At 42.1% G+C, this 46,540-nt stretch carries 39 protein-coding genes, 1 tRNA gene and 5 pseudogenes (1 of these 45 running past the window's edge); 25 read left to right on the top strand and 20 right to left on the bottom strand.

The genetic code is table 11. From position 1 onward, the window contains the following. Positions 1-114: pseudogene (locus EAE91_RS12700) on the top strand (IS5/IS1182 family transposase); the annotation flags it as partial. A gap of 32 nt (positions 115-146) precedes the next feature. Here the strand turns inward: EAE91_RS12700 and dptH are convergent. The 3 genes from dptH to dptF are packed head-to-tail and all read right to left on the bottom strand — an operon-like array spanning position 147 to position 8,195. After that, entirely contained in the window at positions 147-5,237 is a 5,091-nt protein-coding gene (dptH, locus tag EAE91_RS12695) for a DNA phosphorothioation-dependent restriction protein DptH (RefSeq protein ID WP_214088807.1), read from the bottom strand. Then, positions 5,218-6,549, bottom strand: a complete 1,332-nt coding sequence (gene dptG / locus EAE91_RS12690; protein ID WP_214088815.1) for a DNA phosphorothioation-dependent restriction protein DptG — start codon at positions 6,547-6,549, stop codon at positions 5,218-5,220. Before dptG ends, dptH begins: the two co-directional genes overlap by 20 nt. Then, complete coding sequence (dptF, locus tag EAE91_RS12685; RefSeq protein WP_214088806.1) at positions 6,549-8,195, bottom strand: DNA phosphorothioation-dependent restriction protein DptF; 1,647 nt, start codon at positions 8,193-8,195, stop codon at positions 6,549-6,551. The genes dptG and dptF overlap by 1 nt, the downstream gene beginning before the upstream one ends. A 700-nt stretch (positions 8,196-8,895) precedes the next feature. Between dptF and EAE91_RS12680 the strand changes: the two genes are divergently transcribed. Next, entirely contained in the window at positions 8,896-9,435 is a 540-nt protein-coding gene (locus tag EAE91_RS12680) for a GTPase (protein ID WP_214088805.1), read from the top strand. 460 nt (positions 9,436-9,895) lie between these two features. Here EAE91_RS12680 and EAE91_RS12675 read toward each other — a convergent pair. Beyond that, positions 9,896-9,972 (bottom strand) — tRNA-Arg (locus EAE91_RS12675). A gap of 196 nt (positions 9,973-10,168) precedes the next feature. Here EAE91_RS12675 and folD point away from each other — a divergent pair. The 8 genes from folD (at position 10,169) to EAE91_RS12635 (ending at position 16,555) form a co-directional block, all read left to right on the top strand. Further along, positions 10,169-11,044, top strand: a complete 876-nt coding sequence (gene folD, locus EAE91_RS12670) for a bifunctional methylenetetrahydrofolate dehydrogenase/methenyltetrahydrofolate cyclohydrolase FolD (RefSeq protein ID WP_112896680.1) — start codon at positions 10,169-10,171, stop codon at positions 11,042-11,044. Then, positions 11,044-11,256 carry a ribosome-associated protein YbcJ gene (ybcJ, locus tag EAE91_RS12665; protein ID WP_214088804.1) on the top strand — a complete coding sequence of 71 codons (213 nt, stop codon included), beginning with the start codon at positions 11,044-11,046 and terminating at the stop codon, positions 11,254-11,256. The genes folD and ybcJ overlap by 1 nt, the downstream gene beginning before the upstream one ends. Positions 11,257-12,049: 793 nt before the next feature. Next, on the top strand, positions 12,050-12,466 hold the full coding sequence (locus EAE91_RS12660) for a DUF2170 family protein (RefSeq protein WP_214088803.1): 417 nt from the start codon (positions 12,050-12,052) through the stop codon (positions 12,464-12,466). Positions 12,467-12,485: 19 nt separating this feature from the next. Next, positions 12,486-13,169 carry a PspA/IM30 family protein gene (locus EAE91_RS12655; RefSeq protein WP_040148911.1) on the top strand — a complete coding sequence of 228 codons (684 nt, stop codon included), beginning with the start codon at positions 12,486-12,488 and terminating at the stop codon, positions 13,167-13,169. A 65-nt stretch (positions 13,170-13,234) separates the two neighbouring features. Continuing rightward, on the top strand, positions 13,235-13,897 hold the full coding sequence (locus EAE91_RS12650; RefSeq protein ID WP_214088802.1) for a YjfK family protein: 663 nt from the start codon (positions 13,235-13,237) through the stop codon (positions 13,895-13,897). Then, positions 13,898-14,335: a DUF350 domain-containing protein gene (locus EAE91_RS12645; protein ID WP_214088801.1), complete on the top strand. Its 438-nt coding sequence runs from the start codon at positions 13,898-13,900 to the stop codon at positions 14,333-14,335. A gap of 12 nt (positions 14,336-14,347) precedes the next feature. Further along, a complete protein-coding gene (locus tag EAE91_RS12640) occupies positions 14,348-15,259 on the top strand; it encodes a DUF1190 domain-containing protein (protein ID WP_214088800.1) in 912 nt (303 codons plus the stop codon). Positions 15,260-15,388: 129 nt separating this feature from the next. Next, positions 15,389-16,555, top strand: coding sequence for a glutathionylspermidine synthase family protein (locus EAE91_RS12635; protein ID WP_214088799.1), 1,167 nt, complete (start codon positions 15,389-15,391; stop codon positions 16,553-16,555). A gap of 165 nt (positions 16,556-16,720) precedes the next feature. Here EAE91_RS12635 and EAE91_RS12630 read toward each other — a convergent pair whose 3' ends face one another. The 8 genes from EAE91_RS12630 to EAE91_RS12595 all read right to left on the bottom strand — a co-directional run bounded on the left by EAE91_RS12630 (position 16,721) and on the right by EAE91_RS12595 (position 26,834). Further along, positions 16,721-17,551 carry a nucleotidyltransferase domain-containing protein gene (locus EAE91_RS12630; RefSeq protein WP_214088798.1) on the bottom strand — a complete coding sequence of 277 codons (831 nt, stop codon included), beginning with the start codon at positions 17,549-17,551 and terminating at the stop codon, positions 16,721-16,723. 5 nt (positions 17,552-17,556) lie between these two features. Beyond that, on the bottom strand, positions 17,557-18,759 hold the full coding sequence (locus EAE91_RS12625; protein WP_214088814.1) for an RtcB family protein: 1,203 nt from the start codon (positions 18,757-18,759) through the stop codon (positions 17,557-17,559). 1,359 nt (positions 18,760-20,118) lie between these two features. Then, on the bottom strand, positions 20,119-21,891 hold the full coding sequence (locus tag EAE91_RS12620) for an acetyl/propionyl/methylcrotonyl-CoA carboxylase subunit alpha (protein ID WP_376744769.1): 1,773 nt from the start codon (positions 21,889-21,891) through the stop codon (positions 20,119-20,121). A 14-nt stretch (positions 21,892-21,905) separates the two neighbouring features. Next, positions 21,906-23,519: a 5-oxoprolinase subunit B/C family protein gene (locus EAE91_RS12615; protein WP_214088796.1), complete on the bottom strand. Its 1,614-nt coding sequence runs from the start codon at positions 23,517-23,519 to the stop codon at positions 21,906-21,908. 38 nt (positions 23,520-23,557) lie between these two features. After that, positions 23,558-24,316 carry a LamB/YcsF family protein gene (locus EAE91_RS12610; protein WP_214088795.1) on the bottom strand — a complete coding sequence of 253 codons (759 nt, stop codon included), beginning with the start codon at positions 24,314-24,316 and terminating at the stop codon, positions 23,558-23,560. Positions 24,317-24,417: 101 nt separating this feature from the next. After that, positions 24,418-25,080 carry a pyroglutamyl-peptidase I gene (gene pcp / locus EAE91_RS12605; RefSeq protein WP_214088794.1) on the bottom strand — a complete coding sequence of 221 codons (663 nt, stop codon included), beginning with the start codon at positions 25,078-25,080 and terminating at the stop codon, positions 24,418-24,420. Positions 25,081-25,089: 9 nt separating this feature from the next. Further along, positions 25,090-26,106 carry a DUF979 domain-containing protein gene (locus EAE91_RS12600; protein WP_214088793.1) on the bottom strand — a complete coding sequence of 339 codons (1,017 nt, stop codon included), beginning with the start codon at positions 26,104-26,106 and terminating at the stop codon, positions 25,090-25,092. Further along, on the bottom strand, positions 26,106-26,834 hold the full coding sequence (locus EAE91_RS12595; RefSeq protein WP_214088792.1) for a DUF969 domain-containing protein: 729 nt from the start codon (positions 26,832-26,834) through the stop codon (positions 26,106-26,108). Before EAE91_RS12595 ends, EAE91_RS12600 begins: the two co-directional genes overlap by 1 nt. 433 nt (positions 26,835-27,267) lie before the next feature. On the opposite strand from EAE91_RS12595, the gene EAE91_RS12590 reads away from it, so the two are divergent. Then, positions 27,268-27,933 (top strand): GntR family transcriptional regulator, encoded by a 666-nt coding sequence (locus EAE91_RS12590; protein WP_214088813.1) that lies wholly within the window; start codon positions 27,268-27,270, stop codon positions 27,931-27,933. A 352-nt stretch (positions 27,934-28,285) separates the two neighbouring features. Beyond that, positions 28,286-28,522 (top strand): cell morphology transcriptional regulator XreR1, encoded by a 237-nt coding sequence (gene xreR1, locus EAE91_RS12585; RefSeq protein WP_214088791.1) that lies wholly within the window; start codon positions 28,286-28,288, stop codon positions 28,520-28,522. Positions 28,523-28,793: 271 nt separating this feature from the next. On the opposite strand, the gene EAE91_RS12580 is transcribed toward xreR1, so the two are convergent. Beyond that, on the bottom strand, positions 28,794-29,435 hold the full coding sequence (locus tag EAE91_RS12580; protein WP_214088790.1) for an HD domain-containing protein: 642 nt from the start codon (positions 29,433-29,435) through the stop codon (positions 28,794-28,796). Positions 29,436-29,550: 115 nt separating this feature from the next. Between EAE91_RS12580 and EAE91_RS12575 the strand changes: the two genes are divergently transcribed. Beyond that, entirely contained in the window at positions 29,551-30,540 is a 990-nt protein-coding gene (locus EAE91_RS12575) for a GlxA family transcriptional regulator (RefSeq protein WP_214088789.1), read from the top strand. An 11-nt stretch (positions 30,541-30,551) separates the two neighbouring features. Here the strand turns inward: EAE91_RS12575 and EAE91_RS24230 are convergent. The 3 genes and pseudogenes from EAE91_RS24230 to xreR2 all read right to left on the bottom strand — a co-directional run. Continuing rightward, a pseudogene (locus tag EAE91_RS24230) lies at positions 30,552-30,719 on the bottom strand (CcdB family protein); the annotation flags it as partial. Then, positions 30,720-30,917: pseudogene (gene ccdA, locus EAE91_RS12570) on the bottom strand (type II toxin-antitoxin system antitoxin CcdA); the annotation flags it as partial. Between the two features lie 195 nt (positions 30,918-31,112). After that, positions 31,113-31,322, bottom strand: coding sequence for a cell morphology transcriptional regulator XreR2 (gene xreR2 / locus EAE91_RS12565; protein WP_118988117.1), 210 nt, complete (start codon positions 31,320-31,322; stop codon positions 31,113-31,115). Between the two features lie 217 nt (positions 31,323-31,539). On the opposite strand from xreR2, the gene EAE91_RS12560 reads away from it, so the two are divergent. Then, positions 31,540-31,707, top strand: coding sequence for a helix-turn-helix domain-containing protein (locus EAE91_RS12560; RefSeq protein ID WP_049582902.1), 168 nt, complete (start codon positions 31,540-31,542; stop codon positions 31,705-31,707). Between the two features lie 158 nt (positions 31,708-31,865). On the opposite strand, the gene EAE91_RS12555 is transcribed toward EAE91_RS12560, so the two are convergent. Beyond that, positions 31,866-33,062: an aspartyl protease family protein gene (locus EAE91_RS12555; protein ID WP_214088787.1), complete on the bottom strand. Its 1,197-nt coding sequence runs from the start codon at positions 33,060-33,062 to the stop codon at positions 31,866-31,868. A 551-nt stretch (positions 33,063-33,613) separates the two neighbouring features. On the opposite strand from EAE91_RS12555, the gene EAE91_RS12550 reads away from it, so the two are divergent. Further along, a complete protein-coding gene (locus tag EAE91_RS12550) occupies positions 33,614-34,603 on the top strand; it encodes a glycosyltransferase (RefSeq protein WP_214088786.1) in 990 nt (329 codons plus the stop codon). Between the two features lie 41 nt (positions 34,604-34,644). Here EAE91_RS12550 and uriH read toward each other — a convergent pair whose 3' ends face one another. Beyond that, positions 34,645-35,607 (bottom strand): uridine-preferring nucleoside hydrolase UriH, encoded by a 963-nt coding sequence (uriH, locus tag EAE91_RS12545; RefSeq protein ID WP_214088785.1) that lies wholly within the window; start codon positions 35,605-35,607, stop codon positions 34,645-34,647. 265 nt (positions 35,608-35,872) lie between these two features. Here uriH and EAE91_RS12540 point away from each other — a divergent pair, with 265 nt between their 5' ends. The 4 genes from EAE91_RS12540 (at position 35,873) to EAE91_RS12525 (ending at position 40,001) form a co-directional block, all read left to right on the top strand. Further along, on the top strand, positions 35,873-36,634 hold the full coding sequence (locus EAE91_RS12540) for a response regulator transcription factor (protein WP_214088784.1): 762 nt from the start codon (positions 35,873-35,875) through the stop codon (positions 36,632-36,634). Positions 36,635-36,742: 108 nt separating this feature from the next. After that, positions 36,743-38,047, top strand: a complete 1,305-nt coding sequence (locus tag EAE91_RS12535; protein WP_214088783.1) for an NAD(P)/FAD-dependent oxidoreductase — start codon at positions 36,743-36,745, stop codon at positions 38,045-38,047. 63 nt (positions 38,048-38,110) lie between these two features. Beyond that, the gene (locus tag EAE91_RS12530; protein WP_214088782.1) at positions 38,111-38,479 is read left to right on the top strand and encodes a cupin domain-containing protein; all 369 of its coding nucleotides are present in this window, start codon (positions 38,111-38,113) and stop codon (positions 38,477-38,479) included. 28 nt (positions 38,480-38,507) lie between these two features. Next, entirely contained in the window at positions 38,508-40,001 is a 1,494-nt protein-coding gene (locus tag EAE91_RS12525) for an aldehyde dehydrogenase family protein (RefSeq protein WP_214088781.1), read from the top strand. Between the two features lie 381 nt (positions 40,002-40,382). On the opposite strand, the gene EAE91_RS12520 is transcribed toward EAE91_RS12525, so the two are convergent. After that, on the bottom strand, positions 40,383-41,480 hold the full coding sequence (locus tag EAE91_RS12520; RefSeq protein WP_214088780.1) for a Fic family protein: 1,098 nt from the start codon (positions 41,478-41,480) through the stop codon (positions 40,383-40,385). 554 nt (positions 41,481-42,034) lie between these two features. Between EAE91_RS12520 and EAE91_RS12515 the strand changes: the two genes are divergently transcribed. Both EAE91_RS12515 and EAE91_RS24225 read left to right on the top strand, forming a co-directional pair. Further along, positions 42,035-42,298 (top strand): type II toxin-antitoxin system ParD family antitoxin, encoded by a 264-nt coding sequence (locus tag EAE91_RS12515; RefSeq protein WP_214088779.1) that lies wholly within the window; start codon positions 42,035-42,037, stop codon positions 42,296-42,298. Continuing rightward, positions 42,295-42,372, top strand: a pseudogene (locus EAE91_RS24225) (type II toxin-antitoxin system RelE/ParE family toxin); the annotation flags it as partial. The gene EAE91_RS12515 and the pseudogene EAE91_RS24225, both read left to right, overlap by 4 nt. 2 nt (positions 42,373-42,374) lie before the next feature. On the opposite strand, the gene EAE91_RS12510 reads toward EAE91_RS24225, so the two are convergent. Beyond that, positions 42,375-43,034, bottom strand: coding sequence for a response regulator transcription factor (locus tag EAE91_RS12510; RefSeq protein WP_214088778.1), 660 nt, complete (start codon positions 43,032-43,034; stop codon positions 42,375-42,377). Positions 43,035-43,483: 449 nt separating this feature from the next. Between EAE91_RS12510 and EAE91_RS12505 the strand changes: the two genes are divergently transcribed. The 4 genes and pseudogenes from EAE91_RS12505 to EAE91_RS12490 form a co-directional block, all read left to right on the top strand. Then, positions 43,484-44,977: an APC family permease gene (locus EAE91_RS12505; RefSeq protein WP_214088777.1), complete on the top strand. Its 1,494-nt coding sequence runs from the start codon at positions 43,484-43,486 to the stop codon at positions 44,975-44,977. Beyond that, positions 44,952-45,548: a DUF3156 family protein gene (locus tag EAE91_RS12500; protein WP_244868816.1), complete on the top strand. Its 597-nt coding sequence runs from the start codon at positions 44,952-44,954 to the stop codon at positions 45,546-45,548. The genes EAE91_RS12505 and EAE91_RS12500 overlap by 26 nt, the downstream gene beginning before the upstream one ends. Before the next feature lie 88 nt (positions 45,549-45,636). Continuing rightward, a complete protein-coding gene (locus tag EAE91_RS12495; RefSeq protein WP_214088776.1) occupies positions 45,637-46,032 on the top strand; it encodes a DUF6088 family protein in 396 nt (131 codons plus the stop codon). Continuing rightward, positions 46,025-46,540, top strand: a pseudogene (locus tag EAE91_RS12490) (nucleotidyl transferase AbiEii/AbiGii toxin family protein); it runs 454 nt beyond the window's last position. The gene EAE91_RS12495 and the pseudogene EAE91_RS12490 overlap by 8 nt, the downstream one beginning before the upstream one ends.

The raw sequence follows: 46,540 nt of genomic DNA, 5'->3' as shown, positions 1-46,540 counted from the left end.
TTTTTGAAAGGTAATCGACGTATTGCAACACGCTATGAAAAAACAGCACGAAACTATCTGTCGATGGTGAAATTAGGCTGTATTCGACTCTTTTGCCGGAGATTATATAATTAAGGGACACTACCTAATTATAGCCTCGATAATCGTCATTTAACTAACTCCCAAAATGCCTTATCCCGCATTTTTTTAATCTGTTTATCCCCATCAATATACAGACTAAAATGTTTTTCAAGCTGGCGTACCTGCCCCATCAATGATTCCTGCTCGTTTTTATCATCAACATTAAAAACGGCTTTGATATCAGCATTCTTGATCTCTGATACACGATGGATTACCCAAGTTAGAATATAAGAGGCATAATTATTATCGCCTGTCTTAAAGTGAGTAATCTCCTGGGTTGATAAGATTGCTCCAACACCATATTCACGCCCTTCTTTCAGAATTTTGCGCAAGCTGGGGAAGTCCTGGCGCATAAAGTTATCAGCTTCATCTACTAGAACCATTTTTGTTAACTGACGGTAGTCTCCTTGCACAACGGGCTTACCACGTTTCTGCATCTGGGCATAAAACAGATCTAATGTCAGTGCAACAATTAAATTCTGTATTTCTGTCGGATACCCCGCAAGCTCAATGACAGTCACACCATCAACCAGATCATACAGACTGGTCATTTTCTGTGGGTTAGTTTCAAATATCTGGAAACCGGCAAGATTATAAAGAGCGGCATAGAGTGAATCCTCCTCCACTTTTTCTTGAGCCAGGTAACATTGCCAGACATCTTCAATTGTGGGGGCAATACGATCCCAGGTTGAACGATTATGTGCAATAATGCCTGCTGCTTCATAACAGTCCATAATTAGAGTGACAAGTTTCATGCGCTGTTTTACGCCAAGGTTATAAGCACGTCCCATGGTTTCAGAAAAGGCCATTGCAGTATGTCGTGGCAGCATCGGCATATCACCAAACAATGACAGCGGATTATAAGGCAGCAAAGACAACTGGTATTTTTTTGCTCCTGTTGTAGCTAAAAACGCCTCATCCACATAGTCCGATTTGTAATCGAAAATCAGTAAACCAATCGGAGCGCTATTAACATTGTTAGCCTGATTACGCATAAGTTGCGTCACCAGCGATTTAGTGAACTGGGTTTTCCCAGTACCCATAGTACCGATGATACCGGTGTTAGTATTCATAAACTTAGCGGTGTTCGTTGGCTCCCAGTAAAGTGGGATTTGACGCACAGCATCGTGACCAAATAATACTTTAAGGGGCTCTTCGCTCATAACTGAAGTGACTACCGGCATCAGTTGTTTATCCTCTTCTACTTGCTCGGAATCAAGATATTCTTCAATGAGAGAAACACTACTTTTGGTCTGACCGGCTTTCTGTGTTGTCACTGTGTCATGGAGTGGCTTAAGTTGATATTTCTCTGGTACACGATAACGTTCAGCCAAAGGCTGTTCACCTCCACTTGCAGTAATAAGAGAGGGTAATAAGGAATAGGGAATTTCAATTTGTAAAATGTTATCTGACGTCTTTTTATAAGAGAGATCAAAGCAACTGTCGTTATCTACATGAGCAAGTACAAAACCATCTACATAGTCGGAAAGTTGACCCAGTTGATACTCTCCAGTTAACCACCATTCGCGCTGTTTCAGTAATGGAGATAGCTTGTTACTATCCAATACACTATACAGGTGCAGCTTTTCTACTTGCATCAGCACTTGGCGAATAAATAACGCACGGTAGAGTTGTGAAGCCAATGTCTGTGGCCCTAGAATATCTTCCTGCAAATAACGTTTTAGTTCACTGGCCTGTTTTCCGGCATAATTGTAGTCAGGCCTGGCTCCCGTTTTTACCTCCAATGGTAGAAGATAGAGTTTGCTATCTTTAAATCCAACAAATAGCACATCATCAGAGATAGCTCCTTTACGATAGCCATGCGACTGACGGGAAAATTCACTTTCCTTCATTTTTAGGCCCACATTACCGGAGACCCTAATCATTTCGGCTACTGAAAGAGGAACCCAACAGATATCGGATTGGCGTAACATTGATTGCACAAACTTGTATGCACCAATAATACCGTGTTTTTCTTTACGTTCTTTTTCACCGGAACGTAACATTTTAAGTAGCCATTCACCATTGAAGGCGTTAAATTCGGCAAGCAAATGTTGGCTATCTACAGTAGGGTTTTGTCCTACTTGTTTTTCTGTTTCAAGCAGACGCAAAAAAAGATCAACCTGTTTGGTTACAGTAACAGCATCATATCCTGCACAACTGGTGTATTGATCTGAGTAATGGATCAATACCACATCTTTTTGGCTGGTAAAGAAATCCAGCGTCACTTTAGGATCAATAATTGTTGTCCAAAGTACGCTGTTATAAGAACGAGTGAGTAATTTTTTAAAATTGCCGCTCACGGCAAGCCCAATCCCCTGTCCGAGATACTGGCTGTTGCTCTGACGTGCAGGTAGCCATAAGCACCCCAGCAATCTGGCAAGGCGTAAGGCTATGTATGGTTCAGTGTTAACATGACGTAGACCAAAGGCGGTAAAATAAGCATCTTCCTGCGTTTCAGCTCCTTCACCTGCAATTAAGCCACTACATAACACACCACTTGAAGTGTCATCGATACTTATCGGGCGGCAATCTACAGGAGTTGTATTGGTAAAAAATGCCAGATGTGCATAAGCTAGATCGTCGCTTTCTGGAGGCAGGGTAAATTTACTGAATGTCAGACGGCTACGCATCAAATCAATCAGCATATCGGCTTCAGTGCGCCACATACCACTGTTTAAACCAAGATCGTTCTTGAGTTGTTCATAACTGGCGCTTTCAGCAAAACGATCAAACTCGTTTGGTGCCAGATAATCGTCGTAACAGTTTACATGCACCGAGATGGCGAGTTCTTTTTCCTGTTTAAAATATTCAACTAGTCCTAAAAACAATTCTTTAGCCAAGCCCTGATTGATAGCATTAATAATCAGCGCATTATTATCAGTACCTTGGAATAATCGGGCATAAGCGTCAGTAAATTCATTGAGCTTGTCTTTAACCAGACGTTTAACATAATCACGGTTCATTTGACGCTGTGGTACAACATCAATCCAGAAACGATTCTCAGCTACAGGTTGTAGCTGCGCGTATTCATGCTCACTGTGATACACAAACGGCATTAAGCCAGAGGCGACCAAACGTTCAAGTGTAATCTGTGGTAACGTGACAAACGAAGTGGACAAATACTGTTCTGCTTCAGTAACAATAGCTTCAGCTAGTTGCAGATGATAGGCCAAGACTAAAGGATGCAATGGCGAAAGTCGCTCATGGGTTTCATTATGGTAAATCCCTAAATGCAACAACGATTTTTCTTGCAGTGTTAGGGCCTTATTTAGCCCAATTTGCTTTAATGCTCTTTCAAAAGTGTCTAGGACATGGCTAACCAACACACGATAATCCTCCGACCATGAGACTAGGCTCGGTAATGAATTATGGCGTTGGTAGTAGGTGAAAAGCTGCTTGTAAGCATTATGTAAATCGGGGTAGCTGGTGTATATATCATCCAGAGCAAAAACATTTCCGCCACTGCGCAATCCGAGCAAATTTTGCTCAATCAGTGATGACTCCATTTCTAGTAAGTGTTGACGGACACCTGCAACGTTATGTTCGGTATTTTCTAGAATTACACGTCGTTTAGCTTTGTTATATTCTGCATTCCCTTCCTCTTTAAACAGTTTATTAAAGCGGCTCTGATCAAAAAGTAAAGGTAAGGTTAATCCTTCTTCAGCTCCCGGACCTTCAATGTTAAGCAGCAGTTGGTCATCACCCGATGTCAATGTAAACTGGATTAGATCACTTTGATTTGCCAGTGTTTCAAAATTTACTAGTGCATATTGCTGGCAATCTATTTCATAGATATCTTCATTCAGGGAAAAAACTTTTTCTCCAGCTTCTGCTATACGTAACTGATTATCTTCCAGCTGCAAAGTTAGTTGTCTTTTAAAGGGTTCAATACGGTAGCAATTCTTGATTTCATCAAGCCAAAATTTTCCTTTTTCTACCAGCAACAAGCGGAATTTATATTCTTCTGCAGAATTATCCCGATTAACTAATTCAAGGCTAAAAAAGCATGGGTGTCCATCAAAAGGTACAGACGCAATAATACGGGAAGATCTACCACTAACTCTCCTTGTATGCCAAAATTGATTGTTTTTTAACTCATTATGGTGTTTGATTTTAATGTTTTCGTCACGAAGATCATTACCCAGAAAACTAAATTCCATTTCAACATGTGACTGTTCCGGTTGAACCTGTACCAGCAAACTGATTTCGCGCTTACCTGCTTTAGTTGAACTTTTAGATCGTTGCCAGATTTCTCCATTTTCAACGGTAACTTTGTCAAAAATAAGTTTTTGCTCGGTATTCGCCTCTATCTCTTCCAGATAATTAGCGTAATCAAGTAAACGCCAGTCATCATTATCGACAAAATGGCTTTGAATGAATTTTGAACTAAACTCGGTTAGGACATTTTCTAGTTGTCCATTATAGCGTTCGATACTATCCTCAATTTGACGGTAGAGTTTTCGGTTATCATTAAGCCGAGCACGTAGTTGCTTCTTGCTATAACTCAATAACACATCGTCTTTGAATAACTTTAATTCAGAAAAATCTAAATTGCCGTCATCCAGTAAGTGATACAACGACGCAAACCCGAAAACTGTTGCTCCCTCTTCGAGAACAATGGTTAGCTGATCTTCTAGCAAGCAGTAGGATAATTCATATCTTTCACTATTGGGTGAAATTAGTTTTTCAAGTTGACGACTGAAAGTGGCGGGGTACCAGATTGCATCTGGTGCAGCAACATCTTTTGTACTGTTAATCAGGGTATCCAGCATGCTGTTGTGAATAATCAACAAAGCCGTCTTATTAAAAACACTGTCACGGCCTGCAACTTGATCACGGAGATGGGAAATATAATTTTCTGTAAATGCTGGTGCTTCGTTACCATGTAACACTGGAATAAGTTGAATTCCGTTACACGGGATACTGGTGATGTACTGACCTGAAGTGAGTTCCAGTTTATTTCCGCTAGACAGCGCAACAAAAGCTTGCCAGAGTTTAGATGCATTGTCGGGATCGGGGGATTGAAACTGATAGCGTTCACCAGCCTGAATAATTCCGCTAACCCACTCAATAAACGTTTCTGCTAGGTACGTTTCATACTGTTTTACGGACATACACGGCATCTCCACTATCACTCATTCTTTCTATGTTTCCTATGCGTTCATAAAACGCAACTAGTGTTTGTACTGACTGATTATCCAGATAAAAACCACGTTGCTCAAAACCACGTAACAGCTCATGAAGCCTAAGTCTTTCATTTTTGCCAATTGTGAGATTTGTCAGTAACAAGAGCCGATCCTGATTTAATACCAGAACTTTACCTGCCCGACCACGTATCTGAATAAAATCATTACAGATCTGACTTTCCAGCTCATTGATATAGTTGCGATTTACTGATGCACGATCTGATTTCTTGTCCTGGAATTGCTCTAGTGCAACTGATAATAATTGTTTAAATGCGTCATACAGATTCTCTGCTCGTTCCCGATTTGAAAGTTCACGCTTACTAATAAATGCTTGTAAATATTCATTAATTTGACGTAGTACCTGTGGGTCAGAATAGCTCAAGGCATCATGGTACACTTGCCATAATGGACGTTTTTTCCCATCTTCCCATTGCAACACATCCAACGCGGAGAGAATGGGAAATAATTTTACACTTTTGCTGGAAAAGAATTTATAACCATAACGATTAATTTTTTCTCTTTCTGAACTGGCTTTTTCTGTATCAAGAATGAAGAATAATGCTCTACTTTTGGGTAAGCCTTCCTGCCAATGTTCCAGGTTGAGCGCGAGTTGTGCACACCAAGTAAATGCATACAGACGTAAAGTATTACTTAACTCCTGCAAAAGATATTGGGGATATTCAGCCAAAAATGCTAAATCATCTTGAAAACAACTTACTAGATAGGGAAGATAGGTTTGTTCTTCGTCAAAGGGTTTTCCAAGCGGTCGTATTTTTTCGTTGAGCTTAGACAATATTTGCTGTTCTAAGAAATTCAACTTATCCTTTATAGGATATTGTAGAGTAAAGTCTCCTACCAGATTGGCAAAGAAAGTACTTAATCGTTTATTTGCAACACCAGAACTGATCTTTCCTGCATCAGAAAATTGCGCATGAAACAGTAAAAAAAGAGGAGATACTCGGTAAATATCTTTACTCGAAAAATACATGCGTTCTAGAATATTCCAGAAATCTGGTTCATCAAGTTGAGCAAGTAGATGTACCTTACAGTCATTGCTAAATTGTTTAAAATCATACGCATCTATTTTTCTTTTCAGGGCATAGCTTAATACCAGTCCGGTGACAAATTCCCAATCGAAATCATTATTTTTATTACGAACTGGCAGATAACAACTATCTATTTGATTATTACGTATTTTTAACTTTGATGCGATGGGGTATTTTTTTTCATTGGTATGCATCATGCTACTCCATCCATGCTGCTTACTGTAATTATGTCGTCATCTACCTTTATAGTATAAATTCGATGATTGCTATCATAAAATCGAAGATCTGTGCTGGATTTTGCCTGTTCTGTGATCAATTCAATCATTTCATCCAGCAAGACAATAGCATTTTTGTCATATTTATTGGGTCGATAACCATTATTCAGTTTTCCGAGCAATTCAAATAAGTTAAGGCTGATACGGATAGGTAATAGAGAATTTACTCCCACCTTCAGATGAACTTCAAAACAGGTGGGATAAACAGTATTTTTCTTTAAGATAGCATCCCAATCAGGTTTTAATGCCACCGGAGCTGTTATTTTTACCCCACCATACTCCCCCAAAAAGAACTCTTCTTTTTGAGTGCTTAATTCTGGGGCTTTGCGATTAGCATAACGCTGAATCCCTGAAACCAACTCCGAAATATAGAAACGATGTAATGTTTTTTTCTGTTCTACGTCAGCTGTATAGCTTTTGTGTAAATACCAAATCTGTGCATAACGTTCGAATAATTTTTCATTAAAGAACAGACTAAATTTTTGGTGATAATTATTGCCTAATGACTCATTACGCAATAACCAGAAAAGGCGAATAAGAGAGGCTGCATTTTTATTATGACTCCCAAAATAAATATGCTGCTGTGCCAATATAGCCAAAAATTCATCTAAATCAGGATCATTTAACCCTAATTCATAGCATAATATGAACTGATCAAGCCCATGCGTATGTAATCTTGCGGGATCAAACTCTGCAATTTTTTTAACTAGCTCATTTTCTTCACTGTTAAAAAGATTATCAAATAAGTAGCCTGGTCCCAGTAATAAATGGTGAAGTAAATCCAACAACGCACGAGTGGTGACAAACTGCTCTTTCATCAACCGAGATTTAAATAATTGAGTAATCAAAACATCCTGTACACCTGATTTACTGAGCATTTTGAAATTAGCAACAACCTGTAAATCATGCCCTGCTAATTCATCTCTCTGTGCAATAACATGAAAAAGATTTTTGTCATCTTCTTTAGTTAAATTTTTAATCAGAGATTTGATAAAGGGAGAGTAATTTTTTGACTCATCAAACTGGAACTTAGGATAGTGTTCAAAATTAAAAAAACAGCATGAATTATTAACCCACGCTCCCTGTTCTCTCTGATTATCAGATAAATAAGCATCAATGATAGAACGAATGTCTTGGTGTTGCTCCGCACCTTCCATCGAATAATTAGCTAACATTCCAGTATTGATGCCTAGTAATAAAGGGCGCTCCCCTGCCTTATGCTTATCAAATAACTCATTCAGAGCATCAATCGCAGATTGTCGGGGGGAGAAACTATGGGTTGCATCTAGATGGAAATCAAACTTCTGTTGATAACGGGGGTTAGTACAGCAACGAGTAAGAATTTCAGATTTTCCGTCACCACTGCTGCCACAAAGAAAAATAATTTCACCTGATTTTGCTGTATCCAGATATTGTTGTAGATCAACTTCAATATCTTGTTTTACAAAGAGTTGATGCTTTAGCTCGTCGAACACATCCTTTTGTCGATGAGTAATCGTCGCTACAGAAAACGAAGATGACTTAGCAAGTACACCTAATGCTTTACGCAATGTGATTGGGCTCATAGCTTCATGTTCTCTAAAGTAAGAATTAGATCATTCTATACAAGCTAGCCCCTGATCTCTATATGCTTATTTACCGATTTAGGTTAAAACTATACAGATAATTTAGACACAAAAATAGTCATTTATCATTTAAATCATATTGTTATAGGCATATTCCTGTAATTGACCTCGGGTTCCCGCCCATCAAAATCAAATTAAGGTCACAGTGATTCACAGACATCAAGATGTTTAAATGGTTAGGTATGCTAGTTTTTTCAAATCTCTCACGTTACTTTCAGCATTGTTTTTTTAGGTTATTAATGTAATCCCATACCGTAACATCCTTTCCGCTCTAGATATTGCACATAGTTGCATGTGTCACGAATGGTATTTTTATCCAAGTGAGTAGTAACTCGCTCCAAACCGTATTAAATCCCTGCTCATATAGAAATGATATTTATCGTGTGGCGGAAACGGAGGGCTTTAGCTCTACAGAGGTAACCAATGTGCTTGGATATCTGATTTATACTCGTTTAGTTTATCGGTTTGGTGATGTCCTAATGACTTTACTCTCCTACAGACAAGAAGTCTGCTCCAAAAGTTGAAGCCACTGGGATTTTCTTTCGACAGAAATAGCTGATAAAATCTCCGCCCTTTCGAATTACCAGCTCTGGTCATTCTCATGTAGCTGACAAGAGGGTATATTTATAACGGAGCCGCAATGAAACTCTCAGATCTTGGTAGCAGAATATGTATCATAGGACCATCAAATAGCGGGAAATCCACACTGGCTAATGCAATTTCGAAAAAACTCAATCTGAAAGCCACACATTTGGACCAACTTTTTCATTTGGCTGATTCAGATTGGCAACCGCGCCCTTATGATGAATTTATTACATTACATGATAAAGTAATAAATGAAGACAAATGGGTTATAGATGGAAACTATAAAAAAGCGCTTCCTCAACGTCTTTCCAGAGCTACCGGATTAATTTTATTAGATATTCCTACCCTGCTAAGCTTGTCTCGATATATGAATAGGACTTTACTCCAAAGTCACCGACATGGTGCTCTTCTCGGAGCTAAAGAACGTATAAAATGGGAGATGATACATCACATTATTTTTGCTGTACCCAAAAGCAGAAAACGTCATACTGAAATTTACGAAAGCTTATCAATTCCCAAGATAAAACTCATGTCAGTGAAAGAAATTAATCAGCAATATAAAGAATGGGAGTTTTCTCATTATTTAAATCGATGAGAAAGGGAAATGGCAGTAATTTGTATAAAAAATAATCATTGAACTACATCTTGCATTTGATTCTTTCTTATTCAGAGTAGTTCATTACCCACTCTTTATTAGCGTTTGGTTATCCTTGGATAAACTCATATATGTGTCCACCATATAAAAGAGGTTGTCAAATCGAAAAAGGCAAAATATCTGGCTTGTTGCTATTATCCAGATATTACTCATGACTCATGATTGTGGCACCACGGATAGAGCTCTTATCAATGAGGTAAGTTGGTTTTCAATCCAGGCTGTATTATAACCCTGCTTATGGATAATGGTGTTCATGGTATGGCGAAAGCTGTGGCCTGTTAGTTTGCTACACAATATAGATTTCAGCGGGCTTTACTCGACTTCTGGAGCACAATAATAGCATAATTGATTGTATTTATTAGAGTTTATTGGCTTGGCTAGACGATAAGAGAAGTTGATATGGCACGCCCTACAGGATTCGAACCTGTGACCTACGGCTTAGAAGGCCGTTGCTCTATCCAGCTGAGCTAAGGGCGCATCTTGAGAGATGAGCTGCATCAGTAATGCTTTGATGCGGGGAGAGATTATACGGTGACAACTCCTTGAGTCAATGGCTTTTCTGCTTATAAATCTTCATCTGGCTATTTTCTGATTATCAATAAAACTGACAGCACGTTCATGTTCTGACAAAATAGGCAGTATCCCAATGTTTGATTTATGGATTTATTCGTACATGCCAGCAAAAATTATTGACGGGAAAACGATTGCGCAGACAATCAGAAGTGAAGTCGCAGTGCGTGTTCAGCAACGTGTTGCTGCGGGAAGACGTGCTCCTGGTCTTGCCGTTGTTTTAGTCGGCGAAAACCCCGCTTCTCAAATTTATGTCGCAAGCAAACGCCGTGCCTGTGAGGAAGTCGGGTTTGTTTCCCGTTCCTATGACCTGCCAGATACCACCAGTGAAGCCGAGTTGTTGAATCTTATCGATCAGCTTAATAATGATTCAGAAATTGATGGTATTTTGGTTCAGCTCCCTTTACCTGCCGGTATTGATAACGTCAAAGTTCTGGAACGTATCCAGCCTGATAAGGATGTCGATGGCTTCCATCCCTATAATATTGGTCGTTTGTGTCAACGTGCGCCAAAGCTGCGCCCCTGTACGCCGCGCGGTATCGCAACGTTGCTTGAGCGTTGTGGAATTAACACTTATGGGCTGAATGCTGTCGTTATCGGTGCTTCAAATATTGTTGGTCGCCCAATGAGCCTGGAGCTGTTATTGGCTGGTTGTACCACCACGGTGACTCATCGCTTTACCAAAGATTTACGTCATCATGTGGAGCATGCAGATTTACTCATTGTGGCGGTCGGTAAACCAAACTTTATCCCCGGCGAATGGATTAAACCCGGCGCTATTGTTATTGATGTCGGCATTAACCGCCTGGAAGATGGCAAAGTGATTGGTGATGTTGATTTTGAAACTGCATCAGAGCGAGCAAGCTGGATCTCTCCGGTTCCAGGAGGGGTTGGCCCGATGACAGTCGCGACACTTATCCAGAATACCTTGCAAGCCTGCGAGGAATACCACGATGTGGAAAAAATTGAAGGTTGTTAATGGAAATTTTTTATTTAGAAGGCCACCCTTATGTGGCGTTGTGTGATTTGTTGAAGTTTCAAGGGTGGAGTGAAAGCGGTGCTAGCGCTAAAGCGGTTATTGCTGAAGGTCTGGTTGAAGTGAATAATCAGATAGAAACCCGTAAACGTTATAAAGCGATAGCCGGGCAGGTTGTTACTTTTAATGGTAAATCTGTCCACATTAAAGAATGATTAAAATAGGCTCCCTTAAAAAAATAAAGGGAGCCGTAGATTGCCGGTAAAGTCTTTCCAATAAGTTTTTGCTGGCAGTTAACCTAACTGTCTGTTGTTAAAAGATATCTCAATGTGAAATAGTAAAAATATAAACGCTTTATCACCCTTTTAATCTCTATCATTATCACTTTTCTGTTTATTGCATAAATCGGCTTTGTTAGTTTTCAAATGAAGTGAAAACAGATAGTTGAAATGGTGATGAAAAGATTATGGCGGTAAATAAAGGTTAAATCTGATAGTTAATGCATAAGGTTAATCTCTGTTGAATGTAAAAAACGCTAAGTAGAAAAGGTTTTTTATATCGGAGATAAACGGGAGTTTGAAAAAGATTTTAGCTTTAATATTAGAAGGTTAAATGAGTTGATAACCAAGATGGATACTTTTATCAATATCGGTTGATTTTACTGGAAGTTTTTATTTTACCCTGCAATTTTCTGTTTTATTTACTGTGATATGCCAAGGCTTAAAGCAACCTTAGTTAAGCGTGGTTTTAATCATCCGCCAGGATAAGTTTTTTCATGCGAGTATTCTCATGGTGTTTTGTGCAGGAGGTATTGGGGTAGCACGAAATCACTTAGCAAATGGTATAAGGTTTTAATAATGTTCAGTAGTGCTGTATTTAAGGTTTTATGCGTTTTTAGTATTTACCATGCTTATGAATATTTTAGGTTTAATACTGGGCTATTTTAACGCAATACTTATTGAAAAATGTATAATCTGATGATAATTTAAGCTTAATATGCTGATTTTAATGATAAAACAAACCAGTGGAGTAGATAGTTTGGAATTAAATCAAGTGATTAAAGCTCTTAATGAATCTGGTAACAACTGGACTGTAGAGCAAATAGGTGAATGTCTTGCAATTACTAACGAAGACGGAATTAAAGCACATCTGGCTATTTGTGGCAGGCAAATTACAGTGGAAGCATTACTGTTTTCGGAAGAGAATGTTTTAGATCCCGCTTCTTTAAATCAGTTTATTTTAGAAACGCATAAAATGATGCCTCTGACTTCAGTTGGAATAACTAAAGTGGATGGTCAATCTTACTATGCCGCTTTTGGTTCATTGTCATCAGAATCAAAACAAGAAAGCGTTGTCATCGAAGTCTCTATGCTGTTTGCCAACATCACTGAGCTTCTTGATGCGTATTCTGAGTTCCTAAAATAACAATGTAGGGGAAATACCAATGAATGTATGGAAAAAGCTTTTTAAAGCAATTAAAGGAACGGTAAATAATGCGGCAGAATCTGTCGCTGATGGCAATGCACTGACGATTCTTGATCAGGAAATCCGAGAAGCAAAAGCAGAAATCCGTCGTGCGGATGAAAGTCTGGTTAGCATGATTGCTAAGCGAAAAATGGCAGAGAAAAAGGTTGCCGATATCAAAAACAGTATCACCGAGTACGAGGGTTATGCTCGCTCTGCTGCGGGTAAAGGCGACAATGGGCTTGCTTTGGAGTGTGCTCAGAAAGTTGCGACCCTGCGTGATGAACTGGAAAGAGAACAAGCGTTGTTTGAATCGTTCCAGAAGACTGAAACGATGCACCGACACAATGTGCAAGAAGCGAAAAAGAAGGTGTCTCAGCTTGAGAACCAGGTTGATTTGGTTAAGGCAACTGAACAAGTACAGAAAGCCCAAGCTGCGACTCATAACTCTGTCGTTGGCGCTTCTTCAAAAACATCTACCGCCCTTGATTCCCTTGAGCGTATCAAGTCACGTCAGGCTGAGAAAGCGGCTCAGTTCGAAGCTCAGCAAGAGTTACACGATAGTATGACTTCTAGCGATCTGGATAAAAAGCTTAAAGAGGCTGGTATAACTTCAAGCGCGATGTCTGCGGAAGATGAACTTGCTCGTATCCTTGGCAAGTAAATATTAAGTTGTTAAATCAAGATCCTGCTTTTTAAAGTGGGATCTTCCTATCAAGAGATATTCTTATGCTTTCCAAAATCGCAGATGCGTTTAAGAACTCATTCGGGGGTAAGACGGTTGCGCCTGTGGTGCCAAAGGTGCCGGAAGTATTAGGTTTGCGTATCGGTGGTGTACTTGAGATAGACCCGCTGATGCTAAAACTGATTGAATCTGACTTAACGATCGAAAACGCGGCTTCAACTCAACTTATATGTTCCGTTGGTGTTGTCGATTTAGGTGATAACGTGCGTTTGGTTCGTTATTACACCGATGACGAAGGTTATCTTCAAGTGCTTCAAGAAGGGGAGGGGGATGATGGCGTGAAGGAAGTGAGCCTGTGGTATTTTTACGAAACTAAACCGATAGATTCACAAGTTCAATGGGATGCGCTGATTAAAAACGGTATCGTCACGCCAAATGGGGAATATGATCTCGATGGCACCCAGTTCTCTCAGTTGTGGGATAACATTAAACCTGTAGCGGTTACCGAGAAAACTTACACTAAAGAGGGGCGTATAACTGAAACTGATCAGTTTGTGATGGTGTATACGCGTCAGGTTGCTCATAACAGAACAGAAGAGCTTCAAGTTGTGGGAGAAGAAAAAGTGGTAGGGAATAACCTGGATAGATTGATGGTACTGAGCACCGGTATTCAACTTAACCAAACTGATTTTAAAGTGGTGGCATAAATGATCACATTGGAGAATGAAGAGCAGGCTTTCACGCAATTTATGCATGGTGTAGGCAATTTTGGTTTATGTTTTGGGCTGGCGCTGGTTTTTTTCATCGTTTTCAAATTTATCTACACAATAATTACTCCGCATGATGAGTGGAAACTTATCAAGCAAGAGAAGAATAGTGCCGCTGCGATATCGCTTGGTGGTGCGCTGGTTGGTTACAGCATCGCCATTGCAAGTGCGGCAAGCAACTCTGTGGGGGTGATTGATTTCGTGATGTGGAGTGTTGTTGCGCTGTTGGCTCAGGTTGTTGGCTTCTTTATGGTTCGCATATTTATGATGCCAAAGATTGTATCTCGCATTGAGAATAATGAGGTCCCTGCCGCGGTTGTGCTGGCGTCGGTGTCAATTTCTGTTGGTCTTTTAAATGCAGCTTGCATGACTTACTGATTTGGGGATCGTATGACGAACGGGAACAAAAAGCGCAGAATGCGCAGCACCACCATCAACATTGAGAGTAAACGTAAATATTGGCGTGGGTTCTCATTCACGTCATTGGTGCTCAGTATGGGTTCGCTCGTGGGGTGTGGTCAATCGGCGGATGAACTGTCAATCAATGTCTATAAGGATTTGGCGTCTTGTCAGAATAATCCAAAGAATACGATCGCTGCTCAGTGTGAAACCACATATCAAGCGGCATTACGTGAAGCGGAACGTACGTCGCAGAAATTTCGTCAGAAAGCCATGTGTGAGCTTGAGTACGGTGAGTGTGAAGCAATGCCGGGGGCTGTAGGTTATCGACCGAAGATGGCCGCCTTTATGATGGCGGAGGTGAAGCCAGAACAGTTTAGCCGATATGATATGGCTGAAAAGTATCGCAACATGTTTTACCAGCCACTATTTACTTCAACATCAGGCTATAGCGACTTGTACGGTAAGCTTTTTTTTGCTGATGGCAAGGTTATTGGTACCTATTCTGATATTGGCAATATCCAGTACGAGATGAACCGACGTTATTTGCAGCCGCTGGAAACGGTTCGCTTGCCAATTGAGAAAGAAATTTCTCAGGTTGGAACAAATACACATGGCGCTTTGTATGCAAATTCTGGAAATGTAGTTACGGGTATAAATCCTGTACTGAACCCCCGATCAACTGCTTATATTACATCTGGGATCGTTGATGAAATCGGTGATTATTCAGAACGTAAACACAGGGAGAGAATGTATCGAGAACGCTTAATGCGTGAAAGGGAGCAGAGGCTTAAAAGTAGCGATTCCCGTTATTCTGGCTATGATAGCAAGCCAATTGTCACTACCAAGTCTTCCGGTGGTTTCGGTTCAACATCTTCCGCTAAATACAGTTGGGGTGGTTAACCGGCGTTGACATTTTATTCGTAGGCTTCTTGTTATCAGTGTCTTGCATAGAGTCATTATTGCCGTATTAAGCGCTTGTGCGATGATTTTTTCCAAGATTCAAATAAGCATTATCAAAGGGTTAATGTCATGCTTCAGATCCCAACAACACCTCGTCATGATTGGAAAATGCGGGCAAAAGAATTTGGGTTTGGTTTCCATACAATCGATAATGAACCGTACTGGACGGAAGACCGTTACTACCAGTTTACTCTCAAGCAGATTGAAGAACATATTGAAGCTCCGACAGCGGAAATCCACCAATTGAGCCTTCAAGCAGTAGAGCAAGTGGTCAACAGTGATGAGTTGATGGCTAAATTCCAAATTCCAGCAGCAATGTGGCCATTGGTTCGTGCATCTTGGAAGCGCCGAGATCCAAGCCTCTATAGTCGTCTTGATTTTGCTTATGATGGCAAAAACCCGGTGAAATTATTGGAAATTAACTCAGATACGCCGACCTCTATTTATGAACATGGTTTTTTTAGCTGGCTGTGGTTAGAAGATAAGGTTAACCGTGGTGAATTGCCTCATGTTGCGGATCAGTTCAACTTACTACAGGAGCTGTTGGTTAATCGTTTCTGTGAACTGAAACCTTTTTTACCATTCAACACGCTCCATTTTGCCTGCTGTAAGGGCACAGAAGAGGACAGAGGTTCGGTTGATTACATGGCTGATTGCGCCAAAGATGCCGGTATTCATACCGAATTTGTCTATATTGAAGATATTGGACTCAGCGAGTGCGGTAAGTTTACGGATAGTAACAACAAGATTATAGATTCTATATTTAAGTTGTACCCGTGGGAGTTCATGTTTCGTGAAGAATATGCTCAACACTTGGTTACTGCCGGTGTTAATTGGTTTGAGCCAATGTGGAAATGCATCACCTCGAATAAGTCAATTTTGCCATTGCTTTGGGAGATGTTTCCAGGACATCCAAATTTGCTTGAAGCTTATTTTGCCGATGATCCGCAAGCCAAGCGTCTAAATCACTACGTTATGAAGCCGATATTCAGCCGTGAGGGAGCGAATATTAGTATTTATCAAGATGGCAAAGTGGTTGAAGAAGTAGAGGGTCCTTACGGTGAGGAGGGTTACATTGTGCAGCAGTACACTCCATTGCCAAAGATCGGTAATAGCCATGTTCTTATCGGCAGTTGGCTCGTTGATGACACGCCTGCTGGTCTATCGGTCAGGGAAGATATTGGCAGGATCACGAAAGATACATCACGATTTGTGCCTCATATTATTTTAGGTTAATGGCTCTGTAACATTCTAACTATCTGTCTCTTCTGCATAAATTTTTCGGCTTAAAGTAGAGAGTTGATATATTTATTTCTGGAGCAGGGCGGAAAGACCCTGCTTTCTGGCTCTTATTAGTAAACATCCAACTTTATTGCTGAAATGTCATATTTACATGATTTTTCATCCGTTTCTTAACATGTATTCTCCTTCTTCTTGATTATTATGGTGAAGTACTGTGTGCATCAGAAGTAGATCCAATTCGGTATCTGGAAGGTGTTTTTTGTCTTTGAGTTCGCAGCGGGTAACTGAATCATCCAACTCGCGGCAGATAAAGTTATGAATGCGCTTAAAACGTGGGCTATACTCCGTTTCGTCAGCGTTACGCTTGATGGCAAGTAGAGTCTGTATCTCTTGCATCAGCGCCGCGTCTGCAACAGTTCCGGCCAGTAGGGTGTCGAAGCGCATCGGGGGCACACCTTTACCGGCTTCGATCCAACGTACCGCCAGCAATGGACGTAGTACATAAAGGTATTTTTTCAGCCGAATTTTCTCGCCTTGCTGATAACCACGAAAGTTTTTCTTTGCCATCGACAGATAGTGATATCGCGCTCTGTTGTTGGAAAAATAGTCTGGTAATAGGGCGCGTAGTGCCGCCATAAACTCCACGTCTTCGTAGTAGATTACCGGTGAGTCTGCCCATTCCATCAGTGTCGGGTTGGCTCGTTTCAGCAACCCTAACGTTTTACGCAGTTCCCAACCACAGATATCCAGCTCGTTGCTGATCGGCAGTTCAATGACATCCCGAGAGGGATCGACGCGTAAGTACCATGATGGAGCATGTACATAAATAAAACGTACATCGTAATCACTGTTTGCCGAGGCAAATCCCCAACCGCGGCTACCTGATTCACAGGCGTAGAGTATTCGTATTTGCAGCTCTGTCTCAAGTTGCGCCAGTTTTTGGCATATGTGTTGCTTCATAATGTCACTGATACCAAATTTTTCTTTCATCTTGATTATCCTTTTACGCAAACCACTTGACGCAGGGTGTGAACGATTTCTACTAGTGAAGACTGAGCGGCCATTACGGCCTCAATGTCTTTGTAGGCCATCGGAATTTCATCGATGACGTCGCTGTCCTTGCGGCATTCCACGTGTGCCGTGGCACGCTTCTGATCCTCTATTGTGAAGCGTTTTTTTGCTGCCGTGCGGCTTAATACTCGTCCTGCACCGTGACTGCATGAGCAAAAACTCTCTTCGTTTCCCAGACCACGTACGATAAAGCTTTTCGCACCCATTGAGCCAGGAATGATGCCCATGACGCCTTGATGTGCAGCGACCGCACCTTTGCGTGTGACTAACACGTTTTGACCAAAATGCTGCTCTTGTTGCACATAATTGTGGTGACAATTTACTGCTTCCATCGTGGCAGTGAACGGTTTTGTTATTACCGTCGCTAGTGCTGCCAGCGTATGTTGCATCATGACTTCGCGATTGTGGCGGGCGAAGTTTTGTGCCCAATCGACCGCTTCCATATAATCGGTAAAGTGACTGCTGCCTTCCTCAAAATAGGCCAGGTTGCGGTCAGGCAGGTTAGCGATATGCTGCTTCATGTCCTGTTGGGCGAGAGTGATAAACAGATTACCAATGGCATTTCCTACGCCACGTGAGCCACTATGTAGCATTACCCATACCCGGTCAGATTCATCCAGACACAGCTCAATGAAGTGATTACCGGTACCTAGTGTCCCTAAGTGCTGATGGTTATTGGTTTTCAGTAATTGTGGATATTTATCGGTTAGCCGTTTAAATCCGGTTTGCAACACGCTCCAATGGTGATCGACGGTTTCTGGTGGTTGCTGCCAAGCGCCTTTATCCTGACCGCTACGGTTTGCTGTGCGTCCGTGTGGTACGGCAATTTCAATAGCATGGCGGATCGCATATAGGTTGTCCGGTAAATCTTTGGCATTCAATGAGGTACGTACCGCCATCATGCCACAACCGATATCTACGCCTACCGCGGCTGGAATAATCGCCCCACGAGTCGGAATGACACTGCCAATGGTTGAACCTTTACCAAGATGTACATCAGGCATAACAGCTAAGTGGCTGAATATGAAAGGCATTTTTGCCGTATTCAACAGTTGTTCACGAGCTTCCGTTTCTACCGGTACACCATGAGTCCACATTTTCACTGGTACACTGTTTGGCGCGGTCATTAACTCGTAATCGTTTGTTATCACATTGTTCTCCTGGTTACTTAGCCGTCACTATTATTATATACCCGTTATCTTTCAAGCTGCCTTTTTGTTGGCTGCACTCACTCACCCCGGTCACATAGTTATCTATGCTCCCGGGGATTCGCTCTCTTGCCGTCGCGATGCATCTTGAAATCCATAGGGTATAATTTAGAGTAACGAATATTTTCCTTTTTAATCAATGATGATGAATTGGTTTTTTATCTTGGTCTTCTTTTGGACCATGAGGGAAATATTGTAAATAAAAATCTTATTCCACTATTAATATAGTATTCCGTTTAATGGCAATTGCAATTATTTGAGTTATTGTTTTGTTGAGTAATGTTGAAATTGTGATGCTAATCTATATAAAGATGTGTTTGTAAAAACATATATGAATTTATTATAGTTTTAAATTATGTTGATAATTGTAAAGGAAATGTAAAACAATTAAATTATTTAATATTATGATATTGTTGTAATAGTACTTGTATATACTACTCAAATGGATGTATATGTTTACATCATTATCATATAGATATGAAGGATTATTAAATGAGTAATATTATCTTTTGATGAAATAATATTTCTATGGTTGGAATAAAATCATGGGCTGAATGTAATATATTTCTTGAAAATATCAACATGTGTAGTATATGACCTATAATATTTTTATTGATTTATTCTTTTTAAATTTTACTTATATCTTTGTGACATGGAAAATATTTTTAACTATATGTTTTATTTGATTTTTATTTGTATGATTCATTTGCGTTGTCAAGTGTGGAAAATAAACCTCTACACTATTTATAACCGATAATTTATAATGAGCTAATGATTTCTTATTGTTTAAATATATGTAAAAATAGTCACAAATTATTATGCTGTTTTTATCCGCTAGATATATAGCTGTTATCAATTATTAATCATCGGTAAATTATGTTTTTTATTCTTTATTTTGTTTGAATATTTTCACGTTTATTATTGGTTTTAATAATTTCTCAAATTTCAATTGAAACGCATGATGTTAAAAATATTTATTCAAGATAAAAACAAAAGAGTTTTATTAATAATTCATTGAGTCCAATAAATAAACCAATATTAAATCGTGTAATAACTTATTTATCTTATTGTCAATATTAACGAAATGATTAAAAAATATTGTCCTTAATAGTTATTTTTTCCTATTCATAAAGGGGTTAATTAGCCTCTTTTTCACGATATTGCTTGCATTTTAACTTTAATCTCTATTATTAAAATTGTACGGAAATTATCCGCACAATTTGATGTTATATTGGGTAATGTGAATTTATGTGTCAAATTAGCCGATTATCGTCATTATTAATCATCGTTAATACTTGCCAGTACATTTCCTGCCTGTTGATAACTGCCTTCTTCTGCGTGGATAACGATTTTCCCAGAACGATGTGCAGTCAGTTGCGTTTCCATTTTCATTGCTTCCATGACAGCAATGACATCACCTTGTTTAACTTTATCACCTTCTTGCACATACCAAGATTGTAAGACGCCGGATATTGGTGCTGAGACGGGATTCGGTGCTGTCATTGCTTCCTCAGCTTCATTACCTTGGCTCTCAGTGATGAAACTTTGCCCTGAATTAGGCAATGAAAGCCCTTTTAATAATTCGGCTGGTAGCCCCAGTTCATGGCGACGGCCATTAATTTCAATAAAAGTACGTGTTACCTTTTCTTGATAATGGTTTTCCTGACGCGGAGATATTTTTATTTCATTGATAAAGTCAGTTTCGATCCAACGTGTATGGACGTTAAATGTGTCATCGGAAATAAAATCAGGATGCTCCATTACCGCTCGATGAAAAGGCAATACTGATGCAACGCCTTCGATGCTGAATTCCTGTAATGCACGTCGCGCACGAGCAATAGCTTGTTGGCGGGTTGTTCCGGTGACAATCAGCTTAGCCATCAGCGAATCAAAGGTGTCAGGGATGGTGGAACCTGCTGCAACACCAGAATCCAATCTTATGCCCGGGCCGGAAGGGGGAGAAAATACCGTCACGATTCCGGGCGTCGGCAAGAATCCTTTACCCGCATCCTCTGCGTTAATACGGAACTCGAAAGAATGGCCTAAAGGAATAGGCGTTGAGGTCAATGATAAAGGTTTACCTTCGGCAATTCGGAATTGTTCTACCACAATGTCGATCCCGGTGGTTTCTTCGGTGACCGGATGTTCGACCTGCAAGCGAGTATTGACTTCCAGAAAAGAGATCGTGCCGTCTACACTGAGTAGAAATTCCACAGTACCAGCGCCGATATAACCAGCGGCGATGCAAATATCCTGTGCTGCTTGATGAATACGCTGGCGTTGATGTTCGGCCAAAAATGGGGCCGGTGCTTCTTCTACCAATTTTTGGTTACGCCGTTGTAGTGAACAATCACGTGTACCAAGTACCACCACATTGCCATGTTTATCAGCCAGAATTTGCGCTTCAATATGACGAGGTTTATCCAGGAACTGTTCAATGAAACATTCTCCACGACCAAAGGCCGCTGTTGCTTCACGAACAGCCGAATTGTAGAGTTCGGTGACTTCATCGAGCCGCCACGCTACTTTCATGCCACGTCCACCACCGCCATATGCTGCTTTAATTGCAATTGGCAGGCCATATTGCTCGGCAAACGCCCGTGCTTCCTCTGCGTTTTTCACCGGTTCTTCTGTACCTGAAACCTGTGGTGCGCCTACCTGTTGGGCAATTTTGCGTGCTTTAACTTTGTCACCCAGAATATCAATTGTCTCTGGTTCAGGACCAACCCAGATCAGCCCCGCATTAATAACTGCACGGGCAAATTCTGCTCGCTCAGCCAGAAATCCGTATCCGGGATGTACCATGTCGGCACCTGAACGTTTCGCAATATCCAATAATTGGGGAATATTAAGATAAGTATCTGCGGGGCTGTTTCCGCCTAAACTATAAGCCTCATCAGCCAATTGTACATGTTGTGCATTGATGTCCGAATCAGCGTAGACGGCGATAGATTGTAAACCATAATCCCGGCAGGCACGGATGATACGGACGGCGATTTCACCGCGGTTAGCAATCAAAACTTTTTTCATGGGATGGTTTTTAATATTCATGGTCATTGCGGTACTCATGAGCGGCAATCGCTCTCTTTTATTTCGTGAAATTCAGTGATTAAGTTGAAGCGGATACGAGCATTGACAGGAATTTGTCCCGCAAGATCGAGATGATAGCTGGCAACGGAACCAATAACTGGATAGCCACCGGTCAGAGGGTGATCGGCTAAAAACAGAACCGGTTGACCACTGGCGGGAACTTGAATTGCGCCGGTGGTCGTTCCCTCACTCGGTAACTCTTTGTGGTTAAGACGCGCTAATGGTGTGTCGCCATGCAGGCGAATACCGACTCGATTAGATTGTGGCGTGACTTGCCAAAGTTGGCTTTGTAGCAGGGATAGCGCTTCTGCGGTGAACCAGTCAGTGCGTGGTCCCAGAACGATATCCAGTGTAACGATATCGTCAGAAGTAGGCATATTGAAAGCCGGGCTTTCATCCATTGAGACAGCGGAACCCTGTGTGAGAGTCAGAATATCCAAAGTATCGCCTGTAGCGATTGGCTTGGGGCCAATGTGTGCCAGCGTATCGTAAGAAAGGCTGGAGAGAATAGGTTGCTGAGCAAAGCCGCCACGCACTGCCAAATAAGAACGCATCCCCGCTTTGGGTGTTCCTAGTGTCACTTTATCACCTTCACTCAGATCAACAGGCTGATAGCCATCAACCTGAAACTTTCGGCCAGATGTTGTTTGAACAGTGATTGGGCAGTCAGCGCCTGTGACAGCGATAATGACATTGCCATGAGAGATAAAGCTTAATCCTCCTTGCACAATTTCCAGACATGCGTTATCCGAAGGATTACCGACGATCCGGTTGGCGCTTCTCAGCGCTGTTTTATCTAGCGCTCCGGCGGCGGAAATACCTAAACTAGCCTGCCCTGAACGCCCTAAATCCTGAAAAAGTGTTTGTATTCCAGTGGTTAGAATTTCCAGTGAGGCGTGTTTATCAACCTGAGAAGATAAAACGTTCTCTATGGGGGCAACAGGGGTTTTGGATTTAGTGATAGAGATTGCTGCACCTTTGCGTTGATCTCTGAAATGTACCCGGAAACCGGGTTGCAACAGGGAAGAGGGAGAACGTGAGAGATCCCACATGCGCTCTGGCGTGATGCCGATGATTTGCCAACCTCCCGGACTGGCTTGAGGGTATATTCCACTGAATTCTCCGGCCAGCCCGACTGATCCTGCGGGGATGCTGGCTCTTGGCGTCGTTCGGCGCGGGACATGTAAACGATCTGACTCTGCGACTAAATAAGCAAATCCGGGGGCAAATCCGGTAAAAGCAACGGTGTACTCGCTTTCTGTATGTCGCTTGATAACTTCCTGTGTGGTGATGCCGAGAATTTCTGCCACTTCTTCCAGATCTTCACCTGTGTAATACACCGGGATTTCAACGAGTTTTCCTGTTGTTTTACCCAGTGTATTCAGGTTACGGCTATTGATTTCTCTGGTAAGTTTGATTGTGGAAATGACATTCGGGCGAAATCGAATCAGAAGTGTTCTGGCCGCCGGAATAATTTCTTCTACACCTGCAATAGGGCGGACGTTGAGTGACTCAAATAACGCCAGCGTTTCATTCAGATCGTGAAGCTCGACAATAATGGCATCTAAATTAACAGGTAAAAAACGCACTAAGTACTCCTGAGCATGATAAGCAAACTACCACTTACTTAAATAAAAGACCGTACGGTGATCCCGGCTTGTTGCAGGGTTAGTTTCACCTGACGTGCCATTTCTACCGCGTCTGGGCTGTCACCATGAACACAGATGGAATCCGCCTGAATACGGGTAAAACTGCCATCAATGGCTTCAACTACTCCTTCGGTCACTAATTGCAGCATACGCCGGGCAACGACATTAGCGTCGTGAAGCACAGACCCTTTTTCTCGGCGGGAAACTAGTGTGCCTTGTGGCGTGTAAGCTCTGTCAGCAAAGGCTTCCGCGACGGTACGTAAACCGTTTTCCCTCGCCAAATCCAATAGTTTTGAGCCAGCTAATCCAACCAGCGCTAAATTGTCATCCACTTCACGAATCGCTGTAATAACGGCAAGGGCTTGGTATTCATCATGGGCAATGGTGTTATATAGTGCACCGTGCGGTTTAACATAACTTACGGTGGTTCCTGCCGCCGCCGCCAAACCTTTCAACGCGCCAATCTGGTAAATAACATCTGCGATCAGCTCATTACTGGAGATATCCATATTACGGCGACCAAATCCGACCAGATCTGGATAAGACACATGAGCACCGATCACTACCTGATTTTTATGGGCGGATTTTAAGGTTTGAAAGATCCCGGCGGGATCACCAGCATGAAATCCACACGCGACATTGGCGCTGGTGACAATGCTCAGCATGGCGTTATCGTCGCCCATTTTCCATTGACCAAAGCTTTCGCCAAGATCGCTGTTTAAATCAATCATGTTCATAGTCGTGACCCCAATAGTGATATCCAAAAAAGTAGTAAAAAATTCAGGATGCTTATCAGTTCTACAGATAGGCAATTCCCGCTACGTCGATAGATGTTGAATTAATGAGTCGTTCCTCCGCTAATAACCATATCCTCACTGTTTTCTAATGCTTGATTAATAGCGATTTTTAGTGCCATTGTTATTGTTTCCAACGCCATACTGGGTGTGCCGGGGTGTTTTACCGCCTGTTCAGGCAGGTAGGGAATATGGATAAATCCACCACGTACTAATCCACCACGTACTTTGGGATAAGTCAGAGCCAGATAGTGTAGTAGGCCATACATGACATGGTTGCAGACATATGTGCCGGCACTTTGTGAAATCGAAGCAGGAACCCCTGCGGCTTGCAGACCACTGACGATGGCTTTAATCGGTAGAGTGGAGAAATAGGCAGCGGGCCCTGCTGCCACGATTGGGGTATCAATGGGTTGATTGCCCTGATTATCGGGAATACGTGCGTCGTTGATGTTAATCGCTATGCGTTCCACCGTGATATCTGGTCTGCCACCTGCTTGTCCTACTGCAATGACGAGTTCAGGTTGTATTTCGTCAATAGCTGTGTACAGGCAGGTGAGAGAAGTATTGAATACACATGGGAGCTGGCGTGTCTCAATATGTGCCCCAGATAGTTGTTGGTTTTGCAATTGTCTGACCGACTCCCACGATGGATTGATGGTTTCACCGTCAAAAGGCTCAAAAGCGGTAATCAGAACGGTTTTCATAGGATATCCTCACAAAAACATCAAAAAATAGAGCAGAAAAACATTGGCAATCAGTAGCGCTATTCCAGTGGGGATTTGTGCTTTAATGACCGCATTGCGATTTGGTAATTCCAGTAGTGCGGCAGGAACGATATTGAAGTTTGCAGCCATTGGGGTCATCAGTGTACCGCAATAGCCCGAGAACATGCCGATGGCGGCCATGACCGCCGGATTACCGCCATGTTGCAGTACCAGAATGGGAATGCCGATCCCGGCGGTAACAATCGGGAACGCGGCAAAGGCGTTGCCCATGATAATCGTCAATAGCGCCATGCCGAGTATGTATGTCGCCACCGCGATCAAGCGGTTATCCACGGCCAGATAATTCTCTGTCAGGTGAGAAATTGCGGTACCGACACCTGCTACGGTAAATAATAGTCCTAGCGTCGCTAATATCTGTGGCAGGATAAACGCCCAACCGATGGAATCCAGTAAGCGACGCGCCTCTTGGGTTGATTGAGTTACATTTTCATGCGTCATTTTCAGTGCAACGCCATATCCGACTAAGCAGCCTGCTGTCATGGAAAACAGTGTCACTAGCGTGGCATGATTGCCGATACCGAATAGGGTTTGTTGTAGCCCAGGGACGTGGTTAAACAGCAATACGCCGATTACTGTGACGACAGGGATTGCCAGTGCGGGAAGAAATAGACGATTACCCAAACGGGAGGCACTTTTCTGCCGTTGCTGAGGTGTGCGTTGATGGTAGCTGCCCAGTCGTACACCGCCAAAACCTGCCGTCAGTGCCATCAATACGACGATTAGCCCGACACCGATATGTAGTATCTTTTGGGCCTCGGCTTCATTGTCTGCCCATAATGCTATTAAGCGGTAAGTCCAGTCGCCTACCAAAAATACGATGCCATATAGCGCCCAGAACAGGCTGGTGGTCAGACGGCGAGGGTTGGCGTGATCACGCCAGGACATTATTGCCACGGCCAACAGGATCACGCCTGCCAGCCAATAAAGATATTGTTGCTGAAACATTACTCCACCTTACTTCGATTTTTGTCCATGCCATTCAGTGTTGCCAGTTCGGTTGCGATCTGGTGGTCAAGACGAGACAAGCGGAAAGCGTGGATCAGGAAGGCGCAGATGGCGGTAGGGATTCCCCACATAGCGATATGTAGCGGCTCTGTTTGGATGCCGCCAGACTCTAGCATAAAGTTATGCATAAAGATGATTGCACCAAAGGCGACGAAGATATCCTCACCGAAGAAAAGGCCAACATTGTCGGTTGCTGCCGACATGGCCCGCAGGCGATAACGTACATCATCAGGCAGGTCATGATGACGGTTTTCCGTAGCCCCTTCTACCATTGGTGCCAGCAAGGGACGCACCATTTGTGGGTGTCCTCCTAAACTGGTCAGCCCTAGCGCAGCGGTTATTTCACGAATGAATAGATAGATGATCAGCAAACGTCCGGCGGTTGCTGTTTTAATATTGCTAATCCAGGTTTGAGCTCGTTCTTTTAAACCGTGCCGTTCTAAGAGGCCGATAGTTGCCAGCGGCAACAGCAAAATTAGTGGCAAATTTCGAGTATTAAGGAAGCCGGAACCTAGCTTTTCCAGAATCGTTGTGATCGGCATATGCGCTGCCAACCCGGTGATGATCCCTGCGACAATCACCACCAATACCGGGTTAAACCTAAGTAAAAAGCCCACGACAATAACTACGATGCCAATCAACGGCCATAGATTCACAATCTGTTGCATGTGGTGTCACCTCGGTGGATAAAAATCGCGGTTACTTGCGGTGTCGTCATAGGCTGAATTCCTGTGTGGTAGATAAATGTATATCTAAGCAATATGCGTACCATCGTTGGATAATTTGCAGTTATTGTTAAATAATTGTTTTTATATTGTTGAACAATAAATAGAATGAGGCGAAAGAATAGGCAAATAAAATTATTTTTTAATTATAAAAATGAAATGCAGATCACTTTTTACCATAGTGATGCTCTATGATGGTGCGTTTAATGCACTATTGTGAGGCAATCATTATTCTGGCGTAGAAAGCTGCCAGCGGGAAAGAGTTCTATGCTTGCTGGTGGTAGGTGAATGTGTGAAGATGCCTGCCATTCTTATCTTTAGCAATCGGGAACTTGTGGTCAGGTTTGCTGCATTTGGTCCGCTCTTTCAATTAATTATGATGAAAAAAGATAATTCTTCTCCTAAGACGTTAAGTGAAAAAGTTACAGATATTATCCGGCAGAAATTGATTATTGGAGAGTTATCACCCGGTCAACGGCTATCAGAAGCGGTTTTGAGCGAACAACTTGAAATATCGCGTAATACACTACGTGAGGTTTTTCGTGTACTGACTCAGGAAGGGTTACTGCGATATGAACCTAACCGCGGAGTTTTCGTCGCCACTCCGAGTATCGCTTCTATTATCGATATTTATCGAACTCGGCGACTTATTGAGTGTCAGGCATTGGCGCAATCTTATCCTATGCATCCCGCGGTTGAGCATATGCGCGGTGCAATTGAAATGGCTAAACGATGTCGTGATACTCAGGATTGGATCGGTGTTGGAACCGCAAATATGGCATTTCATTCAGCTATTGTTGAACTTACTGACAGTGAACGGCTGATAACATTTTATGGGCATATTTCTGCGGAACTGCGTCTGGCTTTTGGTTACCTGAACGATCCTGAACTTTTTTATGTTCCTTATATTGACCAGAATGCCCATATTTTGGCGTTACTTGAGAAAGGTGAACCACAAAGTGCGGCCTCCGAGTTAAAAAGCTATCTGGAGCAGTCAGAACGTACGGTATTAGCGGCTTATACGCGCAAACATCGTACTTAATAAATAATACCTGCGACTAGATTGGCAAATCCATTGATAAAATAAATTAATTTAATTAATATGTTTAAGGTTTTTTCATATTTTTAGTTTGTAACGTTATGTTTGTTTGGTGCCTTCCCAGACAAAGGCGGTAGTGTCTATAGAGATCAAGGAAGTAAATGATAAGAGAAGCTATATATGCCTTTTGTGCCATGATGTTTAACTTTTTAACCCTGCCAAATTACAGATCACTTGATTATTTAAAACATAATTCATCGTATTTTTGTGGTAAGTCATATTAGTAACACGAGTTACAGGAAAACGTGACTTATAGTCCGTGGTTTGATAAGTAACATCGTTCGATACTTATCGAATGAAAAAAACTGACACCATAAAATCCATTTTTGGACAAAGAGTTAGATATATCAGAATGGCATCTGGTATGTCTCAGGAAGCTTTTGCCGATAAATGTGGGCTTGATCGTACTTATATCAGTGGCATTGAACGCGGTGTCAGAAATCCTACGCTTGAAGTTATCAATGTTATTGCCAGTGGTTTACAGATCGAATTAAAAGATCTGTTTGACTTTGATGCGGAGAAAAAGAGTTAGTTGACTCTATTTGAGCATTGAGTCTTTACGCTTTCCTGTTGTTCTATCATTTCTCCTCTCATCAGAAGATTTTATTCTGCTGCTACAGCTAGAAATCTGAATCGCTTTCTGGTCACATCTCATAGCTATGTGATTGCTGAAAATGATCCTTGTAGGTGAGAACATCGTCTGCATTATCGCAGATCTGCCTGTTTTTCAGGCAGATCTTCTCTTTGCCTGCTCCTGTCGTCTTTGAATAGCAGATTATCCTTCATCTGCCACAATAGGACATTCAGCCTTTCCAGCGGGAATTGCGGATTACATTGCAGTAATTGAGGGGAACAAGTCCCGGCTCTTTATCCTGTATGACATCCACATTGAAGCTACCAAACATTGTCTGGGACTTGTCCTTGATACCATCATAAAAAGCCTGAATGATCCCCTCCTTGAAGCCGTCAGGGCGTGGGTGTTGCTGTACAACCGCACTGCGCTCACTGTCGCTGAACGCTTCGTAATTGATCCCCAACACATCCATTTCAACGCCAGCAGTGACGAGCGCAATTTCAGGTGCCATAAACTCTGGAATGCCCGGCGTGGTATGTAAAGCAATCGCCGTCCAGACTTTATCAATATCGGCCTGAGCGATGCCGTATCCTTGCAGGAAATGTTTCGCCGCATTCGCGCCGTCAACCTCGAATCGCTTGTCACAACTACAGTGTTCATGTGTCAGGCCGATGTCATGAAACATACATCCGACATAGAGCAGTTCATGGTCTACGCTAAGCCCAAGACGTTGGCCGGCGAGCGCACCCCAATAGTAAACACGACTCGAATGATGAAAAAGCAGGTCAGATTCCGTATCGCGGATGAACGTGGTTGCGTCACGGGTTATTTGGGTATCAGGAATACTCACGCCATTAATTGAAAAACTCATATGCTTGTCTCCGGTTGATTAAGTGAAGGTAAGCATAAAACACATGACATACGTCCTGAATTAACTTATAACGATGATTCAGGACACTAAGATTAAATAAGACTTCTGTAGAGCAATGATTCACAATATCACCATATTGGCTGTGCCTGACGTTCAGCTACTCGATGTCTCAGGCCCCCTGGACGTGTTCGCTGAGGCGAACCGCATATTGCACCGGCAGGTCTATTCCCTGAGCGTGATGTCGATCGGTTCAGACATCATCACTTCCTCGTCAGGCGTTAGGCTGATGGCCGATGTGATTTTGAGCCATACAACCAGCCACTCGGCAGACACGTTTCTTGTGGCTGGCGCGCCGGATGCGCATAACCATACCCTTTCAGAACAGGAACGCGTTGCAATCATCGAAATGTGTCATCGTAGTCAGCGCTACGGCTCCGTCTGTACTGGTGCTCTGTTGTTGGCGCAGACCGGACTGTTGAAACAGCGTCGGGTGACAACCCACTGGGAGTGTGCCGAACTACTCGCGATGCGTTTTCCCGAAATCACGGTTGAACCGGACATGCTCTATGTGGCTGATGGTTCCGTGAGAACGGCTGCGGGGGTGACATCTGGGCTGGATCTGGCGCTCCGGCTGGTTGAAGAGGATCTGGGCCGCGAGATCGCGATGGAGGTGGCAGCAAGCCTCGTCATGTTTTTCAGGCGACCAGTTTGTCAGGGGCACTTTATCCGCAGGAGTCAGTTATCCCTATCCGGGAGAGCCGCTTTTCAGGATTTGCAACGCTGGGCGCAGGCAAACTTACAGGCCATAAGTGGTTTGCAGGACATGGCTACACACATGAACTTGAGCATCAGGCATCTGGGACGTCTGTTCCGCCAGGAGCTTAACATGAAGGCAGGAGTATGGCTGGAAAATGCACGTATTGAGAAAGCGCGGATGTTACTCGAAGAAGGTAGGCTCCCGCTCAAGGCAATACCGGGAGCTTGCGGATACAGAAGTAGCGATGTAATGCGCAGGGCCTTTGTTAAAAATACGGGCATCACCCCCTCTGTTTACAGAAAGATATTCATACAGACGCAGCAGACCGGCACAAATGAAGAAAACTGAAAGCCAGACGTGGGAAATAGATGACGATTTACCTTGTTTGAAATAATGATGCGCTTCAACCAAAGGAGTAACCATACGCCTTCCTGGTGTTTCAATGATGTCAATGATGTCGCGTTGTACATCGACAAACATACTGTATTTGCTTTCGCCCATTTGTATTGATAAACAACAAATTGCATTTACCAGTTCCTGTTCTCATCAGCAAATGAGCTATATTGTTCAATAAATTGAGCAACTTCTTCCAATCCTTTGTGATTATCTGCTTTCCAACTTTCAGCTTTGATTCGTTGAGTTTCTTTGGTCATGACTTCAATAGCAAAACCTGAAATATTTACACCGGCTGAATTCAGGATCAGATAATTTTCTTTATCAACAGTTACGTTAACTCTATAACTCTATGTTTCATAGCACACCTCAAAAACACACTTAAAGTGAACATGAGGAAATGGATTGTGAACAGGAAAATATAAATGCAAACAGCTACAAGTGATCATTATTCTTACCGAATGATATAAAGTAGATCGGAGCAGCTTATCTTATTGATAAACTACTCCGTCTTGATCTACAGCCACTTACTTTGTGTACCTCGAAGGCCATATTTCAGCGGGATCGCAATCTAAAGCCTCGGCAATAAGCTGTTGACCTTTGGGCCAGCGGCGTTGCAGGGTATTAGCAAGGGTGGATGATGCTAACCCTGCTTCCCTTGAAACGGCTGCTAATGATGTTCCCCGTTTTTTCAGTTCGGCGATAATGTCGGCTGGGTGCCAGTCCTGATTTTTCATTATTAATCCTCCGTGTTACGGATAACTTTGATATGAAAAGGTAAATCGTTACATAGTAGACTATAAGTCACATATGATAACATAACTTACCATAAAAAGTGACTCATAGTCCGTGGTCTGATAAGTAACATAATTCGATACTTATCGGATGAAAAAGCCAACTGCTGTAAAATTCCTTTTTGGGCAAAGAGTTAGGTATTTCAGGCAATCGTCTGGCATGTCTCAGGAAGCTTTTGCCGATAAGTGTGGAATTGACCGGACGTATATCAGTGGTATTGAACGTGGAGTTAGAAATCCTACGCTTGAAATCATTAATATTATTGCGAATGGTCTACAGATTGAGCTAACAGATCTGTTTGATTTCAGCACTAAATCAAAAGGCTAACAGTCGCTTTCCGCTTTATTGCTTAGAAATTTTCTTATCTTTTTGTTGGAGGAAATTACTGTGCTAACCTTAAATAAAGTCGAAAAAATGGGTTGACGGTAAATTGAGAAATAAGTGTATTGAGGAAGATTTAGGCTCTCCCTCAATAAATGGCTTTATTAAATGGTTATAATTTTCTGGGTGTTATTTCGTTCAATTTTTATTGTCAATTTACCCGATGGTGTTTCTGACAATTGATTGCGAAGATAGGTGATATCCTTAGGAAGGGCTTGTTGACCATTCACTTCCAGCACAATATCACCGTTCTTTAATCCAAATTTTTCAATATATTTTTGATCGTTGTAATATATCTCTACTTTGTTATTAAAATAACGGATTGCAATTGTGCGGAGTAATGGACTGTCATAACGGGTAAAGTTTTTGGCATTAAAACAGAGCAGCATTTTATTTGGGATAAACAAATAATCATCAAAACGTGAGAGGAAACTCATACCAAGATTGTAGAGACCACTTTTATTTTCGCCAATTCTCAGCCGACCTACCGGCAGTTGCTGTAAATAAAAGCCATCAATTAGATACTCTTTACTACTACCAAGCCCGCCAGCGGATGCGTATTTGACATTGGTTCCTTCAGAAATTTTATCTTTGTGTTCTTTTTTCAGGTATTCAATAAATTCCTGAGAAGCATAGCTGTAATCGGCCCCGGTATCTATATTAAAAACGACATTAGAAACCTGAATTGCAGGAGATTTGCCGTAGCTGTCACTGTAAGGTTCACATTGTTGATAATTTAGGATTGAAGGTGCATGGTGCCATACTGTCAATGTGTGGTTCAGGTTATTTACTTCCCAGTTTAACTGACGAAAAGTGTCAATTCCGAGAATACCATCCAGCTCCTGACCAATGGACTGATTAAAGAGATTCATGTCAATGCCAATCCAGGGATCAGAACCCGGCACTGTATGATTACCGAGGGTAATCGCCAGAGGTTGCCATAATTTTAGGTCAGCTTTGTGTAAGCGTTTTTCACTGGTTGTAACCAGTCCATCGGACAGCATACGGTGGAATGTAACCGGTATTTTTGATTCTGGCGTGGTTTGTGTCAGCGTTTTTGCCAGCTTATTATCGATGAAGGTATAACTGGCACCAGTATCCAGCAAGAATTGATATTTTTTACCGGAGATAGTGACAGGAACAATGATCGATGTTGGCTGATGGATGTTCAGCTTAGTAGAAAGGACGGGTTTATTTTCTTCTGGCATATGGATTTTTTCCATATGGCTACAGCCCGTTATCAGTGTCAGCAAACTGGCGGTAATAATTGACCGAGAGGCTATCTTTTCCTGTTTTTTCATAATATTAGATTCCTTTTCTAGGGAGTGAAAGATGAAAATCTAGGGTCCGGTAAAACCCAACATAATGTACTGGAAGCAATAAAATGTTGCGTATGAGCCAAGGTAGTACCCGTTGCCAGTACAGATCAGCTTCATTGCGAATATTATTATCTGCTTTATATTAGTTGATGTGAAATATAGTGAGTAATTGTTTAACTATGGTTGAACTATTATTAGTTTAAGCGGTAATGTTGGTTAAAATGTCGGCTATTGAGTAATTTGAACGGTAAAAGTTGTTAAGGGTGATATTTATATAATAATTAATTGGCAATAGAGATAGCATTAAAAGATAAATTATCTGGATGTGTTTGATTATATAATGTATATCAATGATAATGATTTGAAATAAAAATCACTATAAATCATGACTATTTTATTTTTAGGTGTAATATAAAGTTAATAAATATTTATTGGATTTGTATTTATATGTGGGAATTATTTTTCTGATAAATATCTAGGTGATATCAATATACAAAAGTAACACTTTTGTACTAAAGGAATATATTGATTTTATGTCTATATCACTAAAACTCAGCATTGTCGTGCCTATTTATAATGGAGAGCGGTTTTTACCGCAATTTTTTGTCAATTTATCTCGGCAAAAGCTAACTGATTTTGAATTAATTTTGGTTGATGATGGTTCAACAGATAATAGTCGCCAGGTTATTGAACAATATGCCGAAAAATTCCCAAAGACAGAAATTATTACTCAGAAGAATCAAGGGGTTTCTGTTGCCCGTAACACGGGGTTAGCGAAAGCCAGAGGTGATTATGTGGCTTTCCCTGATATTGATGATGTCATTTATCCGGGTATGTATAACCGGCTGTTAGAGATTGCTCAGAATAATGAGCTGGATATTGCTACTTGCAATGGCCATTATGTTTATGATGATGGTCGGCCAGCTCGAAAGATTTTTCCTTCCGATCGCCTCTCTTCTACTGCGGTTCTGAGCGGGCCAGAATGGTTGCAACAAGCACTGAGCTCACGCAAATTCTTGCATGTAACTTGGCTAAATATCTATAAACGGGCTTTTCTGACAAAACATCATTATCAGTTTGAACCGGGGTTGCATCATCAAGATATTCCGTGGACAACAGAACTCTTGTTGACGGCAAATCGCGTGCAATATATTGATGAATCTTTTTATGATTATCTGATCCACGCCTCCTCGGTGTCCCATGTTCCTGCTGATGATCGTATTAAGGTGAGGACGGCACATCACTATATGAAAATTTTGGAGATGCTGAATAAGATTAATCAGCGTTATCCACAGCAAGTCAGGCAGGTGCCGGCGTGTCATTGGCAGATCGCGAAAGAGGGGCTAGGGATTTTGCATACCATTAATGGGATAGAATCCCCTATGGTAAAGCGACAAATCGTTCATGAATTATTTGAGCGCGGTATTTGGTCAATGATCTGGAAAAATGCCCGTGGGTTTAGATTGCGTTGGCGTTTGGCTCGTCGATATCCGCGACTTAGAAAAGTATTAAAAGCCGTTTAATATTGCAAATAACGGCTTTAATGATCGTTCCTTACCTGTGATTATTTTTCATCTTGATCGCAGGTATCGCCGATATTTCTTAATGCATCAATAATCAATTGCCAGAATCGCTGTTGATCGAGTTTGACTGCGACTTGGGTGTGGCCATCTTCTGGTATTGGATGACGGAAATCCGCTACGGTCATGCCCACAGTTAAGGTCCCATTCAGTTCAATATTGACAGGGACTTTTTGGGTTGTCATTACTGTAGGATCAATAACATAGGCGACGGCACAAGGATCATGTATTGGAGGGCTGTTGAAACCATGTCTCTCTTGATAACGTTGACCATAGTAATCCAGTAGTTCTACGACAAACCGAGACACGTTGGTATTGATACGTGAAATTGATTTGGTGATTTCTGGTGTGGCGCGTGCTTGATGCGTCAGATCCAGACCGACCATCGTCAACGGCCATTTTTCATTGAAAACGATATGCGCGGCTTCCGGATCGATTTTGATATTGAATTCCGCTACTGCACTTCTATTAGCAGTGTGATATCCACCGCCCATTAATACCACTTCTTTTACCCGTTCAACGATCTGCGGTGCTTTACGGACGGCAAGAGCAATATTGGTTAAGCTGCCAACGGGAACTAAGGTCACCGTTTTTGGCGGATGAGACATAATGGTATCAATGATCAGATCAATCGCGTGGCGAGGATCAAGTGTTCGAGAGTGTTTAGGCAACTTCACGCCACCCAGACCAGATTCGCCGTGAATATCCGATGCCGTTTCGATATCGCGAACTAATGGGCGATGACAACCAGCGGCAAAGGGCACGCCGGTAATACCGGCAATATGTGCTATCGCCAGCGCATTGTGAGTGACTTTATCCAGTGTCTGATTACCGACAACCGTCGTGACGGCTAATAGCTCAATATTAGGGTTGCCATGCGCCAATAGCATCGCAATGGCGTCATCATGTCCCGGATCGCAATCAAGAATAATTTTTTTGGTGGTCATTTTTACTCCTTGCCAGAGAAAGTGATATAAAAAATGAGGATAATCCAGTTAAAACCTCTATTCCGTGACAAAATCTTAGATCTGGGGGAGTGTTCTCATAAATAATTAGTAAAATGTTTCATAATTGTGATTTGATTAACGTATAAACGATAATTAAGTTGTGCATCCAGTTTGAGTGTGATTCTTATATAGTTTCGCTATGGAATTGGCGGGCTATATCTGCTTCGGATTTATTATTAATTTATGAATAATTGCGAGGGCTTGAATGGATATTCATGTAGATAGATTATCAGCAGTGATTGAATCGGTGGCAACCAGTGAATTTTATCCTAACTTACTGACTTGGCTGGAACAGTTTATTACTTTTGATAACGCTATTGTCTATGCCTTCGAGCAAGGTTCTGCTCCGCGTTGTTTGAGTAAAACCGAGAAGAAAAACAGTGATGCGATAAATCAGATTTATCAACAGGGTGCTTATCTGCAAGATCCTTTCTATCAAGCCTTGGTCAGTGGGGCTGACACCGATCTATTTACCTTACGGGAACTTATTCCTTCAGGATTTTATCATACTGATTATTATCTGAATTTTTATCGTAAAACCGGTTGGCAGGATGAAACGGGGGTTTTATTGACACTCTCTCCTCAACGGCAACTTGGCCTGTTTTTCGGTAGGGAAAATCAGCCATTTTTCATCCAGAAACAGCATCGGAAAAGCCTGAAAACTGCGTTGGAAATTATCCGCAGTGTGGCGCGATTGCATAATGAAATGACGCAGCAAGCTCCTGCTGCTGAAATGGTTTATCTGGATACTCAGACTCGTTATTCCTTAACTCCGAGAGAATGTGAGATTGTGGAGTTAATATTACAGGGCAAAGGTTCACCGCAGATTGCGGAGAAACTTTTTATCAGTCCGGGGACGGTGAAAAACCATCGGAAAAATATTTATCAAAAACTACAAATCAGATCACAAGCAGAGCTTTTTAGCCTGTTTATGACGCCACCCGCTCCGGCCCGTCATTTTGCCTGAGTCACAAATGTTAAAACTGTGTTGCAAATATCCCTAAAGGGACATGGTGATGTGACTCTGTGCTACAGATAATTCGGTGATTATGTTGGATGCTAATCGGGCTATCACATGAGCAATCATCTTGATTCATTAACTTATTACGCTGCGACCAAGAAATATGATCTTCGCTTTCCGGCATTACAAGAAGATCTGGATGTAGATGTCGTCATTATTGGTGGTGGATTTTCCGGTATCAATACCGCCCTGGAATTGGCGGAGAAGGGTATCACCAATATTGCAATCTTGGAAAGTCGTTATCTTGGTTATGGCAGTACAGGTCGTAATGGTGGTCAGGTTATGGCGGGTATCGGTCATGATCTGGCAGTGATCAAACGCCATATTGGCGAGAGAGGGCTGGAAACGATCTTTCAGATCAGCAATCTGGGGGCCGGCATCATTCGTGATCGTATTGCTAAATATAATATTGATGCTGATCTCTGCCGTGGTTATAGCTATCTTGGCATGAATAAGAGACAGGAAAAGACATTACGTAGCTGGCTGAAAGATTTTCAGTCGGTCTCTCCTGATGAAGATATTCAGCTTTACACTGGCTCTGATGTGAAAAAGGTGATTGGTTCTGATGTTTATACTTGTGCGTTGAAGCATATGGGAGCCGGACATGTTCATTCCCTGAACCTGTTGTTAGGAGAGGCAAAAGCCGCGACAGATTTGGGCGTAAAAATCTTTGAGAACAGCGAAGTACTGAACATTGAATATGGTTCTAGAGTAATGGTTCGTACCGCGATGGGAACTGTTCGCGCCAATAAAATGTTGTGGGCCTGTAACGCCTTTCTTAATAGTGGCCTTGAGCCATATATTTATAAAAAGGTGGTTAACACTTATGCCTTCCAGTTAATGACGGAAGTGTTACCGGATGATTTGATTGAAAAAATCAGCCCGATTCGCGGTGCATACAGTGATATTCGTCCGGTTATTGATTACTTCCGTGTGACGAAGGAAAACCGTCTGTTGTTCGGTAGTGCAACTCCTTTCATTGAACATATCCCGTCTGATTTGAAAGCTTGGAATCGTCACTTGATGTTGAAAGTTTTCCCCTATCTGCAAGACGTGAAGGTTGAACTGGCATGGGGAGGACCGTTGTGTTGCAGTGCGAACTTGTTCCCACAGATTGGTTCTTTGCCGCAGCACGATAATGTGTTCTATGTGCAGGGCTATTCCGGTTTCGGAGTCACGCCAAGCCATATCGTTTGTAAAGTACTGGCCGAAGGGATGAGCGAAGGATCTGAGCGTTATGATCTGATGAGTTCAATTCCTCATGTAAATATTATTGGCAAAGATAAATTGCGACATTTTATGGTGTCTGCGGGCAAGATTTGGCACCAAGCGTCTGGGTATTGGAAAGGGCGTCGTTAATTTATTGATATCAATAGTATTCATTGAAAATTCATAAATTATTTTATTTGGAACGAGAACATTATGATTAAATCATTTTTACTGAATAAATCCCTGCCTGAATTATTGGACATTGGTAGCGTAAGCAATCTGGGAGTGACGGTGTTGGAAGGCGATCCGCAGGCCAGTATGGCAATGATATTTGGTGAACCAACGGATAACCTGACATGTGGTATTTTCGCTTGTACTCGTGGCAAGTTTAGTATGGTGTATCCGTTTGATGAGCACGCAACTGTAACAGAAGGTTCGGTAAAATTGACCGATGTGAAGAGCGGGGAAACCGTTGAATATCATCCGGGGGATTCTTGGTTTGCGCCGAAAGGCACGGAAGTACTGTGGGAAATCACCGATGACCGTTTTGTGAAGCATTATCTGTCTTGTATTAAAGGTTAAAAAAACACTTGTTTTATAGAGGTAAATAATGAGTGATATAAACTTATTACAGCCAGTGATGGCCTTTTTGCAACACAATCATGGTCATTATATTAATGGTCAGCCAGTCAGTGGTCAGGGGAGTGAAACATTTTCTGTCATAAATCCTGCGACTGATGAAATCATAGCAACTGTTAATCAAGGCGGTAAAGCGGAAGTCAATGCCGCTATGCAAGCGGCACAGGCGGCATTTCATGGGGCGTGGGCCCAAACTTCGCCGATGGAGCGCGGTCACTGCCTGAATCGTCTGGCAGATCTATTACTGGCACATCGGGAAGAGTTGGCACAGTTAGAAACTCTCTGCTCTGGTAAAACCATCCAGTTGTCCCGAATGCTGGAAATTGATTCCTCCGCTCAGTTCTTGCGTTATTTTGCTGGATGGTCGAGCAAGATCAGCGGTGAAACCCTGAATGTCTCCTTGCCCTCTTTTAAAGGTGAGCAATACACGGCGTTTACCCGTCGTGAACCAGTTGGTGTTGTAGTCGGGATAATTCCGTGGAATTTTTCCATCATGGTTGCCATCTGGAAAATAGCGGCTGCACTGACTTGTGGTTGTACCATTGTATTGAAACCCAGTGAATACACCCCGCTGACCATGCTCAGAATGGCTGAATTAGCCAAGGAAGCGGGTATTCCTGATGGTGTCATTAATGTGATTAATGGTTCCGGTTCGGTGCTTGGGCCTGCACTGATAGGTCATCCGTTGTGTGCCAAGGTAACTTTCACCGGTTCAGTGCCAACGGGTATTGCTGTCGGTAAATCAGCAATGGAACAGGGATTGACTCGTGCCACGCTGGAATTGGGTGGTAAGAACGGCGCGGCGTTTTTAGCGGATATGTCGGTTGAAAAAATTGTCGATGGTGTTCTGGAGGCCGGTTATCTCAATCAAGGGCAGATTTGTGCGGCGGCGGAACGTTTCTATATTCCTGCAAGCCATATGGATGACGTGCTGAAATTGTTGTCTGAAAGACTCGCGGCAATGAAGATTGGCTCTCCTCTGGATGAATCAACAGAAATGGGGCCGTTGGCAAACAAAGCGCACTATAACAAGATCCTGTCCCTGTTTGAGCAAGCGCGTCAAGAAGGCAGTGAGATTGTTTACGGTGGTCATGCTCTGGCCGGGCCGGGTTTCTTTGTGGTGCCAACCGTGATTCGTGCTAACAGCCCGGAAGATTCATTGATGAAGGAAGAGACATTTGGTCCTGTCGGGACTTTCCTCAGCTATAACGATGAGGAAGAGCTGATTGGCTTGATGAACAACACTCCGTTTGGTTTAGCGGCGAGTTTGTGGACCAATGATCTCAGCAAGGCTATGCGCATGATCCCGCGTATCGAAGCGGGGACTGTTTGGATCAATATGCATACATTCCTCGATCCGGCATTACCATTCGGTGGTACCAAATCCTCAGGTATTGGTCGTGAATTCGGTAGCGCCTTTATTGAGCACTATACTGAATTGAAATCCGTGATGGTGCGCTATTGATTTGATATTCGGATCAAAATAAGCAAGGCCCCTTGATTGAAGGGGCCATTGTCAAACCTAAGGTCATCACTGGCATTTTATCCAGGAGAGGGCTTCTCAGGGCAGCGAGTCAATTATATTTACTCACCACCAGAACTCAATAAGGAAAAGGCTGGATGAATCATGGAGTGGGAAAAATTATATACCCTATTGATTTCAAGATGCATCGCGGCGGCAAGGGAGCGAATCCCCGGGAGCATAGAGAACTATGTGACCGGGGTGAGTGAGTGCAGCCAACAAAGAAGCAACTTGAAAGATGACGGGTATAGTTATATTTTTTTACAGCGAGGTTAGCTCGTTATCTGTAAGTATCACAACAGTATTTATTACTGATTCCGAGATTCAACCTTTGTGATTAATAAGGTAACGAGTGCTACGACCACCGGCCCCGGTGCTTTCTAAACAACTTAGTTCAACCAAATGTGTCAAGTGTCTGGTTGCAGTGGCGCGACTTACCTTTGCCACCTTTTGATATTGGCTGCTACTAATGCCTTGCTCAAAATTGCCGTCCAGCATGCGGTTAAGCACCTTCGTTTGCTCTGCGGTAAGTTGGGTCTGGTCTATCCGACGCCAAAATTTAGCTTTTTGCACAACCTGATTAATTTCTTGCAGTTTGTTTATTAAGGTCTCATTCAATATTTTCAGAAACCAAACCAGCCAATCAGTAATATCTAAGCCGCCGCGCTGAGTATTTTCAAGGACTTCGTAATACGCCTTACGATGATGACAGATACTTACCGACATTGCATAGAAACGGATTGAGCGGTTTTCGGCTTGAGCAAGTGCAAGGTCTGTTAGAAATCGAGTAATGCGTCCGTTTCCGTCTTCTAAAGGGTGAATTGTTACAAACCATAAATGAACAATTGCTGCTCTGATGATAGGATCGAGACTGGCATTTGTTCGGGATTGGTTGAACCACTCTATGAATTGGGGTATTTCGTCGACTATTTTTTCTGGCGATGGTGCTTCAAGGTGAACAATTGGCTTATCTAAACGACCGGATACCACTTCTATCATCCCTTCACGTAATTTACCACCTTGTATCGGATTAAACATGGTATAGCCTTCAGGGAATATCAACTGGTGCCATCTGAGGATACGTTCAAGAGTTAAATCGGAGTGACTATTTTCTATCACATCGAGGGCGACCTCTGTAATGCCGTCACTTTTCTCGATTGTTGGATAAGGTTTTTTTTCCGTAATGCCTAATCTGTTTGCCAATGATGAACGTATCGAAGCCGCATTCAATCTTTCTCCTTCAATTTCACTTGAATAGAGTATGCTGGATAGAAGGCTATCAAGCGTTGCCTGCTTGGTATCTTCATAATCAGATTTACCTAATAGCAATCCTTGGTTGAAGTGCACATCTCGCAGTAATGGTGCAATAGTATCGGCATTCCAATGGAATTCCGGCCAGTTCGGTTGTTCCCATATCCACATTGGCTTCGCTTCACCTGTGAGTCAAATAAGGCTTTTATTCTACTCATCAAATGAGGCAAATAGCAATGTCATTTGCCTCATTCTGAGCTTTTCGCCTGGTATTTTGTCAACATGAGGTGAAATCACCAATATCGGGAAATAATTAAGCCTCTGTGTGCTGGTTCTTTAGCGATCAGAATAAGCGTTAAGCGTGAGAATTGCTTAATTAAAGATGACCGTTAATGGTTAATGACGATATAACTATTTAATTTGTTTTATGTTATGGGCCGCTTCAACTCGGACTAAATAACGTTTCGTAATTCTGTTACACATGGCCTTCTTCAACCCATTGTTATACATAGAATTATGAGTGGTATAAGATGTAGCGCTATTTTGGAATCTTATTTAGCAGGAGAATTTAAGCAGAGACTTACGGTTTGGATAAACGATGAAACAATAAGTTTTTGATCGAATACTCCCACTAGTCTAATTGCCTGTCAAAATATTGCCGAAATGATGCCTCCAAATTATACTAATAGTTATTAATAGATATTAAAAACACTGGAGGAATGACTATGCCAACAAGTGTAGCACTAAGCCCTCATTTTGAAGCATTTATCCGCAATCAGATTGATAGCGGTCATTATAACAATATAAGCGAAGTCATTCGCGCCGGTCTTCGTGCGTTAGAAGAGCGAGAGCAGCAAGTAAAAGTTGAATCACTCAAAAGCGCCATAATGGCTGGCATCCAAAGCGGTGAAAGTAGAGATGCGGGAGAGGTTTTTGACCGCCTCACTCAAAAATACAAGAACATGACCGAAGATAGTCAGGGTAAATGAAACTGAGTATTTCGCCTCTGGCAGAACACGACCTTGAAGAAATCGGCGATTGGATTGCACAAGATAATCCTGTAAATCACAAATACCGAGTAATAAACCCGCTGGAAACGAGTTCGGTGCGATTAGTCACTTTGGTTTTGGCAAAGATATTGCGCAGGTGGGTTTTGACGGTAGACAGGGAAATATTAAGTATCTGTGCAATACGTTTGTTACTTGATCCTTCCCTTATCAAATTAATAATTTCTTGCTCTTTAGCTGTCAGAATAGTTGGTGTTTCAGGAAGCAAGTCTCTGACTGCTAATTCAATTAATGGTAGAATAACACTGAGGCGGTTAAAGTCTTTTGGTGTAAATGGAGTATCTCGTAATAAAGAGACGCCAGCAATAATTCGGTTATGTTGACGGATAAATATTTCGGCGATGTCTTGTATGTTATTTGGCTGCATAAATTCATGGTAATATTTATTATGTTTCGTCAGTGTTTTCTGATCCATGCCAACCATATTAATATCACCTTGTTGATAATTAGCCGGTTTTAGTGGGTCTAAATGCTGAAAATGAGCCAGATAATTCTGGTGGGTTTCGTCTGAGATGCCGTACAGAATGTAATTTTCGGGGCGTAATTCATTATTCACCAGATAGAATGCTGCGGCTGAGATAGGAACCAGATGTGCGATGGTATTTAAGCAACTTTGGATTAACGCATTTTCACGGCTATTCGGTAGTACAGTAGACAAGAAAGTTCTCCCTTTAGAATAATATCTAATTGGATAAATCAATACTGAAAATTAATCAAATGCTAATTAAAATGCCGAATTAACACAAAACAAACATATTAATAACGTGATATGGATTGCAATAAATGAAATTTCTCAACGTGATGATCACTGGCTAAGAACAGGTGTTTTGGTATATATCTGAAATAATTTCTTAATGCATTAACTAAGCGATTTTATTTTTATTGATTGATATTTAAGTGATTATTTTTGCTTTTTTCTGTTTTCTGGTATTTTTCGTTACACCTTTTCCGTTATTAATCCCTCTTTAGGTATCGTTCTTTAGGACGATGGTCGGTATTCCTCTTCACTTTCTATAGTGTATTTATCCTCAATAAAGTTTACAAAAAATTCACAAATGAATCGCTGTGAGCGTTATTTTTACGACTAGAAGTTAAGAGGGAAGATAAATGAATATGTCAACACGACTGACTTCGCATATTGAAAAGGGAGTGGTGGGGTTTCCTACCGCACTGGCAAGTTCCGTCGGGGTGATCATGGCAAGCCCGGTTATTCTGACGGTGACCAGTGGTTTCGGGATTGGTGGTGATACTTTCGTACTGGCAATGCTGATCAGTTTTATTATGATGCAGGCCCAAGTGACGACGTTTGCTGAGGCGGCGGCTATTTTGCCCACTTCTGGCTCTGTCTATGACTATATCTCTTGTGGAATGGGGCGATTCTGGGCGATTACCGGTGCGCTTTCGGCTTATTTGATTGTTCATATTTTTGCGGGTACAGCAGAAACTATCCTCTCCGGTGTTATGGCATTAGTGAATTTTGACAGCCTTAATACGGTGGTGGAAAGTTATAACGCTTCATGGATGGTTGGTGTTGGGTTAGTGATTATATTCGGATTACTTAATGCGTTGGGTATTGAAGCGTTCGGTAAAGTCGAAATTGTGCTGACATTCTGCATGTGGAGTACTTTGGTTATTTTCAGTATTTGTGGATTATTAATGCCATTTGCCGTGCCGATGGAGAGCTGGTTTGGTGAAGGGCTTAATTTGAGCGAACCCTTGGCGGTGCTGAGTTTGGTGGGAATGGCGATGTTTATGTTTGTCGGTTGTGAGCTGGTGACGCCAATGGCCCCTGAAATTAAAAATTCTGCCAAAGTTCTTCCGCGAGCAATGATAACCGGCCTGTGTGGGGTGGCTTTATGTATGGGTCTGTATGGAGCGTCAATCAGCCATCAGGTAGAAAATGTGCTGGTGGATGTAGAAAATAACGTTCGCTTGCTAGAAACGCCAATGGCCATTCCGGCTTTTGCCGGTCAGGTGATGGGGGATTTTGGTAAATATTGGATTGGTATCGGGTTATTACTGGCGGGAGCGGCGACGATTAATACCCTGATGGCGGCGGTGCCGCGTATTCTCTATGGTATGGCATTGGATGGCGCGTTACCGCGTATTTTTGCTTATCTACATCCACGTTTTAAAACGCCAATCTTTGGAATTTTGGTTGCGGTAATGATTCCCTGTTTACATACCTTTATTATTCAAGGTGATTTGAACCAGATTATGCCTTTGGTATTAGCAGCCGTATGTGCCTGGTGTATTGCTTATTTGCTGGTGACATGTTCTGTGATATTGCTGCGTATCCGCAGACCTGATTTACATCGTGCCTATAAATCACCTTTTTTCCCATTACCTCAAATTATCTCTAGTGCAGGAATTATTTTGGCGATCATTCATATCACACCTCCGGGAATGAATCCCTGTGATGTGTATATTCCATTCGCTATTATATTAGGTTTGACCGCCAGCTATGCCCTGTTTTGGACGCTCTGTGTACAACGGGTGAATCCGTTTAAGCCTGTACCCGTTGAGCAGGTACTTTCGCATACTTTTGTTAAGGGTGAACTGCCGGGGGTGCAACTTGAGCCACTTCGTTCCCTTAATTGATGGTATTTGGCGGCGGTTGAATAAACCCCGCTATCCTACTGGCTATCAGGTTGGTATAACGCTAAATCGTCTGGGACAGAATTTGCTGCCTTACTGTTGTGAGCGTTTATCAGCAGAAAGTTTGCAAGTGACGTTACCTGATGGATTGCAGATTGAAGTTTGTGAAAAGCCGAAGACGCTGTTTCTGGCCTATATTGTCAGTTGTTGTTTTCGTTTGCAGGGAATCACTTCACTCAAGGAAAAAATCGTTATTAGAGCTAGGGTAAAGGGAATATTTCGGCGAAAGACCGTGACTTATTACTGTTGTCATGGTGCAGAGTTTGGGCAACAGATTATTGATTTACTCAATCAATATCCATTAATTGGAGAAACATTAGCAGAGTTGGATTTCCGGGATCTGGCATTAAATATTCATCAAGGGCAATGGCAACTTGAGGTGGAACATTTTGCTGCTTCTGAGGTTGTCAGCCGATTGCCGGCCAGCCGTCGTTATTTGCGTTTGACTTCGGAGCAGCGCTATTTGTTGCTCAGTACCTTACTGATGTTTAGTCAACTCATGGAAAAGATCTAATATTTTACAGAATGAGATGTCGTATGTTTGCTAGTAAAAATGTCGTATGTTTGCTACGCTTATTGAGCATGATTTCTGGAGACAACCTATGATGATTAAAGAACGTATTCAGGCGCGTTTGAAACGATCAAAACGTTATGTGTTCATCCGTGACGATTTTAAAGACATTGCTGGTTACGATCAGGTAGGAAGAATACTGCGCGGCTTGGTCAAAGAAGGTCAACTGATTAAAGTAGGATACGGTGTTTACACCAAAGCTCGGAAAAACGGCATTACCGGGAAAATAATGCCTGCTTCTCCCGGAGGCTCTGATGCGGTCATTCTTGAAGCGCTGGAACGTTTAAAGGTGAAATACCGTTTGGATAGCGCTTCTGATGCCTATATTGGTGGTAAATCAACACAGATTCCCGCTTATACCCAAATCAAAACCACACTCCGTTTTAAGCGGGTGTTATCGGTGGGGAACAGTCGGTTAAATGGATAATTTATCAGATTTGTTTGCTGACGTTGCCGATGTGCTAGGTATCGGCGCTATCTCTATTGTGGAAAAAGATTACTATATTGTTGAGCTACTTCGTCTGCTCCAGCCTCCAGCCTTTAGCGTTTGATACCCATAAATTGATATTTGCTGGTGGAACCGCGCTAGCAAAAGCTGGAATTTCACTTGATCGGATGTCGGAAGATGTGGATATCAAATTGGTTCCACAGCCTGAATTTTTAGTAGATGTTCGGTATTCCCGAACTCAGCGTAAAAATATCAGAAAGGATATTGTTCAGACGATATTAGCGACTATTGCAGCATCTGATTTTTTGGGGGTTGACGATAATAATCAGAAGATCACGAGGGATGAATATCGCTACAATAATATTTCGGTCCGTTATCCCCAACATGTTGTACAGGCTCCCTATCTAAGGCCATTTATCAAACTGGAGTTGATGGAGTCTGATTTGCTGCAAGCGGCAGAACAACGCGATATTCGTTCATTTGTCAC

Source organism: Photorhabdus noenieputensis, assembly GCF_018448935.1.
Classification (GTDB): domain Bacteria; phylum Pseudomonadota; class Gammaproteobacteria; order Enterobacterales; family Enterobacteriaceae; genus Photorhabdus; species Photorhabdus noenieputensis.
The sequence above is the reverse complement of the archived record's forward strand: the minus strand, read 5'-3'. Positions and strand labels throughout refer to the sequence as shown.

What these genes read in the sequence shown, in the direction of transcription:
- EAE91_RS12680 (WP_214088805.1), top strand. Translation starts at nt 8,896, where the DNA reads ATGAAACTCTCAGATCTTGGTAGCAGAATATGTATCATAGGACCATCA.
- EAE91_RS12620 (WP_376744769.1), bottom strand. Translation starts at nt 21,891, where the DNA reads ATGAATATTAAAAACCATCCCATGAAAAAAGTTTTGATTGCTAACCGC.
- ybcJ (WP_214088804.1), top strand. Translation starts at nt 11,044, where the DNA reads ATGGAAATTTTTTATTTAGAAGGCCACCCTTATGTGGCGTTGTGTGAT.
- EAE91_RS12610 (WP_214088795.1), bottom strand. Translation starts at nt 24,316, where the DNA reads ATGAACATGATTGATTTAAACAGCGATCTTGGCGAAAGCTTTGGTCAA.
- folD (WP_112896680.1), top strand. Translation starts at nt 10,169, where the DNA reads ATGCCAGCAAAAATTATTGACGGGAAAACGATTGCGCAGACAATCAGA.
- EAE91_RS12575 (WP_214088789.1), top strand. Translation starts at nt 29,551, where the DNA reads ATGATTCACAATATCACCATATTGGCTGTGCCTGACGTTCAGCTACTC.
- EAE91_RS12655 (WP_040148911.1), top strand. Translation starts at nt 12,486, where the DNA reads ATGAATGTATGGAAAAAGCTTTTTAAAGCAATTAAAGGAACGGTAAAT.
- EAE91_RS12520 (WP_214088780.1), bottom strand. Translation starts at nt 41,480, where the DNA reads ATGTGGATATGGGAACAACCGAACTGGCCGGAATTCCATTGGAATGCC.
- uriH (WP_214088785.1), bottom strand. Translation starts at nt 35,607, where the DNA reads ATGACCACCAAAAAAATTATTCTTGATTGCGATCCGGGACATGATGAC.
- EAE91_RS12530 (WP_214088782.1), top strand. Translation starts at nt 38,111, where the DNA reads ATGATTAAATCATTTTTACTGAATAAATCCCTGCCTGAATTATTGGAC.
- EAE91_RS12595 (WP_214088792.1), bottom strand. Translation starts at nt 26,834, where the DNA reads ATGCAACAGATTGTGAATCTATGGCCGTTGATTGGCATCGTAGTTATT.
- xreR2 (WP_118988117.1), bottom strand. Translation starts at nt 31,322, where the DNA reads ATGAAAAATCAGGACTGGCACCCAGCCGACATTATCGCCGAACTGAAA.
- dptG (WP_214088815.1), bottom strand. Translation starts at nt 6,549, where the DNA reads ATGCATACCAATGAAAAAAAATACCCCATCGCATCAAAGTTAAAAATA.
- dptH (WP_214088807.1), bottom strand. Translation starts at nt 5,237, where the DNA reads ATGTCCGTAAAACAGTATGAAACGTACCTAGCAGAAACGTTTATTGAG.
- EAE91_RS12630 (WP_214088798.1), bottom strand. Translation starts at nt 17,551, where the DNA reads ATGAAAGAAAAATTTGGTATCAGTGACATTATGAAGCAACACATATGC.
- pcp (WP_214088794.1), bottom strand. Translation starts at nt 25,080, where the DNA reads ATGAAAACCGTTCTGATTACCGCTTTTGAGCCTTTTGACGGTGAAACC.
- EAE91_RS12540 (WP_214088784.1), top strand. Translation starts at nt 35,873, where the DNA reads ATGGATATTCATGTAGATAGATTATCAGCAGTGATTGAATCGGTGGCA.
- EAE91_RS12650 (WP_214088802.1), top strand. Translation starts at nt 13,235, where the DNA reads ATGCTTTCCAAAATCGCAGATGCGTTTAAGAACTCATTCGGGGGTAAG.
- EAE91_RS12625 (WP_214088814.1), bottom strand. Translation starts at nt 18,759, where the DNA reads ATGACCGCGCCAAACAGTGTACCAGTGAAAATGTGGACTCATGGTGTA.
- EAE91_RS12645 (WP_214088801.1), top strand. Translation starts at nt 13,898, where the DNA reads ATGATCACATTGGAGAATGAAGAGCAGGCTTTCACGCAATTTATGCAT.
- EAE91_RS12600 (WP_214088793.1), bottom strand. Translation starts at nt 26,106, where the DNA reads ATGTTTCAGCAACAATATCTTTATTGGCTGGCAGGCGTGATCCTGTTG.
- EAE91_RS12640 (WP_214088800.1), top strand. Translation starts at nt 14,348, where the DNA reads ATGACGAACGGGAACAAAAAGCGCAGAATGCGCAGCACCACCATCAAC.
- EAE91_RS12560 (WP_049582902.1), top strand. Translation starts at nt 31,540, where the DNA reads ATGTCTCAGGAAGCTTTTGCCGATAAGTGTGGAATTGACCGGACGTAT.
- EAE91_RS12525 (WP_214088781.1), top strand. Translation starts at nt 38,508, where the DNA reads ATGAGTGATATAAACTTATTACAGCCAGTGATGGCCTTTTTGCAACAC.
- EAE91_RS12505 (WP_214088777.1), top strand. Translation starts at nt 43,484, where the DNA reads ATGAATATGTCAACACGACTGACTTCGCATATTGAAAAGGGAGTGGTG.
- EAE91_RS12495 (WP_214088776.1), top strand. Translation starts at nt 45,637, where the DNA reads ATGATGATTAAAGAACGTATTCAGGCGCGTTTGAAACGATCAAAACGT.
- EAE91_RS12635 (WP_214088799.1), top strand. Translation starts at nt 15,389, where the DNA reads ATGCTTCAGATCCCAACAACACCTCGTCATGATTGGAAAATGCGGGCA.
- EAE91_RS12590 (WP_214088813.1), top strand. Translation starts at nt 27,268, where the DNA reads ATGATGAAAAAAGATAATTCTTCTCCTAAGACGTTAAGTGAAAAAGTT.
- EAE91_RS12660 (WP_214088803.1), top strand. Translation starts at nt 12,050, where the DNA reads ATGATAAAACAAACCAGTGGAGTAGATAGTTTGGAATTAAATCAAGTG.
- EAE91_RS12555 (WP_214088787.1), bottom strand. Translation starts at nt 33,062, where the DNA reads ATGAAAAAACAGGAAAAGATAGCCTCTCGGTCAATTATTACCGCCAGT.
- EAE91_RS12580 (WP_214088790.1), bottom strand. Translation starts at nt 29,435, where the DNA reads ATGAGTTTTTCAATTAATGGCGTGAGTATTCCTGATACCCAAATAACC.
- EAE91_RS12535 (WP_214088783.1), top strand. Translation starts at nt 36,743, where the DNA reads ATGAGCAATCATCTTGATTCATTAACTTATTACGCTGCGACCAAGAAA.
- EAE91_RS12515 (WP_214088779.1), top strand. Translation starts at nt 42,035, where the DNA reads ATGCCAACAAGTGTAGCACTAAGCCCTCATTTTGAAGCATTTATCCGC.
- xreR1 (WP_214088791.1), top strand. Translation starts at nt 28,286, where the DNA reads ATGAAAAAAACTGACACCATAAAATCCATTTTTGGACAAAGAGTTAGA.
- EAE91_RS12550 (WP_214088786.1), top strand. Translation starts at nt 33,614, where the DNA reads ATGTCTATATCACTAAAACTCAGCATTGTCGTGCCTATTTATAATGGA.
- dptF (WP_214088806.1), bottom strand. Translation starts at nt 8,195, where the DNA reads ATGAGCCCAATCACATTGCGTAAAGCATTAGGTGTACTTGCTAAGTCA.